Source organism: Polaromonas sp. YR568 (genome assembly GCF_943369675.1).
Taxonomy (GTDB): Bacteria; Pseudomonadota; Gammaproteobacteria; order Burkholderiales; family Burkholderiaceae_C; genus Polaromonas.
The window spans coordinates 53,572-109,674 of the sequence record NZ_CALROB020000010.1 but is presented as its reverse complement, the minus strand read 5'-3'; the positions used below and the strand labels follow the sequence as shown (position 1 = coordinate 109,674).

Below are 56,103 nucleotides of genomic sequence, written 5' to 3'. Positions count from 1 at the left end.
CATCCCATGAGCAAACCCAAAATCCTCGTCGCACGCGCCGTATTCCCTGAGATCATCACCCGCCTTGAGCAGTACTTTGAGGTCGAATCCAACCAGGCCGACGAGACCTGGTCCAAGGCCCAACTGACGGAACGCCTCAAAGGCAAGGACGGCGCCTTCACCACCGGCGGCGACAGGATTGACGCGGAGGTGCTGGCCGCCTGCCCGGGCCTGAAGATCTGCGCCAACATGGCCGTGGGCTACAACAACTTCGACGTCGACGCGATGACGGCGGCCGGCGTGCTGGCCACCAACGCGCCCGACGTGCTGACCGAAACCACGGCTGACTTCGGCTTTGCGCTGCTGATGGCCACGGCCCGCCGCGTGACCGAGAGCGAACACTATTTGCGCGCCGGAAAATGGACCAAATGGAGCTACGACATGTTCGCCGGCTCCGACATCCACGGCGCCACGCTGGGTATCCTGGGCATGGGCCGCATCGGGCAGGGAATTGCCAAACGCGGCGCCCACGGTTTCGGCATGAAGGTGATTTACCACAACCGCTCGCGCCTGGACGCGGCGCTGGAAGCCGAATGCAAGGCCAGCTACGTCGGCAAGGAAGAGCTGCTCAAGACGGCCGACCACCTGGTGCTGGTGCTGCCGTATTCGCCGGCGTCCCACCACAGCATCGGTGCAGCCGAGCTGGCGCTGATGAAGCCCACGGCCACACTGATCAACATCGCACGCGGCGGCATTGTGGACGATGCCGCGCTGGCCGCGGCCCTGCGTGGCAAACGCATCGCGGCAGCCGGGCTGGACGTGTTCGAGGGCGAGCCCAAGGTGCACCCCGACCTGCTGACCGTGCCCAACGTGGTCTTGACGCCTCACATCGCCAGCGCCACCATTCCCACACGTCTGGCCATGGCCAGCCTGGCCGCCGACAACCTCATCGCTTTTTTCAGCGGCAAGAAGCCACCGACCCCGCTTAACGCTACGGTACTGGCCGGCCAATAAGCACAAAGAAGGCAGCAAGCGGACAATGAACCCATGATGGAAACCTGGCTGATGATTGCCCTGGGCGGGGCCAACCTGCTCCTGCTGGTCTGGCTGCTGCTGCGTAAGCCCGCCGAGCCTTCGGACGCGGGCCGCACCGAGTTGCTGGCGACGATCGCGGCCGGCCACGACAAGCTGGAGCGCGAGCTGCGCCGCGAGATCGCCGACAACTCGCGCGCCAGCCGCCAGGAACTGGCGACCACCTTCGCCACCTTCCAGCAAACGCTGGTGCAGCAGAGCGCCGAAGCGATCCGCACGCAGAACACGCAGATCGATGCGTTCGCGCAGCAGCTCACGCTGTTGCAAAAAACGCTGTCGGACACGCTGACCACGCAACTGCAGTCCGTCAGCGAATCGAACGCCAGGCGCATGGGCGAAGTGCGCGAGACGCTGGAAAAGCAGCTTGCGCAATTGCAGCAGACCAACTCAGCCAAGCTCGACGAGATGCGCAAGACGGTCGACGAAAAACTGCAGACCACGCTGGAAACACGCCTGGGCGAAAGCTTCAAGCAGGTGGCCGACAGGCTCGAGCAGGTGCACAAGGGCCTGGGCGAAATGCAGACATTGGCGCAAGGTGTGGGCGACCTCAAGCATTTGCTGACCAACGTGAAAACGCGCGGTATCTTCGGCGAAGCCCAGCTGTCGGCGCTGCTGGAGCAGGTGTTCACCGTCGACCAGTACGCGGCCCAGGTCGTCACGCGGCGCGGCGGCAAGAACCCGGTGGACTTCGCGATCAAGCTGCCGGGCCGTTCGGATTCGGGCGAGCCGCTGTGGCTGCCCATAGACGCGAAATTCCCGAACGAAGACTATGAGCGCCTTCTGGACGCGCAGCAGCGCGCCGACGTGCTGGGCGCCGAAATCGCCGGCAAGGCGCTGGAGACGCGGATACGCCTGGAGGCGAAATCGATCTCCGAAAAATACATAGACCCGCCTTACACCACCGATTTTGCGATCCTCTTTTTACCGACCGAAGGCCTGTACGCCGAGGTGCTGCGCCGCCCCGGCTTGATGGAGTTTTTGCAGCGCGACCACCGCATCACGCTGGCCGGCCCGACCACGCTGCTGGCCATGCTCAATTCCCTGCAAATGGGCTTTCGCACGCTGGCGCTCGAAAAGCGCTCCAGCGAGGTGTGGCAGGTGCTGGGCGCGGTCAAGACCGAGTTCGGCAAGTTCGGCGACGTGCTGGCCAAGGTCAAGTCGCAAACCGAAACCGTGCTTAACACGCTGAGCAGCGCCGAGCAGCGCAGCCGCGTCATGGGCAAAGCCCTGCGCAACGTCGAAGCCCTGCCTGAGATTGATTCCGCCCGCCTGCTTCCACTGGACCCCCTTGATAAAGACCTGGATAACCTCTGAGGCCCCTGAGGCCCCTGAGGCCCCTTATGCCTCTGATGCACATCGCATGAGCTGTGCCGCATGACGCCTGAACTCGCACGCCTGATCCTGGCGCAGATCTGTTTGCATGCCTGCATGGCCGGCACCCGCATGGCGGCGCCCCTGCTGGCGCTGCGTGAAGGCTATAGCCCGGCGGCGGTGGGTGTGCTGCTCGCCTTGTTCGCCCTGACCCAAGTCTTCCTGGCGCTTCCGGCCGGCCGTTTTGCCGACCGGCACGGCCTCAAACGCCCCATCAGCTACAGCGTGTTCGCCGCCGTGCTGGGGGCGGGAGCTGCGGTGGCTTTTCCGGTGTTTCCGGTGTTGTGCTTCGCGGCGCTGCTCACGGGCGGCGCCACCGGCGCGGCGGTGATTTCGCTGCAGCGCCACGTGGGACGCGCGGCGGTCGGCGCGCTGGAGCTGCGCCAGGTGTTCAGCTGGCTCTCCATCGGCCCGGCGGTGTCCAATTTCATCGGGCCGTTTTCCGCCGGCCTGCTGATCGACCATGTGGGCGCCATGCCCGGCAGCACTTCAGGTTACCGCGCGGCATTCTTGCTGATGGCGATACTGCCGATGGCCAGCTGGTTCCTGGTGCGCAAGACGCGGGAGTTGCCGCCGGTGATCGCCGCCAGCGGCGGCCCGCAGCCCAAGGCCTGGGATCTGCTGCGCCAGGCCACCTTCCGCCGCCTGCTGCTGGTCAACTGGTTTTTGTCGTCCTGCTGGGACGTGCATACCTTTGTGGTGCCGGTACTGGGCTTTGAGCGCGGCATCAGCGCCTCGGTGATCGGCAGCATCCTGGGGGCCTTCGCGGTGGCGGCCGCGCTGATCCGCATGGCGATGCCGCTGGTGGCCGCCCATTTGCGCGAGTGGAAGGTGCTGGCGGTCTCCATGCTGGTGACGGCGGTGCTGTTCGGCGTCTACCCGCTCATGTATTCGGCGATAGGCATGGGGCTGTGTTCCATCCTGCTGGGCTTTTCACTGGGCATGGTGCAACCCATGGTCATGAGCATGCTGCACCAGATCACCCCGGAGGCGCGGCATGGCGAGGCGCTGGGCTTGCGGCTGATGGCGATCAACGCGTCCAGCGTACTCATGCCCATGCTGTTCGGCTCGGCCGGTGCGCTGATCGGGATTGCAGGAGTGTTCTGGGCCACCGGCGCGATGGTGGGCGCCGGCTCGCGCGCGGCCTGGCTGCTCAAGGACAGCATGCCGGCCCATGGCGGGCACGGCTAGGAGCCTGGGCGGCAGAAAGCATCGAAGCGAGCTGCGCTCGCTTTGCAGCCGATGCTCCTTCTGCCGCCCAGGCTCCTGGCTCAAAGTCGGTAAAAGCCCTTGATCAGGTCCCAGGCGACCTGCGGGTCGTCCACGTACTGAAGCAGCTTGAGGTCGTTCGGCGAGATCACGCCTTCTTCCACCAGCATCTCGGTGTTGAGCAGGCGCTTCCAGTAGCTGCTGCCGAAAAGAATGATGGGCACCGGCTTGGCCTTGCGGGTCTGCACCAGCGTGATGACTTCAAACAGCTCGTCCAGCGTGCCAAAGCCACCCGGAAACACCACGAGTGCCTTGGCGCGCATCATGAAGTGCATTTTGCGCAGCGCGAAGTAGTGGAACTTGAAGGAAAGTTCGGGCGGAACGTAGGGGTTGGGCGCTTCTTCCATGGGCAACACGATGGCCAGGCCCACGCTGAGGCCGCCGGCCTCGTGCGCGCCGCGGTTCGCCGCCTGCATGATGCCCGGGCCGCCGCCGGTACAGATGAAGAGCTTGGTCTCGGGTGGCTTGGTTTCGCTGTACTGCGCCACCAGCTTGCCGAAGGCGCGGGCGCTTTCATAGTAGTGGGCGTTGCGTGCCAGCTTCTTCGCGCGGTCTATGAGCTCGGGGTCGCCGCCGGCTTCGGCCTCAGCCACCATGAGGACGGAATCCTCCTCGCTGCGGAAGCGGGCGCTGCCGAACACCACCACGGTGTTCTCAATGCCGTGGGCCTGCTGCTCCAGGTCGGGCTTGAGCAGCTCGAGCTGAAAGCGTATGCCGCGCGTTTCGCGCCGCAGCAAAAACTCCGGGTCGGCAAAGGCCAGGCGGGAGGCATCCGCTTCGAGCGGGTTGCCTTCCCTGGCGTGGGCCTGCAGTTCCGCCCAGGCGTTGGCGAGGCGGCTGACGGATAAGTCTTGTTTTTGTTCCATGCGGCATTGTCAACGATCAGGCAAGGGAGCGCTTTCGGGGCATCCGGCCGGCCCGAAAAGCAAAAAGGCTCCGTAAGGAGCCTTTTGCAGGGTGCCGAAGCGGTTTACACGCGCTTGCGGTATTCGCCGGTGCGGGTGTCGATTTCGACCACGTCGCCTTGCGCCACGAAGATGGGCACGCCGATTTCAAAGCCGGTGGCGATCTTGGCGGGTTTCAGGACCTTGCCGGAGGTGTCGCCCTTGACGGCGGGTTCCGTCCAGGTGATTTCGCGCTGCACGCTGGTGGGCAGTTCGACCGAGATGGCCTTGCCGTCGTAGAACACGACTTCCAGTTCCATGCCGTCCTGCAGGTAGTTCAGCGAGTCGCCCATGTTTTCGGCTTCGACTTCGTACTGGTTGTACTCGGAGTCCATGCAGACGTACAGCGGGTCGGCGAAGTAGGAATAGGTGCAGTCCTTCTTGTCCAGGACGATCTGGTCGATCTTGTCGTCGGCCTTGAACACGACTTCGGTGTTGAAGTTGGCGACCAGGCTTTTGAGCTTCATGCGCACGGTGGCGGAATTGCGCCCACCGCGGCTGTATTCGGTCTTGAGCACCACCATGGGGTCTTTGCCGTTCATGATGACGTTGCCGGCGCGGATTTCTTGAGCGATTTTCATAGCAGTTTCACTGAGGTAGGCCGCTAAACGCTTGCACCGGTGTGCAGGTTACGCGGCGGGTTGTGCGGGCCGCCCAGGTTGGGTCGATCTTTGGGTTGATCCGCAAAGCCTATGATTTTAGCGTTTTTTTGCCACAAAGCCGAGCAAGCGGGTCGCCAGGTCGTCCTCGGCGGTCAGGCGGGTGCGGGCGGCCAGCGCTGCGGCCTGCCAGGCATGGAGGTCGGCGGGCAACTGCGCCGGGCCGGCCCCAGAGGTCGGGGGGCCTGTCTGGCCGTTCCAGGCTGCATGAAAAGCGCGCAGGGAAGGCGGCGCCTGCAACATGTCAAGAAAGGCCTGCAGCTTGGCCTGGTGGGCGTCGTCGTGCTGTGGGTAAATCTGCCAGACCATAGGCTTGCCGGCCCACAGCGCCCGGACCAGAGAGTCTTCGCCGCGCACAAAATTCAGGTCGCAGGCCCAGAGCAGGTGGTCGAACTCCGTTTGCGACAGCAGCGGGAGGTATGAAATGGCAGGCCGCTTGCTCCCGGCGTCGACCAGCGCCCGCACAGCGTCGGCGGCGCGCCCGTCGGCGACCAGCAGGCGCACGGGCCGGCCTTGCAGGCCCTGGCGCGCCAGTTGCGCCAGCAGGCCTTGCAGCGCTGCGGGTTCGTAGCAGAACAGGGACACCAGCGCCTCGCCGTCCCAGGCGATTCCCTGGGCCTGGAACCAGCCGGCGCGATCAAAACCGGCCTGCCGTTCCAGCAGGCCGGGCTCGCGCAGCAAGCCACCGGTGTTCCCGGTGAAGCCGGGGTAGAAAAACCACTTGGTCCAGCCGGCTGCCGGGCCGCCTTGCATAGGCGAGGGCTGGGCGTGGCAGCGCTCGACATAGCCTTCGGCTGACAGGTATTCGAGGTTGACCCATACCGGTTTGATCCCGGTAGCCCCGGCAATGCGGACACAGGCAGCCACGAAGTCCGGCGCGATCTCGCAGCCAAAGGCTTCGACCAGCACGTCGGGCGGGTGCCGCGAAAACTCCGTGGCGTCCAGGTCCAGTGGTTCGCCATCCTGCGGCCACGGCAGCACGCTGACTCCTTCGCATCCTGCCGGCGCCATCCAGCGCAGGGCCGAGGCGTCATCGACCCACAAGCGGATGGTCTGGCCGCGCGACGCCAGGTCAGCGGCCAGGCGCCAGCAGACGCCAATGTCCCCGAAGTTGTCGATGACTTTGCAAAATATGTCCCACTGCAGGCGGCGATTCATGAAAGGATTGTCCACAATACGGCCAGTTGCCCCATTTCAGCCCATGACCAAAGCCCACGAATTCGATCCCCAACTGCTCAGCGAGGTCGCCGCGCTGCCGGCCTTGCCCGGTGTTTACCGCTACTTCGATGCCGAAGGCGGCGTGCTTTACGTCGGCAAGGCGCGCAACCTCAAAAAGCGGGTCTCCAATTACTTCCAGAAGAACCACGGCGGCACACGCATAGGTCACATGGTGACCAAGATCGTCCGTATGGAGACCACTGTGGTGCGCTCCGAAGCGGAAGCGCTGCTGCTGGAAAACAACCTGATCAAGACGCTGAACCCGAAGTTCAACATCCTGTTCCGGGACGACAAAAGCTACCCCTACCTCAAGCTCACCGGCGCTCGCCCGCCCGTAGAGGGTGAGGCGCCCACGGGTGCGGTGTTTCCGCGCATCGCCTATTACCGCGGCGCGGTCGAGAAAAAACACCGCTATTTCGGGCCTTACCCCAGCGCCTGGGCGGTCAAGGACACCATCCTGCTGCTGCAAAAGGTGTTCCGGCTGCGCACCTGCGAGGACACGGTATTCAACAACCGCACCCGGCCCTGCCTGCTGTACCAGATCAAGCGCTGCTCGGCGCCCTGCGTGGGCCATGTGTCGCCCGAACAGTACGCGCTGGACACCGCCAACGCCGAGCGCTTCTTGCAGGGCCAGGCGCAGGACATCCTGACCGAGCTTGAAAAGAAGATGCTGGGGCATGCCGACAGGCTGGAGTTCGAACAGGCCGCCGAGTTGCGCAACCAGATGTCGGCGTTGTCCAAGGTGTTGCACCAGCAGTCCATGGAAATCGGCGGCGACAAGGACGTCGACATCCTGGCCGTGAAAGTGCAGGGCGGCAAGGCCTGTGTCAACCTGGCCATGGTGCGCGGCGGTCGCCACTTGGGCGACAGGGCCTACTTTCCGAGCCACGTGGAGAATGCGACAGACGTCGCGGCGCTGGATGCCGAGATCGATGCGGATGCACAGCAGGCTGCGCAGTCGGAGGCCGGCGGTGAAAGTAGCGTGACGGCCGCGGCGACCGCGCCGGCGGGCAAGTCGCTGGAGGCCCTGGTGCTGGAGGCCTTTATCGCACAGCACTACATCGACGTGCCCGTTCCGCCCACCCTGGTCTGCAGCGAGCCGGTGGACAAGGAACTGATTGACGCATTGAGCATGCAGACCGGCACCAAGGTCAGCGCCATCCACCAGCCGCGCGAGCAGCGCCGCATCTGGCTGGAGATGGCGCAGAAAAATGCCGCCCTCCAGCTGGCGCGCCTGCTGGCGGAGCAGGGCTCGCAGCAGGCGCGCACGCGCGCGCTGGCCGAGGCGCTCGATTTGCCGCTCGACAACCTCGACACCTTGCGCATCGAGTGCTTCGACATTTCGCACACGGCCGGCGAGTCGACGCAGGCCTCGTGTGTGGTATTCCAGGAGCACAAGATGGTCAACAGCGAATACCGCCGCTACAACATCGAAGGCATCACGCCCGGCGACGACTACGCCGCCATGCGCCAGGTGCTGACGCGCCGCTACACCCGTGTGGCCGAGGCCGCGCGCAACGGCGAGGCCAAGCTGCCCGACCTGGTGCTGGTGGACGGCGGCAAGGGGCAGGTGTCGATGGCGCGCGAGGTGTTCGAGGAGCTGGGCCTGGACCTGGGGCTGATCGCCGGCGTCGAAAAAGGCGAGGGCCGCAAGGTCGGCCTGGAAGAGCTGGTGTTCGCCGACGGGCGCGACAAGGTCTATTTAGGGCGCGATTCTGCCGCGCTGATGTTGATCGCGCAGATTCGCGACGAGGCCCACCGCTTCGCGATCACCGGCATGCGCGCCAAACGCGCCAAGGTCAGGGTGGGCGGCAGCAAGCTCGAAGACATCGCGGGCATAGGACCCAAGCGGCGCGCCAGCCTGCTGCAGCGCTTCGGCGGCATACGCGGCATCGCCTCGGCCAGTGCCGAGGACATCGCCACCGTGGATGGCATTTCGAAAGACCTGGCCGAGGAAATCTACCGCGCGCTGCATTGAAGGCCAGACGTATTTGAGCAACGGAAACCACCGTTTTGCTGCGCTTTAACCCGGTGCCCGGCAGGCTTGGTGCGGCTCATGCCAAAATCGGGTCATGTTTCTGACCATCCCCACGCTGATGACCTGGACCCGCATTGTTGCGATTCCGCTGATCGTGGGGGTGTTCTACCTGAACATCGCACCCGCCGAACGCAACCTGATCGCCACGGTGATGTTCGTGGTCTTCGCCGCCACCGACTGGCTGGACGGCTTTCTGGCGCGCAAGCTGAACCAGACGTCTTCCTTCGGTGCTTTCCTGGATCCGGTGGCCGACAAGTTCCTGGTGTGCGCCTCTTTGCTGGTGCTGGTGCAACTGCAGCGCGCCGACGTGTTCGTGGCGCTCATCATCATCGGCCGCGAGATTGCCATCTCGGCGCTGCGCGAATGGATGGCCCTGATAGGGGCCACCAAAAGCGTGGCCGTGCACATGCTCGGCAAGGTCAAGACCACGGTGCAGATGATCGCCATCCCTTTCCTGTTGTTTGACGGCCTGCTGTTCGGCATGATCAACACGCATGTCTGGGGCACCTGGCTGATCTGGATCTCCGCGATTCTCACGGTCTGGTCCATGATTTATTACCTCAAGAAGGCCATCCCGGAAATCCGCGCGCGCGCGAAGTAATACCCGCCGCCCTTGAAGCTGTCCCCTTGAGTTCTTCCTCTTCTTCTCCCGGCGCGCTGATCCGGGTCATGCCCGCCGTCTTCGTCGTGATCTGGAGCACCGGCTTCATCGTCGCCAAATACGGCATGCCTTATGCGCCGCCGCTGACCTTCCTGGCCATCCGTTATTTCCTGTCCATCGCCTGCTTCCTGGTTTGGATCTTCGTGGCCCGCGCTGCCTGGCCCGCGACCCGCGCGCAATGGGGGCACCTGGCGGTGACCGGCGTGCTGATGCATGCGGCGTACCTGGGCGGCGTCTGGGTTGCCGTAAAGGCCGGCATGGGCTCGGGCCTGACGGCGCTCATCGTCGGGCTTCAGCCCGTGCTCACGGCGCTGTGGGTGTCGTGGGTGTCATCCGGCGACGGCCGGGCCGAAAGCAAGGTCACGGCGCGGCAGTGGGCGGGCCTTGCGCTTGGCCTTGGCGGCCTCTTGCTGGTGGTGTCGCGAAAATTTGGTTCTGGCCAGGAGGCCACCATGCTGACGCTAGCCTGCACCATCTTCTCCCTGTTTAGTATCACGGCCGGCACGCTGTACCAGAAGCGCTTCGTCAAGCCCACCGACGTGCGCACCGCCAACGTCATCCAGCTGGCGGCGGCATTTGTGGTGACGCTGCCCTTGGCCCTGTTTGAAACCGAGGCGATCAATTGGCACCCTCACATGCTGGGCGCCATGGCCTGGTCGGTGCTGGTGCTTACGCTGGGCGGCAGTTCGCTGCTTTACCTGCTGATCCAGCGCGGCGCGGCGACCGCGGTAACCAGCCTGCTTTACCTCGTGCCGCCGACCACGGCGCTGATGGCATGGGCGCTGTTTGGCGAATCCATCACCGTGACGACGATTGTCGGCACAGCGGTCACGGCACTGGGCGTGAGCCTCGTGGTGCGGGCCGCGAAGCCGGCGCCGGCCGCTTAGTTTTCCAGGGCGTGTCCTGGAACTGTGCGACCAGATGGTCGATCAGCAGGCGAATCCGCCTGGGCTGGTCCGCGCGATAGGGCGCCAGCCAATGGATGTCGGCATCGGGCATCGAATAGGTCGGCAGCACGCGCACCAGTTGGCCCGAAGCCAGCTGCGGCGCAATGTCCCACAGGCTGCGCAGCATGATGCCGCGGCCTTCCAGGCACCAGTCGCGCACCAGTTCACCCGAATTGCTGGCCAGCGGCCCGTGGACCCGCACGCGCGCCGGTATCTTGTCACGATCGCGATGCAGCTGCCAGATATCAAAGCGCTGGCCGGCGGCGTTGCCGTTCTCGCGCACGATCAGGCAGGCATGGTCCTGCAGCGCTTCGAGATCGGCGGGCGCACCGTGCTGTTTGATATAGCGGGACGAGGCCACCAGCACACGCTGGTTGCGCGCGAGCCGGCGCGACACCCACTGCGCGGCCTGACGGCCTTGCACCGACCACAGCCAGATGGCGCCGTCAAAACCTTCAACAGCCAGGTCGGGCAGGTGCTCGGTGAGTTGGAGCTGGATTTCGATGCGCGGATGGCGCTCCTGGAAAGCGGCGAGTGCCGGCCCCAGCCACAGGCGCCCGAAGCCGAAGGTGGCGGCCAGGCGGATCAAACCCGTCGGTTCGGCCTTGCGCTCCTGCAGCTCTGATTCGAGCGCAATGAAGCCTTGTAGCAGAACCTGCGCGCGTTCGCACACGGTCTCTCCCTCGGCCGTGGGGCTGACGCGCCGGGTGGTACGCTGGAACAGGCGCTGCCCGAGTTTGGCCTCCAGCGCGGCAAGCCGTTTGGTCACCACCGGCGGCGCCACGTCCAGGCTGAGCGCGGCAGCGGCCAGGCTGCCGCCGTCGCGCACCGCCAGCACAAGCTCAAGGTCGCTGCGATCCATTCATGCCTTAAAGGAAATAATCGATTGCCTGATTATTGCTTGAATCCTGCCGGCATCTTCTCCAGAATCGGCACCATGGTTAGCAGGCAGCAGGTGCCTATAAAAGGAATCAAGGCCGATTGATGTTCGAAGGATTTTCAACACGTGATGTGGATGGGCCCGCCGGCAAGCTGCGTACCTTGCAGGCCGGCAGCGGCGCGCCCTTGCTGCTGCTGCACGGGCATCCGCAAACCCACGCGATGTGGCATGCGGTGGCCGGCGAGCTGGCCAGGACGTTTACGGTGGTCATGATGGATTTGCGCGGCTACGGGGATTCGGCCCGGGTCGCGAGCGATGCGGAACACCACGCTTATTCGAAACGCGAGATGGCGCGAGATGCCATGGCCGTCATGAAGGCCTTTGGATTCGAGCGCTTTCAGGTGCTGGCCCATGACCGCGGCGCGCGGGTCGCGCATCGCCTGGCGGCCGACCACCCGCACGCGGTAGAGCGCCTGATGCTGCTGGACATCGCGCCCACGCTCGCCATGTACGGCACCACCACCGACGCCTTTGCGCGCGCCTACTGGCACTGGTTCTTCCTGATCCAGCCGCCGCCCTTGCCCGAGGCCCTGATCGAGTCCGACCCGGTGCGCTATGTGCGCAGCGTGATGGGCAAACGCCATGCCGGCCTGGCCGCGTTCGCGCCTGCCGCGCTGGCCGAGTACGAACGTTGCGCGCAGATACCGGGCACCGCCACCGGCATCTGCGAGGACTACCGCGCCTCCGCGACCGTCGACCTCCTTCACGACCGCGCCGACGTGGCGGCCTGCCTGCGCCTGCCGCAGCCGCTGCGCGTGCTGTGGGGCGAACACGGCACGGTGGGCCAGTGCTTCAAGGTGCTCGACCTCTGGCGCGAGCGCGCGCAGGACGTGTCGGGCATGAGCCTGCCTTGCGGCCACTACATTGCGGAAGAGGCACCGACGCTGCTGCTGGCACAAGCATTCGAATTTTTCAAACCCTGATCAACGCACCCAAGGACCTGAAGGATCATCATGAGCAAGAACACCGGAAAAAAGAGAATCGCCGTCATCGCCGGTGACGGCATCGGCAAGGAAGTGATGCCCGAGGGCCTGCGCGTTCTTGAAGCCGCCGCCGTCAAGTACGGCATTGACCTGCAGTTTGACCATTTCGATTTTTCAAGCTGGGACTATTTTGAGAAGCACGGCAAGATGCTTCCCGACAACTGGAAGGACCAGATCGGCGGGCACGATGCGATTTACTTCGGCGCGGTGGGTTGGCCCGACAAGATTGCCGACCATGTTTCGCTGTGGGGCTCGTTGCTGCTGTTCAGGCGCGAGTTCGACCAGTACATCAACCTGCGGCCCGCGCGGCTGATGCCCGGCATCATCGCACCGGTGGTGCGGCGCGACGGCAGCCCGCGGCAGCCCGGCGAAATTGATTTCTACATCGTCCGCGAAAACACGGAAGGCGAATATTCCAGCATAGGCGGCAAGGCCTTTCCCGGAACCGACCGCGAGTTCGTGCTGCAGGAGTCTGTCTTCACCCGCATCGGCGTGGATCGTGTGCTGAAGTTTGCATTCGAACTGGCGCAGTCCCGGCCCAAGAAACACCTGACGAGCGCCACCAAATCCAACGGCATCTCGATTTCCATGCCCTACTGGGATGAGCGTGTGGCCGAGATGGCGAAAAACTATCCGGGCATTCAACTGGATAAATTTCACATCGACATCCTTACCGCGCATTTCGTGCAGCGCCCTGATTTCTTCGACGTGGTGGTCGCCAGCAACCTGTTCGGAGACATCCTCAGCGACCTGGGCCCGGCCTGCACCGGCACCATCGGCATCGCGCCCAGCGCCAACCTCAACCCCGAGCGCAAGTTCCCTTCGCTGTTCGAACCGGTGCATGGTTCGGCGCCCGACATCGCAGGCCGCAACATCGCCAATCCCATCGGCCAGATATGGTGCGGTGCAATGATGATGGAGTTCCTGGGGCACAAGGATGCGCACGACGGTATCCTCGCCGCGATCGAAAAGGTGTTGAGTCCCGAAAGTGGTGCGCCGCGCACGCCCGACCTGGGCGGAAAGGCCGGTACGGCCGATCTCGGCAAGGCCGTTGCGGCGGCGCTGGCCGGGGTGTAAAGCCGCTGCAAAGGCGGTTTTTGTCAAGCATGAAAATTACACATCATGCTTACGATTAAGTCGCGAAAGCGCCAAAAAAGCGTCTAGAATCCGCCTCCGCACGTTGTAAAAACTTGCTGCTGTATTGACAGGTTAGAAGTCCGTGGCTCTAATTGGAAACAGCAGAAAACCTGCACATGCCGCTCCCGCTGACACGTTCACCACAGTGTCCCGGGAGATATTTTTTAGAGACAACCAGATTAACTTTTTATCAACGAGGGGCTCCTTGTGAACAAGACTGAACTGATCGAGCACATTGCCAAGCATGCAGATATTTCCAAAGCTGCCGCCACGCGCGCACTGGAATCCACGATTGGCGCTGTGAAAACTACCCTGAAAAAAGGAGGCTCCGTGTCTCTGGTGGGTTTTGGCACTTTCGCGGTGGGCAAACGTGCTGCGCGCACCGGCCGTAATCCACGGACCGGCGATGCGATTAAAATCAAGGCAGCCAAGGTTCCAAAGTTCCGTCCGGGCAAAGCGCTCAAGGATGCTTTGAACTGACAAGAACGTTTGACGTGGGGTGCTTAGCTCAGTTGGTAGAGCAGCGCCCTTACACGGCGTAGGTCGGCGGTTCGAGCCCGTCAGCACCCACCACCCACGAATAAAAGGCGAACGAGGTTCGCCTTTTTTGTTGGTGGCCCCGGTTTTGTCCGTTAGCAGTCACAGGAAATTCGAGATGTTTGATTTCGTTCGCAAGCACACCAAAATCGTCATGGTGTTGCTGTTTTTGCTGATTCTTCCGTCCTTCGTGCTGTTGGGCCTTGATGGCTATAACAGTTCCAAGGACCAGAGCGCAAAGGTGGCCAAAGTGGACGGCAAGGACATTACGCAGTCGGAATGGGACCGCGTGCACCAGCGCGAAGTGGACCAGCTCCGCAATTCGATGCCCAACCTCGACCCCAAGCTGATGGACTCGCCGGAAGCGCGATACGCGTCCCTGGAGCGGCTGGTGCGCGAACGCGTCATCGCTGCCGCGGCTGAAAAATTCAAGCTCACGACCAGCGACCAGCGTCTGGCCCGCGAGTTGCAGCAAAGCCCCGAGATCGCCTCCTTGCGTCGCCCCGACGGCTCCCTCGACATGGAGCGCTATCGCCAGTTGCTCAGCAGCCAGGGCATGAGTCCCGAGATGTTTGAAGCCAACGTGCGAAACGACCTGTCGAACCGGCAGGTGCTGGTGGGCATAGGCGCCAGCGGCTTTTCTTCCAATTCGGCCGCGGACACCGTGCTCAACGCCTACTTCGAAAAGCGTGAAATCCAATTGGCCCGCTTCAATGCAGCCGATTACGCCGCCAAGCTGAACCCGAAGGATGCCGAACTCGAACAGTTTTACAAAGCCAACGAAAAACTCTTCCAGGCGCCTGAGCAGGCCAGCATCGAGTACCTGGTGCTCGACGTCGACGCAGTCAAGAAAGACCTCACCGTCAACGAGTCCGATCTCAAGACTTACTACGAGCAGAATGCCCAGCGGCTCAGCGGCGCCGAAGAGCGGCGCGCCAGCCATATCCTGATCGCATCGCCCAAGTCGGCGCCTGCGGCCGACCGCGAAAAAGCCAAGGCGAAAGCGCAGGAACTGCTGGCGCTGGTTAAAAAATCGCCGGACACCTTCGCCGACGTGGCACGCAAAAATTCGCAGGACCCCGGCTCCGCGCCCAACGGCGGCGACCTGGACTTCTTCGCGCGCGGTTCCATGGTCAAGCCGTTTGAAGACGCCGCTTTTGCCATGAACAAGGGCGACATCAGCGACGTGGTCGAATCCGAGTTCGGCTACCACATCATCAAGCTGACCGACGTCAAGGCGCCGAAGCAGCGCACCTTTGAGGAAATGAAGCCCGAACTGGAAGCGGAACTCAAGAAGCAGCAGGCGCAGAAGAAATTTGCGGAATCCGCCGACACGTTTACCAACACGGTGTACGAGCAGGCCGAAAGCCTCAAACCGGCGGCGGAGCGCCTGAAGCTGGCGATAAAGTCCGCAGCCAATGTGACACGGCAACCCCAGGCCGGCGCGACTGGCGTATTGGCGAACCCGAAATTCCTCAATGCCTTGTTTGCGCCTGATGCAATAGAGAAAAAACGCAACACGGAGGCCATCGAAGTGGCGCCCAGCCAACTTGCTTCGGGCCGCATCGTGCAGTACACCGCCGCGCACACCCGTCCTTTTGCCGAAGTCAAAGACAACGTGCGCCAGCGCTGGCTGGCCAAGCGCGGCGCGGAAGAGGCCCGCAAAGATGGCGAGGCCAAGCTGGCCTCCTGGAAGGCCGCGCCGGCGTCCGCGGCGGGCTTGTCCGCCCCCGTCGTCGTATCGCGGGACCAGACGCAGAAATTGCCAATCCCCCTGATCGCCGCCGCGCTGCGCGCGGACGCCAGTTCCCTGCCTGCTTTTGCGGGTGTCGATCTGGGCAACGAAGGGTATGCGATTGTCAAGGTTGAGAAGGTGATGTCCCGTGACGCCCCCGTTGAAGCCGCAGCCAAGCAGCAGCGCGACCAGTACGCGCAGTGGTGGACGTCGGCGGAAAACCTGGCCTATTACAACGGCCTGAAGGAGCGTTTCAAGGCGGAAATCCTGGTTCCCAAGCCTGCGCCGGCCAAGGAAAACGCGGAAGAACCTGTCACCCAATAAACAGCCGCGGCTTTGCCGCTATAATGCATGGCTCCGGTGGCTGTAGCTCAGTTGGTAGAGTCCAGGATTGTGATTCCTGTTGTCGTGGGTTCGAGCCCCATCAGCCACCCCAGTATCTGAAGTCCCGCGTGCCATCCGGCACGCGGGACTTTTTCTTTGGCGGTCCACATCGCGGCTTGCTTTCCTCGGAAAATCGCACTGCGTCACAATTCGAAACCTGGACCCTGGCGATGTGCGGCAAGATGCAGGTACGCGCACTGGCACCTGTTTCCATCTCCATCTGTATGCTGGCAGCACCAGGCGCTCCTCTCGCCGGCCATTTGGAATGGCCCTCGTCACGCAGGAACACCTTGTTTCAGACCTTGAATTTTTTCATCGCAAGAAGTGCTTTCACCAAAGCGGCGGTTGGCACGGCCGCGCTGCTGGTGTCGGCGGGCGTTTGCGCGGCGGATACCTGGTTGACGATTACCGGTGATCCCGCCAATTCCGCGAACCACTACATCCAGGTCAATGTGGCCGCCATCGATATCAAGGACGAGTTGCGAGTCATTCCGGTCCGCATCAACCGGGCGACCTTGTGGACGACAGCCGGCGACGGCATACAGTTCCGGTCGGTGGTGACCGAGGTGCAGATCGATTGCGCCCAGCAAACCGCGCGTTATGTGACGGCTGCTTTTTACAGCCAACCTGATTTTCGCGGCCAGCCGTTCAGGGTCACGACTTACGCCGGGGACGATATACGGCCGATGATCTTCAAGGACATCAATGACGACCCGAACGCACGCATCATCAAGGCTGCTTGCAGCGTCAAGAGCGTGACGAGCAACTAGTTGCCGGCGAGGCCGGCGCGCGCGGGGCCCTGGTTGACCATGACCAGCTTGCCCTTGACGCCGCGAGAGCCCATGTGGGCATAGGCCGCCTTGAGTTCCGCCATGGGCATGGTGCGGTCTATCACCGGTTTTATCTTGCCCTGTGCGTACCAGCCGGCCAGCTCGGCCATCATCGCGGCATTGGCTTTGGGCTCGCGCCTGGCAAAGTCGCCCCAGAACACGCCGACGATGGACGCGCCCTTGAGCAGCGTGAGGTTCAGCGGCAGGGACGGGATGGGGCCTGAGGCAAAGCCCACCACCAGGTAGCGGCCGCGCCAGGCGATGGAGCGAAAGGCCTGCTCCGTGAAGTCGCCGCCAACGGGGTCGTAGATCACGTCCGGACCTTTCCCTTCCGTCAGGACCTTGATCTCATCGCGCAAGTTCTTCGTGCTGTAGTTGATGGTGGCGTCCGCGCCTATGGAAGTGCAGAGCGCGCATTTTTCGTCGGTCGATGCGGCCGCGATCACACGGGCACCGGCGGCCTTGGCAATCTGGATGGCCGCCGTGCCTACGCCGCCCGCCGCGCCCAACACGAGCACGGTTTCACCGGCCTTGAGTTGCGCCCGGTCCATCAGGGCGTGCCAGGAGGTGGCGTAAATCATGATGAACGCGGCCGCATCCACATAAGAAAAACCGGCGGGTAGCGGCATGCACAGGGCTGCCGGCGCGATGGTGTGCGTGCCGAAGCCGCCGGTGCCCGAGAGGCAGGCCACGTTCTGCCCAACCTGCAGGTGCTTGACACCTTCTCCGACCGCCTGGACGACGCCGGCGTATTCGGAACCCGGCACAAAGGGAAGGGGCGGCTTGATCTGGTATTTGTTCTGCACGATCAGCAAGTCCGGGAAATTCAGGCTGGCCGCCTTGATCTCAATCAGGACTTCGCCAGCCTTGGGCTGGGGCGTGGGCAGCTCTTTCCAGGCCAGTGCGTCTACGCCGGTGGGATTGTCACAAAGCCAGGCTTGCATGAGAGGTCTCCAATGAGGTGAGGATGTGAATGCGGCGGCGCGAACAAGGGCGAAAAGCGGCGGAAAGTGGAAGAGGGCGGCGCCTTGACTGCATCATAGGCAAAGCAGCACCCGCCATGAGACCCAAATACGCCCGGGCTGTCGCGGCCGTGACCGTAAAATCAGCCCATGAAAATTCTCATCTGCAACGACGACGGTTACCAGGCTTCCGGCATCATCGCCCTCTACGAAGCGCTTAAAACCGTTGCGGATGTCGAGGTGGTGGCGCCGGAGCAAAACAACAGCGCCAAATCGAACGCACTGACTTTGCACTCGCCGATGTACGTTCAGACGGCCGCCAACGGCTTTCGCTACATCAACGGTACACCGGCCGATTGCGTCCACATCGCGCTGACCGGCCTGCTGGGCTATCGGCCCGATCTCGTGGTGTCGGGCATCAACAATGGCGCCAATATGGGCGACGACACGATTTATTCCGGCACTGTCGGGGCGGCGATGGAGGGTTACCTGTTCGGCATCCCTTCCATTGCCTTTTCGCAAACCGAAAAAGGCTGGGCGCATATCGATGTGGCGGCCAAGCGCGCGGCCGAACTGGTGCAGCAACTGATTCCCTCGCTGGAAACGCTGGCGGAAGGTGCGGAGCCCACGGTGCCGCCATGGCTGCTCAACGTGAATATTCCCAACCTGCCTGACAACGAAATCCGCGGCGTGAAAGTGGCCCGCCTGGGGCGCCGCCACGCGGCCGAACGCGTCATTGTGCAGACCAGCCCGCGCGGCGAGTCCATGTACTGGATAGGCGGCGCAGGGCCCGCGAAGGAAGCCGGTGAAGGCACCGATTTTTATGCGACCAGCCAGAAGTTTGTTTCCATCACGCCGCTGCAGGTGGATTTGACCGACCATGAGCGCCTGCCTTATTGGGCCCAGACCGCCGCCAGGCTGACCCAGTCGCACTGAAGGCCTGACGCATGAAACCCAGCCTCAAGCCGCCTTTCAATCCTTCCGCCAAGGCCCTGAAGGCGTCCGACCCGGCGCCGCGCCCGGCCTTCCCGGTGCGGCTCAAGCCTGATGCGGGTGTTCCGTCGGCGACCAAATTGCCGGCTCCGAACGCCCGGCCTGCGGTGGCGTCAGCCCTCAACGGCCTGAAGAAGCCGGCGCCTGCCGCCCCGGCGAGGCCAGGCGGGGTCGGGCTGGATTCGCACGCCGTGCGCGCGCGCATGGTGGCCAAGCTCGCGGCGCAGGGCGTCAGCGACGCGCAGGTGCTGGCTGCCATGGGCCTGGTGGAGCGCCACCGCTTTGTCGATTCCGCACTGGTCAACCAGGCTTACGAAGACACCAGCCTGCCGATTGGCTTGGGCCAGACCATCTCCAAGCCCAATGTGGTGGCCCGCATGCTGGAACTGCTGCGCCATGGCGCGGCAGGCAAGGACGGGAAATTGGGAAGAGTACTGGAGATCGGCACCGGCTGCGGCTACCAGGCCGCCGTGCTCAGCCACCTGGCCGCAGAGGTGTATAGCATTGAACGGCTGCGCGGCTTGCACGACAAAGCCAGGGAGAACCTGCGGACTTTGCGGCTGCCGAATGTGCACCTGCTTTTCGGGGATGGCATGATGGGCTATGCCAAGGGAGCGCCGTATGCCGCGATCATTGCGGCGGCGGGCGGCGAAGCCATTCCCTCCGCATGGATCGAGCAGCTGGCCGTAGGCGGCCGGCTGGTGGCCCCCATGCAAACCTCCGGCGGCGCGCAGGCGCTGGTGGTGGTGGATAAAACCCCCCAGGGCGTGCGGCAGACCTTGCTGGAGGCCGTGCACTTTGTGCCTTTAAAATCAGGGACAAGCTAAAGGCCGGCCCTATGGGCGGCCATGAGACAAGTCACATAAACCGGACCGATCCGATGGGGCCTAATGGGCACCACGGCTCAGGCAAGTCAGTCAAGATTGAAGACGAAAGAAGCAATGAATCAAACCGTAAGGTCAAACAGGGTAGTGCCTTTGCTTGCCACACGCGCAGGGCGCGGCGCCCGCTCCATGCCAGGCAGGCTGGCCTTGTCCTGCATGCTGGCCGCAGCGCTGCTGGTCGTTGCGGGCTGCGCCTCACGCTCCCACACCAACGCGCCGGTGGAGGATCGCGGCACCGGCATGTCGCGCCCTGTGCCGGGCGCCGTCGATGCCGGCAACGTCAAACAACTTCCCGGTTTTGAAAATGCCGGCAAGCCCGGCTACTACACCGTCAAGCCCGGCGACACCATGATCCGCATCGGCCTGGAAAACGGCCAGAACTGGCGCGACATCGTGCGCTGGAACAATCTTGAAAATCCCAACATCATTGAAGTGGGGCAGGTGTTGCGCGTCGTACCGCCGACCAGCGACAACCCCCTGGTGGTGACCCGGCCGGTATCACCGGGCTCGGCTCCCGCCTCCAGCGCGGCGCCCGCGCAGGCCGCCAGTGCCGCGAAACCCGCATCGGCGCCTGCCAGTGCCAGCCCTGCGCCGGCACCCGCCGCTGCGGCGGGTGAGGACGACATCGCCTGGATCTGGCCCGCGCAAGGCACGATGGTCGCGGGTTTTGACGAAGCCAAGAACAAGGGCCTCGATATTTCCGGCAAGGCAGGCGATGCGGTGGTGGCCTCGGCCGACGGCCGCGTGGTGTATGCGGGCGCGGGCTTGCGTGGCTACGGCAACCTTGTCATCCTCAAGCACAACAATACTTTCCTGACGGCCTATGCGCACAACCAGACGCTGTTGGTGAAAGAAGACCAGACCGTCAAGAAAGGCCAGAAGATCGCCGAAATGGGCAACAGTGATGCGGATCGCGTGAAGCTGCACTTTGAAATCCGCCGCCAGGGCAAACCGGTGGACCCTGCCAAATACCTGCCCGCCAAGTAAGCGGTTCGCGTACCCATCAAAAAGGAGCCCCCGCCGGCTCCTTTTTCTTTGCCTGTCGTCCTGGCTTTAGTGAGGATGCAGGATCTCGTCGTAGCCGCGGCCCTTGAACTCCAGCAGGTCCAGCCCATGGCCGAAAGGGTCGGCGAGCCCGGCGATGCGGCCCCAGGCGCGATCCGCCACGGGCATTTCCAGCACTGCGCCGTAGTGCTGGAGCCGTGCCACGGCGGCGTCGATGTCTTCCACGACAAAATCCAGGTGAACGGGCGTCCAGTGGCGCCCGTAATTGCGAACGGCTTCGCTGCCCGGCCCGCTGGCAATCGGCCGCGTGCCGGGTGCATTGAAGAGCAGGTCGATGGCACTGCCGGCGCCCAGGAGTTCCACGAAGTCGCTCTTGAAACGGCGGCCTACCTGCAGCCCCAGTCCCTGTGTGTAGAACGCGACGGCGCGCTCCATGTCGTCAACGTCGATGCAGATGCGAAGTTCCATAAATCATTCCTTTGCGGGTGACCTGAAAATGGTACTCCAGCCTGAGACAATTGGTGCATGACAGAAGAAAGCCACACCCAGAAGCCCTCCGCGGCGACGGATTACCTGCCCGACATACTGGAGGTCGAGTCGCTCGACATCGAAGCCCAGGGCATCGCCCACAGGACTGACGGCAAGGTAGTGTTCATCGAGGGGGCATTGCCTTTTGAGCGGGTGACGGCCAATGTCTACCGAAAGAAAAGCAGTTTTGAAAAAGCCGTGGTGATGGCGATTCACCGCGAATCGTCCCAGCGCGTGCGCCCCGCCTGCCCGCACTTTGGCATGCACACCGGCGCTTGCGGCGGCTGCAAGATGCAGCACCTGCATGTGGGTGCGCAGGTGGCCGTTAAGCAGCGTGTGCTGGAAGACAACCTGCAGCACATCGGTAAGCTGAGGGCGGACAACCTGCTGCGCCCGATCGAAGGGCCGGCCTGGGGCTACCGCTACCGCGCGCGGCTGTCGGTGCGCTATGTACGCAAGAAGGGTACGGTGCTGGTGGGTTTCCATGAGCGCAAAAGCGCCTATGTGGCCGACATGAGCGAATGCCACGTGCTGCCCCGCCACGTCAGCGACATGCTGGTGCCGTTGCGTGAACTGATAGGTGGCATGGACGCGAAGGAGACGCTGCCGCAGATCGAACTGGCCTGCGGCGACGAGGTTACCGCCATGGTGCTGCGCCACATGGAGCCCCTCAGCGAGGGCGACCTTGCGCGGTTGCGCGCTTTTGCTGCGGCCAACCCAGGCTTGCAGTGGTGGCTGCAACCCGGCGGGCTGGAGACGGTGAAGTTGCTTGACGACGTCGTGCCGCAACTAAGCTACGGCTTGCCCGAGTTCGGCATTACCATGCCTTTCAAGCCGACCGATTTCACCCAGGTCAATCCGCAGATTAACCAGGTACTGGTCTCACGCGCCTTGCGCCTGCTGGCCGTGCAGCCGGATGAGCGCGTGATTGACTGGTTTTGCGGTCTGGGCAATTTCACGTTGCCGCTGGCTACACGCGCCCGCGAGGTGCTGGGCATTGAGGGCAGTGAAGTGCTGGTGGCCCGGTCCCGCGAGAACTTCGAGAGAAACAAAGCTGCGTCGACCGCCCGCAGCGCATTGGCCCCGACCCGGTTTGTGGCGCGCAACCTGTTTGAGATGACCCCGGCGATGCTGGTCAAGGACGGTGCCGCCGACAAGTGGCTGGTGGATCCGCCGCGCGAAGGGGCCTTCGAGCTGTTCAAGTCCCTGGCGGCGCTGCAGCAGCAGATTGCGAGCGGTATTCCGTGCGACGACGGCGAACAGCAGCAAAGCCTGGCCCTGGACGGCTGGACGCCGCCCACGCGTATCGTCTACGTGAGCTGCAACCCGGCCACCCTGGCGCGAGATGCGGGCGTGCTGGTGGAAAGCGGGGCTTGGCGCTGCATGGCGGCCGGCGTGGTCAATATGTTCCCGCACACGGCACATGTGGAGTCCATTGCGGTGTTTGAGCAGACATAAAAAAAGGAGCCATAGGCTCCTTTTTTGTGAGCGGCGAACGCTCAGTCTCTTTCGCCGCCGAAGATTCCCAGCAGGGCCAGCAGGCTCTGGAAGATGTTGAACAGGTCGAGGTAGATGGCCAGGGTAGCGCTGATGTAATTGGTTTCACCGCCGTCGATCACCTGTTTCAGGTCATACAGCAGGTAGGCGCTGAACACGGCGATCGCCAGCGTGCTGATCACCGCCATCAGCATCGTGGAGCCGACAAACACATTGATGACGGCCGCGACCAAGATGACTAGGGCGCCGGCAAACAACCATTTGCTCATGCCGCTCAGGTCGCGCTTGATGACGGTGGCCAGGCTGGCCATCACGAACATCACGCCGGCCGTCCCGGCAAAAGCCGTCATGACCAGCGATGCACCGTTGCTGAAGCCCAGCACCATGGCAATCATGCGCGAGAGCATCAGGCCCATGAAGAAGGTGAAACCCAGCAGCACGGGAACGCCGGCGGCCGAGTTTTTGGTCTTCTCAATGGCAAAAATGAAGCCGAATGCACCGCCAAGGAACACGATCAGGCCCAATCCACCGCCCAAGGAGCGGGTAATACCCGTCGCCACACCCAGCCAGGCACCCAAAACGGTGGGTAGCAGGCTCAGGGCCAGCAACCAGTAGGTGTTGCGCAGGACCTTGTTGCGTTGCTCGACGCTTGTGGCAACGCCATAGTCGAGGGTTTGAACATTGTCAGTCATGAGAATCGTCTCCAGGGCGCCAGCAAATGCGGGCAAGATTATTTTAGAGTGCATTGCTGTTTTTCCAGCCCTCACTCCCTACTTTTTGTAAGGGTTCTATAAGCTAATTTGGCGGCAATGGGTTTGAAGGGAGGCCTCAAATTTGCGTATGCTCGATATCTTTGCCAATAAACCGGAAACCCTGAAGACCATGAAATCAAAAGCAGTGCTGGAATTTGCCGACGTCAAAACCATTGCGGCGGCCGCCGAGGCGGAAGCCGTCAAGAACAATTGGGCTGTGACCATCGCCATCGTTGACGATGGCGGCCATCTATTGCATCTGCAGCGCCTGGATGGTGCTCCTCCTATCTCCTCGCACCTCGCGCCCTCCAAGGCCAACACCGCCGCCATGGGCCGCCGTGACAGCAAGATCTACGAAGACGTGATCAACGGCGGGCGTATGTCCTTTCTGTCGGCGCCGTATCTCCAAGGGATGCTGGAGGGCGGCGTGCCCATCATCAAGGATGGGCAATGCATTGGCGCCGTGGGCGTGAGCGGCGTGAAGTCAAGTGAAGATGCGCAAATTGCCCGTGCAGGCATGGCCGCCATTGGCCTCTAAATTCGCCTGCTCAGTGGCATGAAAAAAGCCGACCACATGGTCGGCTTTTTTGTTGGCGTGAGCAGGGCATCGGGAGAAAAAAAGCCTGGCTAAACAACTCCGGGGAGTCTATGGCTGGCTAAAAACGACCTTGGGAGCTTGGTAGCCCCGGATCGCCCCACGATGAAACTCTCAATGAAAAAGGGAGCAGGAACTTGCGTTATTTGGTCAGGATCAACTTGCCCAGGCGCGTTGCCTGCAGGCGGTAGGTTGAGCCGTTGTGGTTGATTTCGACCGCTTTTTGCCCACGCAGGATTTCGGTGCTGTTGACACTGGTAGCGGAACTGCCCTGGCCGCTCGAAGCGGTCTCTGCATGCGCTGGAGCGCGGGCGGGAAGGCTCAAAGTGTTGGTGGCGGGCATTGCAATGGACATGATGGTTAAACCTGTTTGGGCTTCGTTAAGTTAATGATAACCATTCTCATTTGAAAGTCAAGCGAATTTGGGCTGCAATTTCTGAGGGCAAGAAAAAAGCCTGCCGGCGTTGTCGCGGGCAGGCTTTTATCAGTTCTTGGGCTCGGTGATAAAGCCGATTTTGCGCAGGCCGGCTTGTTGCGCGGCCGCCATTGCCTGTGCCACGCGTTCGTAGCGCACCGACTTGTCGCCGCGGATATGCAGCTCGGGCTGCGGATTCTGGGCCGCCGCAGTCTTCAGCTGGGTGCCCAGCTCGTCATCGGTAATTTTGGTTTCGTTGAGGAAGTAGCTGCCCTCGGCATCCACGCTCAGACGAATCGTTTCCGGTTTGATGTTTTGCGCTTCGTTGGAGGCGCGTGGCAGGTCGATGTTGACGGAATGCTTCATCACGGGGACCGTGATGATGAAAATGATGAGCAGTACCAGCATGATGTCCACCATGGGCGTCATGTTGATCTCGTTCATCACCTCATCGCTGTCGTCTTGGGTTCCAAAGGCCATGGTGCTTCTCGGTCACTGAATAAGAGGCCTTGCTGCTTCAGGTAGCGAGGCCGGGTGGATGGGACGGTGTCAGGCCTTTTTCATGGCAACGACATTGGCCTGGCCGCCGGCACTCACGCGGGCGCCGGTCACGAAGTAGGCGTGCAGGTCATGCGCAAAACGGTTGAGCTTTTGCAGCACGCCCTTGTTGCCGCGCACCAGCGCGTTGTAGCCCAGCACCGCGGGAATCGCCACGGCCAGGCCCAGGGCCGTCATGATCAGCGATTCGCCGATGGGGCCGGCCACCTTGTCGATGGTTGCCTGGCCTGCCGCGCCTATGGACAGCAGTGCATGGTAGATGCCCCACACGGTGCCGAACAGGCCGACGAAGGGGGCGGTCGAACCGACCGAAGCCAGGATGGCAAGGCCGGACTGCAGCTTGCCTGTGAACTCGTCGATGGTGTTGCGCAGCGTGCGCGTGACCCAATCGCTGACATCCAGGGCGTCATGCAGGTGCGCCTTGGTGTTGCGGTGATGCAGCGTGGCTTCACGGCCTTCAAGGGCCAGTTGGCGGAAGGGGTTGGTGGGGTCGCCGCCGAGTTTGGTCAAGCCTGCCGCGAAATCCTCGCTGTGCCAGAAATCTTCGGCCGCGCGCGCGATGCGTTTGTATTTGATCAAGTCCAGCGATTTGATGATGATGACCATCCATGAGGACAGCGACATGATCAGCAGAAGCAAGGCGACTGACTTGGTGACGATATCGCCCTGGCTCCAGACGTTGGCAAGGCCGAATTGGGAATTCATGACTTCAATACTCCACGGTTTTCAAAAAAATTACTCTAGAACGAAATTGATGGGCACGTTGAACCACATGGTTTCGGGCACGCCACCGCGCTTGCCCGGCACATAGCGCCACCGCATGACGGTAGCGACTGCCGCCTGGTCGAGCCGGTCAAATCCGCTGGATTTCTGGATTTCAGACTTCTGCGCCTGCCCATCGACGCCAATGAGCACGCGCACGATCACCTTGCCTTGCTCGCCCAGCCGTTTACTGATGGGCGGGTAGGGCGGTTTCGGGTTCTGGAGGTAGTCGGCGTCGCTGGAGGGCAATTGCACGGCCGCCGGCGCAGGTGGTGCGACAGGGGCTACAGCCACTGGTGCGGGCGGAAGCGGCGGCGTGACCACGCCCGTCGGGGCGTTTGGTGAGGGTGTGGGATCCTTGATGGCCAAAGGCTGGGGTGCTGGTTGCACCGGCGCTTTGGCGACGGGCTTTTTCTGCACGGTCGGTGTTGGCGGGGTGGGCGGCACCGGCTCAACCTTGGGGGCGGGCGGATCGATGAATTGCGCCAGGACTTCAGCGGGAACCACGATTTCGGCGGCCCGCATCAACAGGCCGCTTTGCAGCGCCCAGATGAAACCGACATGCAGGCCCACCACCGTCAAGGCGATCACGGCATTGCGGCTTAGAGGTTGGCGCGGCGCGGGAGGGCGCGGGGCGCTGGAGAAAGCAGGGGCGGTCATCGGGGAATGAGTGAATAGGTGAATGGCCGCGTGCGTGCCGCGGCTTGAGTCAGGAGTTTGACCAGGATCAGCGGCGGAAGATCCACCAGGCTGAGCCTATCACCAGGATCAGGCTGACGGGAAGGCCTGCGATCAGGGTTGAGGAGAGTGTTGCGAGATGTTCCATGGGCTGCCTTCCAGTGTGTGGGTGGCGAGCTTGATGTTGGCGGTCGGGCAACTGGCGCTGCACTGCGCGACGACGTCGCGGGCGCAACCTTCGCACTGGCCGCATTGCGTGGCTACGCCGAGTTCGAACTGGATCTCGTCAAAACCCAGGCCCGCACGGGCATGGCGGGCAATTTCGCGGTCAGAGATTCGGCGGCAGACGCAAACGATCATGGAGTGGCTTGGCTGGTGATTGGGTCAATCGGTGTGCAGATTATAAATGCGAATCTATCGCATTTGCAATCGTGGGTGCGCTTATTTTCTGCGCTTGACCACCGCATCGACTTCAAGGCGCACGGTGCCGGATTAAAGGCGCCCGTTATGCCCGCCAGATATGTATTTGACGCTATGAATCCAATAGCGAGCTTGAAACAAACACTGCCGGCCGTGTGGAACCTCGATGCGCCAAAGACCTACCAGGCGCAAGGGGATGATGCTTTAGGTGGCCTAAACCTCAGCCCACATACGCAGCAGGTTGTGGTAGCAGCCCGTCAGCCGCACCACCTCGGGACTCTCGGCCGCGCCCTGGGCCGCGCGCTCCAGGTCTTTCTGGCGCAGTGAGGTGATGGCCATGTCCATCTCGTAAAGGAGCCGGCGCTGGGCGTCGGAGCGGACCATGCTTTCGATCCAGAAAAAGCAGGCCAGGCGCTCGCCGCGCGTGACCGGCTCCACACGGTGCACCGACGTACCCGGGTACATGACCAGGTCGCCGGCCTCGAACTTGATGCGCTGCTCGCCATAGGTGTCCTGCACCACCAGTTCGCCGCCGTCGTAGCTGGCTGGATCGCTCAGGAACAGCGTGCAGGAAATGTCGGTGCGCACATGGCGCGCCGTGGCGGCATGCGTGCGTACGGCGTTGTCGATGTGGTTGCCGAAGTTGTTGGCGTCGCCGCCGTAGCGGTTGAACAGCGGCGGGTAGACCGATTTGGGCAGCGCCCCTGTGACGAACATGGGGTTGCGGGCCAGTGCCACCGACACGATGTGCCGCGCCTGCTGGGCGGCGGGGAGATCTTCGGGCAGCTGCAGATTGTTTTTGACGGTGCCGCTCTGGCTGCCGGCCGTGATGCGGCCGTCGGCCCAGTCAGCGCCCAGAATCAGCTGGCGGACCTGCGCGAGTTCGTCTGGCTGGAGGGCTTGGTGAATGCGAAGCAGCATGGAGGAATTCCCGGAATAAGCGCTGAAACAAAAAAGGGCACCCGGAGTATCCCCCAGGTGCCCAATACCTTGAAAACTCTAAGCTGTAATCAGAACTTGCTGGTCAGCGTCACGCGCACGCTGCGCGCATCGCCGGGTGCCACAAAGCCGCGGTACAGGGTGTTGTAGTAGACCTTGTCGAACAGGTTGTCGATGTTCAGTTTGATGGTGTTGCCTTCATTGATGCGGTATTCCACCAGTGCGTCGGCCTTGACGTAACCCGGCGCGCGGTTGGTGCTGGTGACGCTGTTGGCCGGCTTGTTCGTGCTGACGGCGGTAAAGCCGCCGCCAATGCGCCACTTGTCGCCGATGCGGTAGGTGGTGAACAGGGTGGCCTGGCGGCTTGGGCTCAGGCCGGGATTTTCCCCGACTTCGGCCCGGCCTGCGGCATTGGTGCCTGATTGGTCAATCTTCGCCTTCAGGAAGCCGATGCCCGCAAAGACATCCCACTGCGGCGTGATGCGGCCGGCCACCTCGAATTCCAGGGCGTCGGTGTGGCGCTTGCCGGACAGCAGGTAGGAATTGGTGTTGGTATCGATGTCGGTGTTGCGCTCGTTGTACTTCTCGGTGCGAGCCAGCGCCGTGCGCAGCGACAGGTCACCGCCGTAGAGTTCCCACTTTGCGCCGATTTCCATGTTGCGGCTGCTCTCGGGCGCCGTGTTGGCCGAGTTGGGATCGAACTGGTAGAGGTCGCCCGAGGTGTTGAACGACGTGCCGTAGGCCGCGTAGTAGCTGACCTCGTCGGTCGGCTGGTACATCACGCCAAGGCGCTTGCTCAGCAGGCTGTCGGACCTGGCGAGCGTCCCGTTATTGGGAGGGACGCCGGTGGGCCGCTGGTAGTCGGCCTTGAAGTTGTCGACGCGCAGGCCGGCGACCAGCTTCCAGTAAGGCGTGAGGTCGATCGTGTCCTGCATGTACAGGCCCAGCGTGGTGGCCTTGAAGGAGGTTTCCAGCCTTTGTGTGTAGTTGCCGCCGATACCGGTGCTGATCGGGTTGCCCACGGTCGTGCCCGGCTTCGCCCCCGTCAGGAGCGGGTAGCTGAGACGGTCGGAATTTTCCACTGCGTATTCGGCGCCGACCAAAAGGCTGTTCTTGAGCCCAAACCACTGGGTGGTGGTGAGGTAGTCGGTCTGCAGGAAGGTGTGGTGTTCGTTACCCGCCTTGGCATTGCCCGCGCTGGTGTTGCCACGGCTGACCCCCGTGTTCGCGTTAAGGTTGGCCACGGTGGTACCAGCGGCAAAGCTGGCTTGCGTAGCGCGCAGCGTGCGTGAGTAGTAGCCGTCACGCACGGTGGTCTTCAGGCTGCTGCCGTCGGCCCAGCGGTGGGTGTGGCTCAGGGTGACGGCATCGGCCTTGTCGTTCTGGAAGTCGGTGTTCAGCCCGTACCAGAATTTCTCGGTCAGAGGCGCCGGGCGGCTGTTGAACCACGCAAAGCCCCAGTCGGGCTTGTCGTTGTAATGCAGGTGGTAGTAGCTGACTTCAAATTCGTTGGCGGTACCGATACCGAAGCGGTAGTCCATCGCCAGGCCGCGGCGGTGGGTGGAGGCGCTGGCGTTGTCACCGCGGCCGTCGCTGTCGGTGGCCATGGCATTGATGCGGAATGCCGCGTCGTCATCCAGTTTGAAGTTGAAATCGCCCTGGTAGCGCTGGTAGCCTTTGGTGCCGATGGTGGCGTTCACCTCATGCTCGGTGATCAGGCGAGGCTGTTTGCTGACCTGGTTGATGATGCCGCCGGTGGAGCCGCGGCCGAACAGCATGGACGCCGCGCCGCGCAGCACTTCGATACGCTCGACGTTGAAGGTGTCGCGGTTGTACTGCGCGATGTCGCGCATGCCGTCCTGGTAAATGTCGCCGGCCGCGCTGAAGCCGCGCAGGCGGATGTTGTCGCCGACCCGGCCGCCTTCGCCGGCTTCAAAGGTGATGCCGATGACGTTCTCTAGCGCGCTCTTGAAGCTGTCCTTGCCCTGGTCATGCATGAGTTTTTCATTCACGACCGTCAGCGACTGGGGAATGTCCTTGGCCGGCACGGGCATCTTGCCCACGCTGGTGATACCGCTTTGGTAGGTCTGGTTCTCGCGGTCGCGCGTGCCCGTGACTGTGACGGGCGCAAGGCTCTTGCCTTCGGCTTGCGTGGCCGCAGTGCCGGAGGCGGCGGGAGCCGGGGTGACGCTCTGCGCCCAGCCGGACACCGAAACCGCCAGCATCAGCGCGCCCAGCGGCAGCAGAGCTTTGTCGGACGACAGGGCCGAATTGGCTGCCGGAGCGGCGAGGGGAGAAAAGCTGGCAGTGCCGGCGCTGCGGGACTTTTTGTTGCGCGCGGAACGCGCCGCGCGAGAGGAAGGGTGTGCCAAGATGGCCTCCAAGCAGGGTCCGGCCTTGTGGCAGGCGGACCGGGTTCAGAAAAAAGCTTGGCTGGCCCGAAATCACCTGAGGAGACACGGGTTGGCTGGCGCGAAAGTTCGCCCGAAGTTTATCTGAAATGATAATGATTCGTAATATCTTGTGTCTGGATGATGAAGAATCGTTCTGTTGGAACTCTCTTTTGTGGCGGAAAAGCAGCAATTCTGATGGCGGGACGCAAGTGAGGCCACAGCCAAGAAAGCTGAAACGACAACGGGGCCCGCAGGCCCCGTGTGTCATGGCAGGGCATTCACCCTGCGCTGAATTGCCGGGACGGCTTAGCTGACTTCGCCCATCTGGCTTTGCAGGTAGTTCTGTATCCCGACCTTGGCGACCAGCTCGATCTGGGTTTCCAGGAAGTCGATGTGTTCTTCAGTGTCGTCCAGGATTTCCTGTAGCAGGTCCCGGGAAACGTAGTCACGCACGCTTTCGCAGTGGGCGATGCCGTCCTTGATCGTCGCCTGAGCGCCGGTTTCGGCTTTGAGGTCACAGTTCAGGGCTTCCGGTACGTCCTCTCCGATCATCAACTTGCCTAGGTCCTGCAGGTTGGGCAGGCCGTCCAGCATGAAGATGCGGTCCATCAGCTTGTCGGCATGCTTCATTTCGCCGATGGATTCTTCGTATTCCTTCTTCGCCAGCTTGTCCAGGCCCCAGTGCTTGTACATGCGGTAGTGCAGAAAGTACTGGTTGATGGCCGTCAGCTCGTTCTTGAGCTGCGCCTGCAGGTGCAAGATGACTTGTGCGTCGCCTTTCATGGGAATTCCTTATCGTTGTTGTGCGGATTGCCCATTGTCACTGGCTGGACGCCGCAACTCAAGCATTCCCCTGCTGGCGCGGTCTGTCTGCGTTTGATTGTGATAAACGTTCGTATTGCAGTGCCGGCGGTGCTCAGCGTTCGGCAAATGCGCGTTCCACCACGAAATGGCCGGCGTGCTGCATGTTGCCTTCCTCGAGGCCCTGTGCTTCCAGCATGGCCTTGATGTCGCGCAGCATGTCGGGGCTGCCGCACAGCATCAGGCGGTCGTTTTCCGGCGAAATTGCCGGCAGGCCGAGGTCGCTGTAGATCTTGCCCGACTGCATGAGTTCGGTGATGCGGCCCTCGTTGCGAAAGCGCTCGCGCGTCACGGTCGGGTAGTAGAGCAGGCGTCCGCGCACCAGTTCGCCGAGGAACTCATGCTCGTGCAGTTCATGCTCGATCAGTCCGCGGTAGGCCAGTTCGGCACTCGTGCGGCAGCCGTGCACAAGCACCACGCGCTCAAAACGCTCGTAGGTGTCAGGGTCCTTGATCAGCGAGAGGAAGGGGGCAAGGCCGGTGCCGGTAGCCAGCAGCCAAAGCGTTTTGCCGGGCAGCAGGTTTTGCAGCAGCAGCGTTCCGGTGGGCTTGCGGCCGACCAGGATGTCGTCGCCGGGTTTCAGATGTTGAAGGCGCGAGGTGAGCGGGCCGTTGGCCACCTTGATGCTGAAAAACTCCAGCTGGTCTTCATGGTTGGCGCTGGCCACGCTGTAAGCGCGCATCAGCGGCTTGCCGTCTACCGGCAGGCCGATCATGGTGAACTGGCCGTTGACGAAACGAAAGCCCGGGTCGCGCGTGGCGGTGAAACTGAAGAGCGTGTCGGTCCAGTGATGGACGGAAATAATGCGTTCGGTGTTAAAGGCGCTCATGAGAAAAAGGAGGATGGAAAGAAGGAAAAGTAATTTGGAGGATGCAGGGCAGGAGGCCCGCCGCGCACTCCGTCAGTTCGGGCCTTCAGATCGTGCGTGAGCAGCGCCGTATTTTATCGCCTGCGCGGAGCGATGTTTCGCGACCGCAGGGACGCCATGCCGACGCCAAGGTCACATCGAGGGTTCATGAGTTCACGTTCAGCGCCTGATCTTGCGCGGCACCCACGCGAACCAGGCCATCACCGCTACCGGCACTCCCAGTCCCAGCCATGCCCACCCGTCACCCCAGCCGTCGGAGACAAGCGCCGTCAGCAGGCCGCTGGCACTCAGCAGTCCCAGCACAAGGGGCCAGCGCCACAGGTGCCAGAAGGCGGAACGTGCAGGCGCGCTCACGCGGCACCGCCCGGCGCCTTCTGGGGCATGGCGTGTGTATCCGGCGCAGTCCCCGCATTGGCCGTCTTCACGGCTACGGCCGGGTTGCGGCGCTTGATCCACAGGTAGAGGCCGCTGCCCAGCACCACGATGGTCGCGATGTCCAGCAGCGCCCACAGGATCTGCATCGGCATGCCGCCGTAGTCACCGAAATGCAGCGGTTGCGACACCAGCAGCGCCGTGAGGTACCAGGGCAGCGGCGGGCTGGCGGTGAGCGCGTTGGTGCCGGCGTCCACCAGCACGGGCTTGAGCAGACGCGAGTTGAAAGGCTCATTGCCACGCAGGAACACGGTGTAGTGATGCGGGCTGGAAAATGCCGTGCCAGGGAAAGCGATGAATGCCATCTTCATCTCGGGTGCGAGCGCGGCCGCCGAGGAGGCGGCCTGCTGTACCGAGGCCAGGCGTTCGGGCGGTTTTTGCCCCTGGTAGGGTGCCAATAGCGCACTGAGCTGGTCGTACTGCCAATACTTGATCAGCAGGTCGGCCCAAGTGTTGATCATGCCGGTCGCGCCGACCGTGAAAGCCCATACCAGTGTCACGACGCCCAGCAGGTTGTGCAGGTCCAGCCACTTGGCGCGCGGCCGGCTTTGCCGCACGGCGCCGAAATCCAGCTTGCGCATAAACGGCGCATACAGCACCACGCCCGACACGATGGCAACCAGCAGCAAGAGGCCCATAAAACCCAGGAAGAGCTTGCCGGCCAACCCGGCGAACAAATCCACGTGCAGCTTGAACATGATGTACATGAAGCCTTCATCGAACTTCGGCTCGGCCAGCACGGCGGCGGTGCGCGCGTCGACCGCGACGGTCTTGTTGTTCTCCTGGGACATCGGCGTGTCGCCCAGCGTGACGTACCAGAAGCGGTCGTCGTCGATTTCGTGCGAGGCGAACATCGGCACCTTGCCGGGGTGCAGTGCCTGGGCGACTTCCATTATGCGATCCAGGCTGGCGCGCGGCGTGGCTTTGGGCAGATCGGGCGCCTCGACTTCGGTGCCCAGCAAGTGGCCGATCTCATGGTGAAAAATCAGCGGCAGCCCGGTCAGGCACAGCAGCAGCATGAAGACGGTGCAGACCAGGCTGCTCCATTTGTGGACCCATGTCCAGGCCTTGACCTTGCGGCTGTTCATCATGGTTCTCCTTCCGGTGTCTAGAAGCGGTAGGTGGCGCTGGCCACCACGTTGCGACGCGCGCCATACCAGCAATCGCCGCGTGCCAGGCAGGTGCTGAAGTAGGTCTTGTCGGTTGCGTTGTTGATGTTGACGGCGTAGCGCCAGTGCGCGGTGTCGTAGGCGAACATCAAATCCAGCAGCGCTGCGCTGGGGATCTGCGGGCCGTTGCCGCCGCCCTGCTGGTCGTTGAAGGCGCCCATCCAGCGCACGCCGGCGCCTGCGGAGAAGCCGTTCACACCGGCGATGGAGAAGCGGTACTTGGCCCAGGCGCTGGCTTGGTGCTTGGGCAGGCCTTCGAGCTGCTTGTCCAGCTCGGTGTAGTTGTAGTGCGCGACCAGTTCCAGGTTGGGCGTGAGCGGGCCTTTGACTTCCAGCTCGACCCCCTTGGTGCGTGTGGCGCCGACCTGGCTGTAGACGTCGGGCAGCGGCGAGGCGATCTGGTTCTTCTCGCGCAGGTCGTAAAGCGCGGCGCTGAAGGCGAGCGCGCGGTCCGCCGGCTCGTACTTCAGGCCCAGCTCCCACTGTTCGCCGCGCAGGGGCTTGAACAGCTGGCCCTTGATGGCCGCTTGCGGCGTGAAGGATTCGCTATAGCTTACGTAAGGCGACCAGCCCGAAGGGAATGCATACAACAGGCCCAGGCGCTTGGTGGTCGCCGTGCTTTCCTCATCGGGGCGGCCTTCGGCGCCCGCGACGGCCTTGTCATGGCGCAGGCCCGCAGTGACGATCCAGTGGTCCAGCTTGATCTGGTCCTGCAGATACAAACCGGTTTGGCGCTGCGTGGTCCGCGGGAGCGCGGCGCGATCGGGGATCTGCAGGTTGCCGTAGACGGGCGCATAGGCGTCGATCTCGCTGTAAGTCGAGCCCGATGAAACGTTCTCGCGGTTACGCGCGAAGTCCGCGCCGAAGAGCAGCATGTGCTGCAGGGCGCCGGTGCTGAAACGGCCTTCGGCATGGTTGTCCAGCGCGGTGATGCGGCTGCGTGTCAGTGAGCTGTCGTTGACGCGGCCCAGTAGCCGCTTGCCCACCGGGTCGGACGCCCAACTGCCCGGGCTGGTGAAGAAATCGCCGTAGTGATAGCGGTTGTCGTTCTCGTTGCTGGAGATGCGGAAGCTCTGCCGCACCGTCCAGCTGTCGTTGAACTTGTGTTCGAACAGCCAGCCCAGGGTCTTGCGTTCGGAGTTGTAGTAATCGCCGGGTTCGCCGATGAAGCGGCTGGTTGGCAGCCGGCCGTTGGGGTTGGGCAGCAAGGTGCCTTCCCAGGGGAAGAACTGCGAGGTCGAGCCGCTCTTGTCTTTCTGCCACAGCGCCTGCAGGGTCAGCGAGGTGGCGGCGCTGGGCCGCCAGGTCAGCGAAGGCGCGACGAGGCTGCGGTCGTCGGGCACAAAGGCCACCTGCGTGTCTGAATTGCGCTTGAGCGCGACCAGCCGGTACAGCCATTCGCCGTCCTGCGTCAGCGGGCCCGTCAGGTCAAGCTGGAATTGCTTGCGGCCGTAGCTGGCATACTGCACGCCGACTTCACGCTGGGTCTCTGCCTGCGGTCTCTTGCTGACCATGTTGATCACGCCGGCGGCCGTGCCCGCGCCGAACAGCATGCCCGAGGGGCCACGCAGCACCTCCAGGCGCTCCAGCGTGTAAGGATCGGCGCGGGTGCGGCTGGTGTAGTAGCCGTAGGCCTCGCGCAGGCCGTCCAGGTAGTTGTCGGGGTTGCTGCCGCGCACCCGCACCGAGTCGGTCCGCGAGTCCAGCCCGTAGGCGTCGGAACGCACGCCGGCGGCATAGCCCAGGGCGTCCTGCAGGTTGGCGGCGCCCTGGTCGGCCATCTGCTGGCTGGTGACGACGGTGACAGCCTGCGGCGTTTCGGACAACGGCGTGTCGGTCTTGGTCGCGGTGGAAGCTCTTTTGGCGCGGTAGCCGATCACCGGGCCGGTGGCGGTTTCTTTCTCCTGTTCGGAGCGCACCTGCACTTCGCGCAGCGTGGTTTCAGTGGTGGTGGTCTGGGCCGCAGTCTGGGCGTATACCCCTTGAAGCGCGGCAAACAGGGAGAGGGCGGTGAACGGGGCCAGACGGCGTGTGGCGCGCCCGGCGCGCGGCAGGTGCAAGGTGAGCAAGGTCAAAACTCCCGGAAGGATCGCCAGGAAACTGGCGTGCGCACGGCAGCCTGCTCAGCCACGGTAAGCGGCGGAATTTCAGGGGGCTGGTGGGCGGGTTGTTGGCTTGCTAAGCCTGGCAGCGCGTAGAGGCTGCTTGCGGCATTCGGCTAGCGAAAGAGTGCAGCCGACAATATAGCATTGATGAGAATTGTTCTCATCTAAAGAGCCCTTATGAGCTTCTGGTTTTTTCGGCGAGTTTCCCGCGCGTCCCCCAAAAAAAAGCCGCCCGGTCAGGGCGGCTTTTCGCATTCAACGCGACAGAAGCTTACGCGGCGATAGGACTGCGGATCAAGTAGTCAAAGGCGCTGAGCGCTGCCTTCGCGCCTTCGCCGGCCGCGATGATGATCTGCTTGAAAGGCACGGTCGTAACGTCACCCGCCGCGAACACGCCGGGCACCGAGGTTTGCCCCTTGGCGTCAACGATGATCTCGCCGTGCTTCGACAGGTCGACGACGCCCTTGAGCCAATCGGTGTTGGGCACCAGGCCGATCTGGATGAACACGCCTTCCAGTTCCACGGTTTTCAGCTCGCTGCTGGCGCGGTCTTTGTAGACCAGCCCGTTGACCTTCTGGTCACCGGTGATTTCGGTGGTCTGCGCATTGGTGATCACCGTCACGTTCTTCAGGCTGTTCAGCTTGCGCTGCAGCACGGCATCGGCGCGCAAGGCGGTGTCGAACTCGATCAGCGTCACATGGCCGACGATGCCGGCCAGGTCGATGGCCGCTTCGACGCCTGAGTTGCCGCCGCCGATGACCGCCACGCGCTTGCCCTTGAAGAGCGGGCCGTCGCAGTGCGGGCAATAGGCCACGCCCTTGTTCTTGAACTCGTGCTCTCCCGGCACGTTGATGTTGCGCCAGCGCGCGCCGGTCGAGATCACGATGGACTTGCTCTTGAGCGAAGCGCCGCTTTCAAGCTGGATTTCGATCAGGTCTTTACCAGGCCCGCTGTTGGGCACCAGCGCCTTGGCGCGCTGCAGGTTCATGATGTCCACGTCGTAGTTGCGCACGTGCTCTTCCAGTGCGTGGGCGAATTTGGGGCCCTCGGTTTCCTTGATGGAGATGAAGTTCTCGATGCCCATGGTGTCCAGCACCTGGCCGCCGAAGCGCTCCGAGGCTACGCCGGTGCGTATGCCTTTGCGCGCGGCATACACTGCCGCGGCTGCGCCGGCCGGGCCGCCGCCGACGATCAGCACGTCGAAGGCTTCCTTGCCGTTAATATTTTTCGCTTCACGTTCGACGCCGCTGGTGTCGATCTTCGCGAGGATTTCTTCCAGGCTCATACGGCCCTGGCCAAACTCGGTGCCGTTGAGGAACACGGTGGGCACGGCCATGATCTGGCGTTCCTTGATCTCGTCCTGGAACATGCCGCCTTCAATCATCGTGGTGCGGATGCGGGGGTTCTGCACGGCCATCAGGTTCAGTGCCTGGACCACGTCGGGGCAGTTGTGGCAGGTGAGCGAGACGTAGATCTCGAATTCGAAATCGCCATCGAGTGCGCGGATCTGATCGAGTACGGCTTGCTCGACCTTGGGTGGGTAACCGCCGATCTGCAACAACGCAAGGATCAGCGAGGTAAATTCATGCCCCATGGGCAGGCCGGCAAACCGCGGGCCGTGGTTTTCGCTGGGGCGGTTGATGGAGAACGAAGGCTTGCGGTGACTGTCGTCGCGGCTTTCGGTCAGCTTGACCAGCGGCGATGCCTCTGCGACGTCCTTCAGCAATGACAGCATTTCGCCGGAGCCTTCGCTGTCGTCCAGTGACGCGACGATTTCGATGGGCGCGGTGGCGCGTTCGAGGTAGCTTTTCAGTTGGGCTTTGGTGGCGTCGTCGAGCATGGCGGACTCACTTTCAATTTCAATGGGGAACAAAAAAGCCCGGGACGGCACACAGGTGTGCCGGGGCCCGGGCCTTCGTCAGGAAGGCGGCGGGGCGCTTAAATCCTGTTCTTAGATCTTGCCGACCAGGTCGATGGACGGGGCGATCGTCTTGGCGCCGTCGTTCCACTTGGCAGGGCAGACTTCGCCGGGATGGGCTGCGGTGTATTGGGCAGCCTTCAGCTTGCGCAGGGTTTCCTTGACGTCGCGCGCGATCTCGTTGGAATGCACTTCAGCGGTCTTGATGACGCCTTCGGGGTTGATCACGAAGGTGCCGCGCAGTGCCAGGCCTTCCTCAGGGATGAACACGTCAAACGCCTTGGTCAGCGTGTGGGTCGGGTCGCCCACCAGCGGGAACTTGGCCTTGCCGACCGCGGGCGAGGTTTCGTGCCAGACCTTGTGCGAGAAATGGGTGTCGGTGGTCACGATATAGACCTCAGCACCGGCCTTCTGGAATTCGGCGTAGTTGTCGGCGGCATCTTCGACTTCAGTAGGGCAGTTAAAGGTGAATGCGGCCGGCATGAAGATCAGGACCGACCATTTGCCCTTCAGCGATTCGTCGGAAACTTCGATGAACTTGCCATTGAGGAAGGCTTGGGTCTTGAAAGGCTGGACTTGGGTATTGATCAGGGACATCTAGATGGCTTTCTGTAGGTGATGAAAAAAGGCTAAAACTTGCCGGCGAATCGATAGTATAACTCTGTTAATTGACTATATTCGATAGCAATTAACTATTCAATGGATAGGCTGCGATAGGCTTTAGCGCCCGTCTCCGGCCACTCATCCTCAGGGGCTGCTGTGACTGAGTTATGACTAATAAGCCGGCGTTACAGAGACAGATAAACACCCAGGACGTTAATTCCAAAAGCTTATTTGCATCCAAATGTTGCGAATGAGAACAATTCGCATATACTTCAAAACTCCAGAGCCAGCCATAAGCAATCGCGAGCCGTCAGGTCTTCCGCCTTTGCAGTAGCAAGCCCATCCAAACCTTTTACTTTGGGCTTGCACGTGATTTCCAACCATTCATCTTCCCGCTTCGCCTTGCGCGAAATCTCCCTTGTGGCCGCCATGGTCTGCAGCGGCTTTGCCGCGCACGCCCAATCGGTGGCGCCGGCATCTGTTCAGGTTGCGGCCCTGAAAGAAGTCGTCGTCAGCGGCTCGCGCAACGAGCAGTCGGTCGAAGACATTCCGCAAACCATCGACGTGATCAATGCCGCCGACATCGAGCAGGGGCAGATCAGGGACATCCGCGATGCGGCCAAAAACATCCCCAACGTCTCGGTGCGCCGCGCGCCCGCGCGTTTTGGCCTGGCCCAGGGCGATACCGGCCGCGAAGGCAATGCCGGTTTCAACATCCGCGGCCTCGAAGGCAACCGCGTGCTGATGATGGTGGACGGCATCCGCATCCCGCGCAGCTATGCCTTCACTCCCAATTCCTTCGGCCGCGACAGCGTCTCCATAGACCTCATCAAGCGCATTGAAATCGTCAAGGGCCCGGCCTCCGTGCTGTACGGCTCCGACGGCATTGCCGGCCTGGTCAATTTCATCACCAACGAGCCCGACGACTACCTGAAAGACGGCAAGTCCCTGGGCGGCCGGGCGTCGATCGGCTACAGCGGCGACAACAGCGAAACGGCGGTCAGCGGCACCATCGCCGGCCGTGCGAATGAGGCGCTGGCCTGGCAACTGAGCGTGGCGACCAGCAGCGGCAAGGAACTGAAAAACAAGGGTGAAACCGGCGGTACCGGCCTGACCCGGACGGAGCCGAACCCGCAAACGGACAAGGCCAACTCGCTGCTGGCCAAGGTCGTGCTGAACCCGACCTCTTCGCAAAAACACGTCATCACTTTCGAGCACGTCGACAAGAAGAGCGAGTACAACCTGCTCACCGCGCGCTCGGCCACGGTGCTCGATTCCTACTCGACCGGAAAAATGGACCGCGACCGCCTCACCTGGGACGCGCGGTACAAGGTCGACACCGCGGTGACCGACAACATCCAGACCGTGCTCAGCTACCAGGATGCGAAATCCAACGACTACACCTATGAACGCCGCACGGCGCTGCCGCAAGTGCGTGTGCGTGACACGACTTACAGCGAACGCACCTTGCAGGCCAGCATCCAGGCCGACAAGACCCTCCGCATGGGCGGCAACTCGGCCCAGAAGATCACCTACGGCTTCGATTACATCAGTGCGGACATCGAGAACCTGCAGACAGGCCTGGTGCCGCCCGCCGGCGAAACCTTCCCGCTCAAACGTTTCCCTGACACCAAGGAAAGCTCCACGGCTTTCTATGTGCAGGACGAATTTATCCTGGGCGACTGGAGCGTGACGCCGGGCGTGCGCGCGGACAGCTTCAAGATCGATGCGGCGCAGACCGGGTTCCCGGTGCCGGCCGTGTCGCTGTCGGGCTCGGCCGTGTCGCCCAAGGTCGGCGTCATCTACCGCGCCTCGCCGCAGTGGAGCGTGTTCGGCAACTACGCCAGCGGTTTCCGCGCGCCCAATGCCGGTCAGGTCAACGGCTTCTTCCAGAACCTTGCCGGCGGCTATCGCACCGTGCCCAACCCCAACCTCAAGCCTGAAAAGAGCCGGAACGTCGAATTCGGCGTGCGTGGGCGGCTTGACCAGCTGAGCTTCGACACGGCCGTCTTCTATGGCCGCTTCAAAGACCTGATCCAGGACGGCGCCACCGTCAGCGGCGCCTTCGGCAATCCGGCCAACCCTGCCGTCATCCAGTCAATCAACATCGACAACGCGACCATCAGCGGTTTTGAGATCAAGGGCGCCATGAACTGGGGCAAGGTCGGCAACGGCCAGCTCAGCACGCCGTTTGCCTACGGTTACACCCGCGGCACCGTGAAGAACACCGGCAAGCCGCTGGACACGATAGACCCGGCCAAACTCGTCGTCGGCCTGAAGTATGAAACCGCGGCCTGGGACGTGCGCCTGGACGCGAGCCACCATTCCGCCAAGAAGTTCAGCGACATCAGCGCGCAAACCATTGCCGCCTCTCCGCCGGCCGTGCCCGTGGCTTCGCCGCAATTCGCCGTGCCGTCCGCGACCACGCTTGACCTCACCGGCCAGTGGCGCATCAGCAAAACCTTGCGCGTCAACGCCGGCATCATCAACCTGACGGACAAGAAGTACTGGAACTGGTCGGATGTCCGCGGTGTGGCAGCCAATTCTTCCTTCCGCGATGCCTACAGCCAGCCGGGCCGTTATTTCAACGTCTCGCTGGTCGCCGATTTCTGATCTCGCCCTGAACTTTTTAAAAGGAAAGCGCATGAGCCAGTTTCCCGACCATGGCGGCAACGACACCGACACCGATACCGGTGCGGCCGACGCCCAGGGTTTGCCCCCGGCGGAAGCCCTGCTGGCCGGGACGCTGGCCCTGATGACCGGACACGCCCAGGCCTGCTGCGAAGGGCAGCGCGCACTGATGGCGAAAAAGATCATCGCCAACCTGTTCATGCTGTCGCGCCATCCTGCGGCGCCGCCGAATTTCAGGGCCATTGCCGCCAACCTGCATCCCTTGTGGGTGCGGGTGCTGCAGCCAGGCCCTGACCAGCCACAGCAGGGGCTTTTGCCTGCAGACCATTCTGATACCCATCGCGTGCTTTGGCACACAACCCCGGAGACCCTTCAATGAGCGCAGTCCTTCCAACCCAGACGCGGCCCGACGCCGCAAACCAGGCAACGGCCAGTGCTTCCCAAAATCCCGCCACTGTGCGTGAGAACTTCGCCGCCGCGCGCAGCAGCGGCAAACGCGCCAAAGACGCCGCCGAGAGCATAGGCATCACCGAAGGCCAGGCCGTCGCGGCCCATGCCGGCACGCACGAGCTTGCTCTCAAGGCCACGCCGCTCAAAGGCCCCTGGGTCGAAATCCTGCAGGCGCTGGAACTGTGCGGCCCGGTCATGGCGCTCACGCGCAATGAATCCACCGTGCATGAAAAAACCGGTGTCTACCGCAACATTACCGCGCAGGGCCATATGGGCCTGGCGCTGGGCGAGGAAATCGACCTGCGCATTTTCTTCAGCCGCTGGCATGCCGGTTTCTACGTCTTCGAGCCGGCCAACGACCCGAAAAACCCGGCATCGGAAAGCCTGCAGTTCTTTGACGCGCATGGCATTGCCGTGCACAAGGTGTTTGCGCGGCCTGAGACCGACCGCGAAGCCTTTCGCGATGTCGCCAACCAATTCACCGATGCCGGCAAGGCTTACACCTTCACGCCCGCCAGCCCCAAGGCTGCACCGAAGGCCGACGCGGACATCGACGCCGCCGCACTGGCCCAGGGCTGGAGCGAGATGAAGGACACGCACGAGTTTTTCGGGCTGATCGGCAAGGCCGGCGCGGAGCGCCAGCAGGCCTTCCGCCTCGTCGAGGGCCGCTTCACCCAGAAGGCCGACCTCACCATCGTGCGCAAGCTGCTCGACGAAGCCGCTATCGACGGCACGTCCATCATGGTGTTCGTCGGCAGCCTGGGCTGCATCCAGATCCACACCGGGCCGGTCAAGCGCATCGAACCCATGGTCACCCCGACCGCGCAGTGGATCAATGTGCTGGACGCGGGCTTTAACCTGCATCTGCGCGAAGACATGATCAAGAGCGCCTGGATCGTCGAGAAACCGACGTCCGATGGTGTGGTCACTTCGGTCGAAGTCTTCGACGGCGCGGGCGAGCTGATGGCGATGTTCTTCGGCGCGCGCAAACCCGGTAACCCCGAGCTGCAACCCTGGCGCGACATCGTGGCGCGGCTACCGAGGCTCAAGGAAGCCGCATGAGCGCAGGCGAAAGCCCAAACGGCGGTTTCGGCGCGGTGGAAATCAAGGCCTTCGTGCCGGCAAAAGACTTCGCGCTGTCCAAACGGTTTTATGAGGAACTGGGCTTTGAGATTCCCTGGTCGGACGACACCTTGGCGTATGTGCGCCTGGGTGACACGGCGTTCTTCCTGCAGAACTTTTATGTGGCCGAGCACGCCAGCAATTTCATGATGCACCTGATCGTGCAGGACGTGGAAAGCTGGTGGACGCGGCTGCAGCAGGCGGACATCGCCGGCCGCTACGGCGTGCGCACCATCGCACCGCAAGACCAGCCCTGGCGCCAGCGCGATTTCGTGCTGGGCGACCCCTCCGGCGTGCTCTGGCGCATCGCGCAGAACATTCCCTGAAGCCGCCCCCTCACATCATTTCCCCATGCAAGGGTCCCCATGAAAACACCCCCGCTTCAACTCCGCCGGCGCGACGCCTTGCGGTATTTTTCACTGCCGGCGCTTACCGCCGTCTCCGGCGTTTGCGGCCTGTCTGCGACTGCTGCGCTGGCCCAGGCGCCGGCGAAGATGCCGCGCATCGTCTCGGTGAGCGGCGCGACCACGGAAATCGTCTACGCGCTGGGCGCTGAAAAGCAACTGGTCGGCACCGACACCACCAGCCTGTATCCTGCCGCCGCGCTGCAAACGCCCAAGGTCGGCTATATGCGCGCGCTGTCCGCCGAAGGCCTGCTCTCGCTCAAGCCCGACGCGGTTATCGGCACGACGGAGGCCGGCCCCGGCGTGGTGATGGACCAGTTGCGCACCGCCGGCGTCAAGGTCGAATTGGTCGAGGCCGACCACACCTGGGGCGAGGTGCAGCGCAAGGTCGCCGCCGTCGGCCGTGCCACGTCGCGCGTCGCGCAAGCCGCCGCGCTGCAGGCCAAACTCGACGCCCAGTGGGCCGAGGTGTTGGCCGCTGTGGCCCGCAAAACCGGCCGCAAGCCGCGCGCCGTGTTCATCCTCACGCATTCAGGCTCGCCGCAGGTGGCCGGCGAGAAGACCGCCGCGCAGGCGATGTTCACCTTCGCGGGTCTGGACAACGCATTGATTACCCCAAATGGCGCCAGCAACTTCGCCGGCTATCGCGCGATGACGCCCGAAGCCCTGGTGACCTCCGCGCCCGACGTGATCGTCACAACAACGCAAGGCGTAGAAGCCAGCGGCGGGCTGGAGAAATTCTGGCAGCGCCCCGGCCTGGAACTCACGCCTGCCTACAAGCGCCGCGCGCTGGTGGCGCTTGATGCGCTCTACCTGATCGGCTTCGGTCCGCGCCTGCCGCAGGCGGTGGCCGAGCTGCACCAGGCCAGCCTCAAGGCCGGCGGATGAACGACGAACCCAGGAAGGGCGCGATGGCGGAAGTCCTCTGCGCGCGAACGCCGGCCGTTTTGCGCAGGGCCCGCGCATGAAGGCCGCCGCGTTGCACGGCGACCACCGGCGCTGGCCGGCGTCGCTGGTGCTGGGTGTGGGTGTCTTGCTGCTGGCCCTGAGTTTTATTTTCGGCAGTGCGCGCGGCGCCTATGCCATCAGCCCGCTGCAGCTCTGGCAAATGCTGCTCGACATGCTGGGCGGCAGCGCCCAGCCTTCGCCCGAACACCTGGTCTTCATGAATATCCGCTTGCCGCGCCTGTTGCTCGGTGTGGCCGCCGGCGCGGCGCTGGGTATGTCGGGCGCGCTGATGCAGGGCCTGTTCCGCAATCCGCTGGCTGATCCCGGCCTTATCGGCGTCAGCAGCGGAGCCGCGCTGGCCGCCGGCATGACCATCGTGCTGGGCAGCATGTGGTTTCCCGACATGCCGCGCACGCTGGGCAGCTGGACGCTGGTGCTGATGGCCTTCCTGGGCAGCCTGTTCGTGACGGTGCTGGTGTATGCCTTGTCGCAGCAGGACGGCACGACACGGGTCGGCATCATGCTGCTGGCCGGCGTCGCCGTCAATGCGCTGGCCGGCGCGGGCCTGGGCTACCTGACCTTCCTGGCCACCGACGAGCAGTTGCGCAACATCCAATTCTGGCTGCTGGGCAGCCTGGGCGGGGCGCGCTGGAGCGCGGTGGCGCTGGTGTTTTCCATCGTGGTGGCCGCGCTGGGCGCGGGCCTCACGCTGGCCCGGCCGCTCAATGCGATTGCGCTGGGCGAGACGCAGGCGGCATTGCTGGGCGTGCCGGTCGAGCGCGTCAAACGTTTTGCCGTGCTGGTCACGGCGCTGGCCGTGGGCGCCGTCACGGCCACCACCGGCATCATCGGTTTTATCGGCCTGGTGGCGCCGCATTGCGTGCGCCTGGTGGCCGGCCCCAACCACCGCATCGTGCTGCCGGGTTCGGCCCTGCTGGGTGCCGCCCTGGTGCTGGCCGCCGACAGCGTGGCCCGGACCATGGTCAAGCCCGCCGAACTGCCGCTGGGCGTGCTGACGGCCTTTGTCGGTGTGCCTTTCTTTTTGCTGCTGCTGCGCCATTTCAAAAACCGACTCTGACCCATGAACGCACGCAACATGCATGATTTCTCGTTGATTGCCGGCCGGCTTGAAGTGGTGGGTGTGGGCGTGCAAGTGCCCGGTCGGGCGCTGCTGCAATCCGCTTCGGCGCAGTTTTCAGCCGGGCAGGTTACGGCCGTGCTGGGCCCCAACGGCGCGGGCAAGTCCACGCTGATGTCGTTGCTGACCGGCCAGCGCCAGCCCACCGGCGGCAATGTCTTCCTGGCCGGCAAGGCCTTGGCAGCGTATGCGCCGGCCGAGCTCGCCCGTGTGCGCGCCTCGGTGGCGCAGGAAACCCAGGTCGCTTTTGAATTTACCGTGCGTGAGGTGGTGGAGTTGGGCCGTTACCCGCATCGCAACCAGCCGGGCAGGGCGGATGCGGACATCCCGTTGCAGGCCATGCAGGCCACGGCGGTCGAGCATCTCCAGCACCGCGTGCTCAATACACTTTCAGGCGGCGAGAAAGCGCGTGTCCACCTGGCGCGCGCATTGGCCCAGGTCTGGGAAGCGCCCGCAGGCCCGGCCGGCGCCCCAACCACACGCTGGTTGCTGCTGGATGAACCGACCGCGGCGCTCGACTTGCAACACCAGCACCGCATGCTGCAACTGGTGCGCGCCTGGGCTACCGCCCAGGGCGTGGGCGTGGTGGCCGTGCTGCACGATTTGAACCTCGCGCTGCGCTACGCCGACCGCTGCGTGGTGCTGCAGGGTGGGCAGGTGGTGGGCAGCGGCGCTACCGCCGAAGTGCTCACGCCTTTGTGCATCCAGAAGGTGTGGGGCGTGGTCGCGCATCCTGTGGCGCCTCAGGGCGGGGAACCGGGGCCGCGCCAATACCTGTTTGAGGCGCCGGTTTAAAAACCGGGCCGTCGGCGGATCAGCTGACCTGTTGCTCACGGCCCGCATGCGGACGGGGCTGGCCTTTTATAATCCGCCTCGAAGCCAGCCAAGCGGCCCGCCCGCCGCGCCCAGCCAGCCAACCGAGTTCCTTTACTTGTCTGCTGGCTTATGCAACTTCACCCCCAACTTCCTTACTCCCGTTCCGCTTCCCGTTTTTCCCTCGCGCCGCTGGCCGCCGCCATCGCCTTGCTGGGCGCCACGTCGGTCCATGCGCAAAATGCGCCGGCTGAAGCGGCGACCGGCGGTTCGCTGGGCACGGTCACCGTCAGCAGTGAACGCCAGGGCAGCTTCACCTCCAACACCGTGCAGGTCGGCACTTTCCGCGACCAGAGCCCGCTGGACGTGCCGCTCACCACCAACGTCATCACCCGCGAGGTGCTCGACGCGCAGGGTGCGCGCACGCTGTTCGGCGCGCTGCGCAACACCGCTGGCGTCACGCGCTCGCAGCTCAACGGCTCGACCTACGACAACATCGCGATCCGCGGCATCCTGGTGGAGAACCGCGGTAACTACCGCCTCAACGGCTCGCTGCCCATCATCAACCTCGTCGACGTCCCGCTGGAAAACAAGGAGCGCGTCGAGGTGCTCAAGGGCGCTTCGTCGCTGTACTACGGTTTTGTGCCGCCGTCCGGCATCGTCAATTTCGTCACCAAGCGTGCCGGCGCGACGCCGGTGACCAGCATCGCCACCTCGGTGAACCAGTACGGCGCTGCCGACGTGCACCTGGACATAGGCCGCCGTTTCGGCCCGGACAACGCCGTCGGTTTGCGTGTCAACGCGGTCAAGGGACGCGAGGACATCGGCATCGACAACTTCGCGGGCAAGCGCGAACTGCTGTCGGCCGCGATCGACTACAAGCTTTCGTCCTCGGTCAGTTTCAAGCTCGACATCGAGCATTACAAGAAGGACGTTTCCGAGCAAGCCGCCATCGTCCTGCCGACGGCCGTCGGCGGCGTCATCACCTTGCCGCGCCTGACGGGCAACAAGGTCAACCTGGCGGGTGAGTGGCAGCGCTATGTGGCCGACGCGAACAATATCCTGGCGCGCGCCGACGTTGCCATCAACGACAACTGGTCGGCAATTTTTGAACTCGGCCAGGCCAAAAACACACGCACCCGGCGCTTCTCCCAGTTCACCCTGAACAATGCCGTCACCGGCGCCGGCAACCTGGCCGTGAGCCAGCAGGACGGGCAGGAGTACGAGAACAACAACCTGCGTATTGAGCTCGGAGGCCGGGTGATGACCGGCACCATCGCCAACGAGCTCTCGATCGGGTACACCGAAAACGAGCGCAAGCAGGAAAGCCGCCTGGGCGGCACCACACTGAACTTCGCACAAAACTACTACAACCCCGTGCAGATTCCGTACACGCCGCGCATCGGGCCCAACGGCAGCGCGCCGACGACGATCACCGACAAGGGCCTTTACCTCTTCGATCGCATCGTGCTGTCGGAACAGTGGCAGATCATGGGCGGACTGCGCCATTCCGATTACAAGACCTCGGCCGGTTTTACCGCGAAGAAAACCAGCCCCAGCGTTTCGGCGATGTTCAAGCCCAACGAAAAAACCTCGGTGTATGCAAGCTATATCGAAGGGCTGGAAGAGTCGGGCACCGCACCGGCCAGCGCCGTCAATGCCGGCGAGGTGTTGCCTGCCGTGCTCAACAAGCAGATTGAAGTCGGCGTCAAGGCCGAGGTCGCCGAGGGCGTGTTGCTGCAGGTCGCCTATTTCGACATCAAGCGGCCGTCGACAGCGACCGTGGCGAACCGGTTCATCCTTGCCGGTGAAGCCAACTACAAGGGCCTGGAGTTCGCGGCCACGGGCGAGATCAACAAGCAGTGGTCGGTGGTGGCTTCCGCGCTGCTGATGGACCCGAAGATCGTCAAATCCTCCGTCGCCAACGAAGTCGGCAAGACCCCCGAAAACGCCGCCAAGGTGACCTACAGCGTGTTCGGCGAATACCGAGTGCCCACCGTGCCCGGCCTGGCGCTCAATGCAGGCTGGTATTTCACCGGCAAGCGCCCCGTCAACAATGCCAACCAGGCTTACATCGACGGCGGCGGCACCCTGTCGCTGGGCGCGCGCTACCGCACCAGGCTGTTCGGCACCGACGCCACGCTGCAGGCCAACCTGGACAACGCCACCGACAAGGTCTACTGGAGCACCGCCGGTAACGGCCTGCTGGGCGTGGGCGCGCCGCGCACGCTGCGCCTGGCCGCGAAGTTCGACTTCTGATGGGGCTGCGCAAGTGGCGGCCGATGCTGCTGAAGGTGCATCGCTGGCTGGGCCTGACGGCCGGACTGCTGCTGATGCTCAACGCTTTCACCGGCTCGTTGATGCTGGGTGCGCGGCCGCTGGACCGTGTGCTCAATGCGCAGCTTTTTGAAGTCAAGCCGGCCGGGCAGCCCTTGCCGCTGGAGACGATTCGCCAGTCGCTGGTGGCCGAATACGGCAGCAAGACGCGTTTCACGATACGCCCGCCGCGTGAGCCTGAAGAGTCCATCCTGGTCTACGTGACCAGCGACAGCTGGCAGGGCCAGGCGCATTACGACCCGTACAGTGGGCGCAAGCTGGGCGCGCGCGAAGAGCACGAAGGCTTTGCCAACGCGCTGTTCGAGTTCCATTCGGCGCTGCTGGCCGGCGACACGGGCAAGACCATCCTGGCCTTCAACACCGTCACCATGTTGGCCATGCTGGTCACCGGCGTGCTGCTGTGGTGGCCGCCCAGGAGCTGGCGCGGTGCGTTTTCCGTCAGCCTCAAGGGCGGGTTGCTGCGCAGCCTGTTCGACCTTCACAGGGTCGTCGGCGTGGTGCTGGGCGGCTGGGTATTGGTCTGCGTGCTGACCGGCACCTGGATGGCCTGGCGCCCGGTTTCGCAGTGGGTGACGCAGGCCGCCGGGCAAAAACAGGTGCTGCCGCCGGCCGTGAAGGCCGCAGCAGGCCCGCAGAGGCGCGCGGCCACTGCCGACGAAATGATCGCGACCGCCAACGCCGCCATGCCGGGTGGCGTAGTGGGCTACCTGGGATTGCCGGCCAAGCCCACGACGCCGGTGCGCATACGCAAAAAACTGGACGACGACCCGCATCCCAACGGCCTGTCGTCGGTCTGGCTGCATCCGCTGACCGGTGAAGTGATACGTGTGGACCGCTGGACCGACCTGGACATCGGCACGCGCTCGTATGCCTGGATCTACCCGCTGCACTCGGGCAAGCTGGCCGGCGTGATCGGGGTGGTCGCGACGGCGGCAGGGGGTTTTCTGCTGTTCGGCTTCGGTGTCAGCGGCACCTGGCTGTGGTGGCTGCGCCGGCGCATGCGGGCCGGGAAGGCCTAGGGCGCTTTTTTAGTATTCAAGCCGTTCCGGCCGGATTTCCTGCAGGATGGTGGTCGAAATCTCTTCGATGGACTTGGTGGTGGTCGACAGCCAGCGTATGCCTTCGCGCCGCATCATGGCTTCGGCTTCGTGGATCTCTTCGCGGCAATTTTCCAGGCTGGCGTATTTCGAGTTGGGCCGGCGTTCGTTGCGGATCTGCGCCAGGCGTTCGGGCGCGATGGTCAGTCCGAAGATCTTCTTGCGGTGCGGCACCAGCGCCGGCGGCAGCTGGCGGCGCTCGAAATCCTCCGGGATCAGCGGGTAGTTCGAAGCCTTCAGGCCGTACTGCATGGCCAGGTAGAGCGAGGTCGGCGTCTTGCCGCTGCGGCTCACGCCGACCAGTATCACGTCCGAGCCGGCCAGGTCGCGATTGCTCTGGCCGTCGTCGTGCGCCAGCGAGAAATTGATGGCCTCGATGCGGTCGTCGTATTCCTTGCTCTTGGAGGCGTCCGAAAACCGGCCTACCCGGTGGTTGGACTTGATGCCCAGCTCGCCCTCCAGCGGCGCCACGAACATGCCGAACATGTCCAGCAGCATGCCGTTGCAGTGGGTCTTGATGACGGCCAGGATTTCCATGTTGACCAGCGTGGTGAAGACGATGGGGCGCTTGCCCTCGACTTCGGCTGTGTGGTTGATCTGCCGTATCGCCTGGTGCGCCTTGTCCACGCTGTCGATAAAGGGCAGGCGGACGTGGCGCGGCTTGAACTCAAACTGCGCCAGGATGGCGTTACCAAAGGTTTCCGCGGTAATGCCGGTGCCGTCGGAGATGAAAAACACGGTGCGTTGGGACATGGTGGGCGTTTTGGCTGATTGAAAGCTGGGAGAAAGGCTGACGCGGCGCATCCGGCCGCAGGCCCCTACAATCGTGGCAATTATCCCGATTGTCACGCCATGCCCCGCCACAACCCCTTAGAACCACAACAAGGTTGCCTGCCGCGCATGGTGAATTCCCCGGTTTTTAAACCTCCCGGAGTATTTTCATGTCCAATCTGTTCGAGGCGACCGCCCTGGTCGTACCGTTTGAAAACCTGAGGATGACGGACGTCGAGGCCGTCGGCGGCAAGAACGCCAGCCTCGGCGAGATGATCTCGCAACTGCCCACCGGCCCCCAGGGCGTGCGGGTGCCCACCGGATTCGCCACCACGGCCCACGCGTTTCGCGTGTTCCTGGCCCACGACGGGCTGGACAAAAAAATCAACGGCGTGCTGGACACGCTCAACACCGACGACGTTCGCGCCCTGGCCGACGCCGGCGCCAAAATCCGTGCGCTGGTCGAAGCGCAGCCTTTCCCGGCCGACCTGGAAAAAGCCGTGCGCGAAAGCTTTGCCACGCTGAGCGCGGGCAATACGCAGGCCAGCTTTGCGGTGCGTTCTTCCGCCACCGCTGAGGATTTGCCAGACGCATCGTTCGCAGGCCAGCAGGAAACCTTCCTGAACGTGGTCGGCATCGAGGACGTGCTGCACAAGATGAAAGAGGTGTTCGCCTCGCTCTACAACGACCGTGCCATCAGCTACCGCGTGCACCAGGGTTTTGCGCATTCCGACGTGGCGCTGTCGGCCGGCATCCAGCGCATGGTGCGCAGCGACAAGGGCGCGGCCGGCGTGATGTTCACCATAGACACCGAAAGCGGCTTTGAAGACGTGGTCTTCATCACCTCCAGCTACGGCCTGGGTGAAACCGTGGTGCAGGGCGCCGTCAACCCCGACGAGTTCTATGTGCACAAGCCCATGCTCAAGGCCGGCAAGCGCGCCGTGATCCGCCGCAATCTGGGCAGCAAGCTGCTGCAGATGGAGTTCACCACCGCCGACGAAAAAAAATCCGGCGGCAAGCTGGTCAAGACAACCGACGTGCCGACCGAGCTGCGCAACCGCTATTCGCTGACCGACGACGATGTCGAGCAGCTCGCCCGCTACGCCCTCATCATTGAAGCGCATTACGGCCGCCCCATGGACATCGAATGGGGCAAGGACGGCACCGACGGCCAGCTTTACATCCTGCAGGCTCGCCCTGAGACGGTAAAAAGCCAGGCCAAGGGCAAGGCCGAGCAGCGCTACAAGCTCAAGGGCACCGGCACGGTGCTGGCCGAGGGCCGGGCGATCGGCCAGAAGATAGGTACCGGCCCGGTCCGCATCGTGCACGACATCAAGGACATGGACCAGGTGCAGGCCGGCGACATCCTCGTCACCGACATGACCGACCCGAACTGGGAGCCCGTGATGAAGCGCGCCAGCGCCATCGTCACCAACCGCGGCGGGCGCACCTGCCACGCGGCCATCATCGCGCGCGAACTGGGCATCCCGGCCGTGGTCGGCTGCGGCGACGCGACCGAAACGCTGAAGGACGGCATGCTGGTGACGGTGAGCTGCGCCGAGGGCGACACCGGCAACATCTATGACGGCTTGCTCGAGACTGAAGTCACCGAGGTGCAGCGCGGCGAAATGCCGCCCATAGACCTCAAGATCATGATGAACGTCGGCAACCCTCAGCTGGCATTTGACTTCTGCCAGGTGCCCAACCACGGCGTTGGCCTGGCGCGGCTGGAGTTCATCATCAACAACAACATCGGCGTGCACCCCAAGGCCATCCTGGACTATCCCAACATCGACGCCGACCTGAAAAAAGCCGTCGAAAGCGTGGCCCGCGGCCATGCCTCGCCGCGCGCCTTTTACGTCGACAAGGTCGCCGAAGGCATCGCCACGATTGGCGCGGCCTTCTGGCCCAAGCCGGTGATCGTGCGCCTGTCGGACTTCAAGTCCAACGAATACCGCAAGCTGATTGGCGGCTCGCGCTACGAGCCCGAGGAAGAAAACCCGATGCTGGGTTTCCGCGGCGCGGCGCGCTACCTGAGCCCGGATTTCGCCGAGGCCTTCGCCATGGAATGCGAGGCGCTCAAGCGCGTGCGCAACGACATGGGCCTGGTCAACGTCGAGGTGATGGTGCCCTTTGTGCGCACGCTGGGCCAAGCCAAGGCCGTGACCGAACTGCTGGCCAAACACGGCCTCAAGCGCGGCGAGCAGGGCCTGAAAATCATCATGATGTGCGAGGTGCCGAGCAACGCGGTGCTGGCCGACCAGTTCCTCGAATACTTCGACGGTTTCTCCATCGGCTCCAACGACCTGACCCAGCTCACGCTGGGCCTGGACCGCGACTCGGGCCTGGAAATCCTGGCCAAGGACTTTGACGAACGCGACCCGGCCGTCAAGGCGCTGTTGAGCCAGGCCATCGCTGCCTGCAAGCGTGCCAACAAGTACGTCGGTATCTGCGGCCAGGGCCCCAGCGACCATCCCGACTTCGCGCTGTGGCTGAAAGAGCAGGGCATAGGCTCGATCTCGCTGAACCCCGACACGGTCATCGACACCTGGAAGCAGCTGGCCGGCTGAACAAGCCGGCCGCCGGCCTGACCGAGGGAAAACCCCCGGTGGGCGGCGCCCTCACGGTAAGCAATTGGCAAGTCCTCCGATGACAATCGAAGGCTCTGCCTTTCCTTGTCTGCCCTGAGCCATGCTTGCCGCCGCCACCACCGCCAAATTGCTTGCCGAAATCGCACTGCTCGCGCTGGCAGGCCAATGGGTGGTGGGCCTACTGGCTGGCGCGGGGCGGGACGGCAATCCGTTTTATCGCGTGCTGGAATTGCTGGGCCGGCCTTGGGTGAGGGCGGCGCGCTGGATTTCCCCGCCCGTGGTGCTGGAGCGCCACCTGCCGCTGGTGGCTTTCCTGCTGCTGGTGTTGATATGGATCGCCGCGGCCGCCACGAAGATCCGTATCTGCCTGGAAATCGGGGTGGCGTTGTGCAAATAGCGTTGCCGCTGGCGTCGTCCCTGCACTACCTCTTCCTGAAAGCGCAGGCCTTGCTACTGCTCGCGGCCGGCCAGCGTGCGGCCGCTTTGACCAAGTTTTCGCAGATGCTGCGCTTGCGGCCTGCCGATCCTTATGCCCTGGCCAGCCGCGGCCATGTCCAGGCGCAGCTGCATCTCACGCAAGAGGCGATTGCCAGCCTGCGGCAACTCACCACCGCCTGGCCGCGCCAGGCGGGTGGCTGGTTCAACCTGGGCTATGTGCTGCAGCAGGCCGGCCGCCATGAAGAGGCTGGTCCCGCATTCGCGCGTGCTGTGGCGCTGGACCCGCGCCTGGACCGGGCCTGGTACGGCTTGGCACTGGTGCGTATGGAGCAGCGGCGCTTCGGGGAAGCCGCCGAGGCGCTGCAGCGCAACACCGCGCTGCAACCGCTGGGTCCTTATGGCTGGTACCGATTGGCCCAGGCCTGGCTGGCGCTGGGCGAGCCGGGCAAGGCGCGCAAGGTCATCGCCCACCTGAGGCGCTTTGAGCCGCGCGTGGCCGCGCAACTGGAGCGCGAGAACGCCGCGGCGCTGCAGGCGGGCATATCGCCCACAAGCGAGGCGGGCCATGCAGCCCGCTGACGGCCACCGCCGCTACTGGCGCAAAAACCTCGCGGTGACGGCCGTGCTGCTGCTCGTATGGTTCAGCGTGACCTTCGGCGTGAGCTACTTCGCGCGCGCGTTGAACTTCCGTTTTTTCGGGTGGCCCTTCAGCTTCTGGATGGGCGCGCAGGGCGCCCTGCTGGTGTATTGCCTGATCGTCGGCGTGTATGCCTGGTACATGAACCGGCTCGACATCGAGCACGACGTGGCGGACGGGGACTGACCAGATGGCCGGCTTTTTTGGTTCACGCGACGGGGTCATGCTCTCCAGCCAGCAGTTCAAGCGGCAGCTCAATCGCGTCTACCGCTGGTACACGGTGGGCCTGGTGGTCTTTGTGCTCATCCTCGCGGGGCTGGAGCGCATGGGTTTGCCGCGCCTGTGGATAGGCACGGCCTTTTTGCTGGCCACGATCGGCCTGTATGCGGGCATAGGCATCATGAGCCGCACCACCGATGCGGGCGAATACTACGTGGCGGGCCGGCGCGTTCCTGCGATCTACAACGGCATGGCCACCGGCGCCGACTGGATGTCGGCCGCCTCCTTCATCGGCCTGGCGGGCACGCTTTACCTCACGGGCTACAGCGGCCTGGCTTTCATCATGGGCTGGACCGGTGGCTATTGCCTGGTCGCGCTGGTGCTGGCGCCTTACCTGCGCAAGTTCGGCCAGTTCACCATTCCCGACTTCCTGGGAGAGCGCTACGGGGGCAAGCTGCCGCGGCTCATCGGCGTGGCGGCCGCCATCCTGTGTTCCTTCACCTACCTCGTCGCGCAGATCTACGGTGTGGGCCTCATCACGTCTTACCTCACCGGCATTGCTTTCGAACTGGGCATCTTCCTGGGCCTGGGCGGCATCCTGGTGTGCTCTTTCCTGGGCGGCATGCGTGCCGTCACCTGGACGCAGGTGGCGCAGTACATCATTCTGGTGGTGGCTTATTTGATCCCGGTGGTGTGGCTGTCGGTCAAGCAGACGGGTGTTCCGGTGCCGCAGCTGGTCTACGGCTTCCAGCTTGAGAAAGTCAGCGCCAAGGAAAAAGAGCTGGCCGCCGACCCCAAGGAGCTGCAGGTGCGCGAGCTGTTCAGGCAGCGCTCCGAGGCGCTGTCCGGCAAGCTCGCGCGCCCGGCAGAATCGCTGGCCGCCGACAAGCTGGCCGCCGGCAAACGCATGGATCAGCTCAAGGGCGGCAATGCCTCGGTGGCTGAAATTTCCTCGGCCGCCAAAGCATTGGCCGCCATGCCCAGGGACGAGGCGGCGGCCGTCAAGGTCTGGACGGCCGCCAGGGCGGCCGCTGACGTCAAGACGCAGCCACTCAACGGCATGCCTGCCCATGCGGCCCAGTTCTCGGGCGACCCCGATGGCACGCCCAAGGAGCAGGAGGCCTATGACACCTCGCGCCGCAATTTCCTGGCGCTGGTGTTCTGCCTCATGGTGGGCACGGCCGCCTTGCCGCACATCCTGATGCGCTATTACACGGTGCCCAGCGTGCGCGAGGCGCGGCAGTCGGTCACCTGGTCGCTGTTCTTCATCTTCCTGCTGTATTTCACGGCGCCTGCCTTGGCCGTGCTGGTGAAGTATGAAATCTTCACCATGGTGGTGGGCCTGCCGTTTGACCAGCTACCGGCCTGGGTCAATTCCTGGAGCCGCGTCGACCCGGGCTTGCTGTCGGTGACCGACGTCAACCGCGACAACATCCTTCAGCTCAATGAAATGACCATAGGCGGCGACATCATCGTGCTGCTCACGCCTGAACTGGCGGGCTTGCCCTATGTGATCTCAGGCCTGGTGGCGGCGGGCGGTCTGGCTGCCGCGCTGTCAACCGCCGATGGCCTGCTGCTGACGATCGCCAATGCGCTGGGCCACGATCTCTATTACAAGATGATCGATCCGAACGCCTCGACCGTGAGCCGGGTGACGGTGTCCAAAATCCTGCTGCTCATCGTGGCCCTGCTGGCAGCCTACGTGGCGGCGCAAAAGCCGGCGGACATCCTGTTCCTGGTGTCGGCGGCGTTCTCCTTCGCCGCCGCCTCGTTTTTTCCGGCGCTCAGCCTGGGAATTTTCTGGAAACGCGCCAACGGCATAGGCGCCGTGCTGGGCATGATTTCCGGCCTGGGCGTGACCTCGTATTACATGTTCACCAACCAGCCCTGGCTGCGCGCCACCTTCGGCATCACCTCGCCGGTGCAGCTGTGGTGGGGCATAGACCCGATTTCAGCCGGCCTGTTCGGCGTGCCGGTGGGTTTTGCCGTGATCGTGCTGGTGAGCCTGGTCACCCCGGCGCCCAGCCGGAAAATCCAGGATTTGGTCGAATACATCCGCTATCCGGACCTCAAACGGCTGTAACGGAGCCCCCACGGTCGCTCACTGCGTGTAGCTCCCAGCCCCCCGAGGGGGCCGCTGCGCCTGCGGCCCGGCAAAGCCGGTTCCGCGGCCCCTGCTGGGTGGGAAGGGCCCCCTCATATGGCCTATTGCCTGTTTGGGCTATAATCATGGGCTTCGCCTTGCTGCACCCTTAACGACGCTGGGGCAGCTTCAATCAACCACAAGGAGAGTTTATGCGTCACTATGAGATCGTCTTGCTGATCCATCCGGATCAAAGCGAGCAAGTCCCAGCCATGCTGGAACGTTACAAGGGCATGATCACCGCCGGCGGCGGAAAAGTGCATCGTGTTGAAGATTGGGGCCGCCGCCAGCTGGTGTACCTGA

Annotated in this window: 52 protein-coding genes and 2 tRNA genes (1 of these 54 only partly in view); 33 read left to right on the top strand and 21 right to left on the bottom strand. The window is 63.3% G+C overall.

Annotated features, from left to right (window positions below; genetic code table 11):
- Window positions 1-6: 6 nt before the first annotated feature.
- The 3 genes from ACLV8F_RS07570 to ACLV8F_RS07560 are packed head-to-tail and all read left to right on the top strand — an operon-like array spanning window position 7 to window position 3,633.
- The gene (locus tag ACLV8F_RS07570) at window positions 7-993 is read left to right on the top strand and encodes a 2-hydroxyacid dehydrogenase (RefSeq protein WP_411883618.1); all 987 of its coding nucleotides are present in this window, start codon (window positions 7-9) and stop codon (window positions 991-993) included.
- Between the two features lie 36 nt (window positions 994-1,029).
- Window positions 1,030-2,385, top strand: coding sequence for a DNA recombination protein RmuC (gene rmuC / locus ACLV8F_RS07565; RefSeq protein WP_411883653.1), 1,356 nt, complete (start codon window positions 1,030-1,032; stop codon window positions 2,383-2,385).
- Window positions 2,386-2,445: 60 nt separating this feature from the next.
- Window positions 2,446-3,633: an MFS transporter gene (locus tag ACLV8F_RS07560; RefSeq protein ID WP_411883617.1), complete on the top strand. Its 1,188-nt coding sequence runs from the start codon at window positions 2,446-2,448 to the stop codon at window positions 3,631-3,633.
- A gap of 80 nt (window positions 3,634-3,713) precedes the next feature.
- On the opposite strand, the gene ACLV8F_RS07555 is transcribed toward ACLV8F_RS07560, so the two are convergent.
- The 3 genes from ACLV8F_RS07555 to earP all read right to left on the bottom strand — a co-directional run bounded on the left by ACLV8F_RS07555 (window position 3,714) and on the right by earP (window position 6,472).
- The gene (locus tag ACLV8F_RS07555) at window positions 3,714-4,577 is read right to left on the bottom strand and encodes a TIGR00730 family Rossman fold protein (RefSeq protein WP_411883616.1); all 864 of its coding nucleotides are present in this window, start codon (window positions 4,575-4,577) and stop codon (window positions 3,714-3,716) included.
- A gap of 104 nt (window positions 4,578-4,681) precedes the next feature.
- Complete coding sequence (gene efp / locus ACLV8F_RS07550; RefSeq protein WP_411883615.1) at window positions 4,682-5,236, bottom strand: elongation factor P; 555 nt, start codon at window positions 5,234-5,236, stop codon at window positions 4,682-4,684.
- A gap of 117 nt (window positions 5,237-5,353) precedes the next feature.
- Entirely contained in the window at window positions 5,354-6,472 is a 1,119-nt protein-coding gene (gene earP, locus ACLV8F_RS07545; RefSeq protein ID WP_411883614.1) for an elongation factor P maturation arginine rhamnosyltransferase EarP, read from the bottom strand.
- 43 nt (window positions 6,473-6,515) lie between these two features.
- Between earP and uvrC the strand changes: the two genes are divergently transcribed.
- From uvrC to ACLV8F_RS07530, 3 genes are all read left to right on the top strand, one after another.
- Window positions 6,516-8,510 (top strand): excinuclease ABC subunit UvrC, encoded by a 1,995-nt coding sequence (gene uvrC / locus ACLV8F_RS07540; protein WP_411883613.1) that lies wholly within the window; start codon window positions 6,516-6,518, stop codon window positions 8,508-8,510.
- A 94-nt stretch (window positions 8,511-8,604) separates the two neighbouring features.
- Window positions 8,605-9,171: a CDP-diacylglycerol--glycerol-3-phosphate 3-phosphatidyltransferase gene (pgsA, locus tag ACLV8F_RS07535; RefSeq protein ID WP_411878329.1), complete on the top strand. Its 567-nt coding sequence runs from the start codon at window positions 8,605-8,607 to the stop codon at window positions 9,169-9,171.
- 68 nt (window positions 9,172-9,239) lie between these two features.
- Window positions 9,240-10,118 carry a DMT family transporter gene (locus ACLV8F_RS07530; RefSeq protein ID WP_411883652.1) on the top strand — a complete coding sequence of 293 codons (879 nt, stop codon included), beginning with the start codon at window positions 9,240-9,242 and terminating at the stop codon, window positions 10,116-10,118.
- Here the strand turns inward: ACLV8F_RS07530 and ACLV8F_RS07525 are convergent.
- Window positions 10,060-11,040, bottom strand: a complete 981-nt coding sequence (locus ACLV8F_RS07525) for a LysR family transcriptional regulator (RefSeq protein ID WP_411883612.1) — start codon at window positions 11,038-11,040, stop codon at window positions 10,060-10,062. The genes ACLV8F_RS07530 and ACLV8F_RS07525 overlap by 59 nt on opposite strands.
- A 122-nt stretch (window positions 11,041-11,162) precedes the next feature.
- Between ACLV8F_RS07525 and ACLV8F_RS07520 the strand changes: the two genes are divergently transcribed.
- The 7 genes from ACLV8F_RS07520 to ACLV8F_RS07490 all read left to right on the top strand — a co-directional run bounded on the left by ACLV8F_RS07520 (window position 11,163) and on the right by ACLV8F_RS07490 (window position 16,664).
- Window positions 11,163-12,041: an alpha/beta fold hydrolase gene (locus ACLV8F_RS07520; protein ID WP_411883611.1), complete on the top strand. Its 879-nt coding sequence runs from the start codon at window positions 11,163-11,165 to the stop codon at window positions 12,039-12,041.
- 30 nt (window positions 12,042-12,071) lie between these two features.
- Entirely contained in the window at window positions 12,072-13,178 is a 1,107-nt protein-coding gene (locus tag ACLV8F_RS07515) for a tartrate dehydrogenase (RefSeq protein ID WP_411883610.1), read from the top strand.
- Window positions 13,179-13,445: 267 nt separating this feature from the next.
- Window positions 13,446-13,718, top strand: a complete 273-nt coding sequence (locus ACLV8F_RS07510) for an HU family DNA-binding protein (protein WP_007874140.1) — start codon at window positions 13,446-13,448, stop codon at window positions 13,716-13,718.
- A gap of 17 nt (window positions 13,719-13,735) precedes the next feature.
- A tRNA-Val gene (locus ACLV8F_RS07505) sits at window positions 13,736-13,811 on the top strand.
- Window positions 13,812-13,893: 82 nt separating this feature from the next.
- Window positions 13,894-15,834 (top strand): SurA N-terminal domain-containing protein, encoded by a 1,941-nt coding sequence (locus ACLV8F_RS07500; protein WP_411883609.1) that lies wholly within the window; start codon window positions 13,894-13,896, stop codon window positions 15,832-15,834.
- Window positions 15,835-15,870: 36 nt separating this feature from the next.
- Window positions 15,871-15,946 (top strand) — tRNA-His (locus ACLV8F_RS07495).
- Between the two features lie 16 nt (window positions 15,947-15,962).
- Window positions 15,963-16,664 carry a surface-adhesin E family protein gene (locus ACLV8F_RS07490; RefSeq protein WP_411883608.1) on the top strand — a complete coding sequence of 234 codons (702 nt, stop codon included), beginning with the start codon at window positions 15,963-15,965 and terminating at the stop codon, window positions 16,662-16,664.
- Here ACLV8F_RS07490 and ACLV8F_RS07485 read toward each other — a convergent pair.
- Window positions 16,661-17,668: an NADPH:quinone oxidoreductase family protein gene (locus tag ACLV8F_RS07485; RefSeq protein WP_411883607.1), complete on the bottom strand. Its 1,008-nt coding sequence runs from the start codon at window positions 17,666-17,668 to the stop codon at window positions 16,661-16,663. The genes ACLV8F_RS07490 and ACLV8F_RS07485 overlap by 4 nt on opposite strands.
- Before the next feature lie 168 nt (window positions 17,669-17,836).
- On the opposite strand from ACLV8F_RS07485, the gene surE reads away from it, so the two are divergent.
- The 3 genes from surE to ACLV8F_RS07470 all read left to right on the top strand — a co-directional run bounded on the left by surE (window position 17,837) and on the right by ACLV8F_RS07470 (window position 20,550).
- On the top strand, window positions 17,837-18,622 hold the full coding sequence (gene surE, locus ACLV8F_RS07480) for a 5'/3'-nucleotidase SurE (RefSeq protein WP_411883606.1): 786 nt from the start codon (window positions 17,837-17,839) through the stop codon (window positions 18,620-18,622).
- 11 nt (window positions 18,623-18,633) lie between these two features.
- Window positions 18,634-19,506 (top strand): protein-L-isoaspartate(D-aspartate) O-methyltransferase, encoded by an 873-nt coding sequence (locus ACLV8F_RS07475; RefSeq protein ID WP_411883605.1) that lies wholly within the window; start codon window positions 18,634-18,636, stop codon window positions 19,504-19,506.
- Window positions 19,507-19,692: 186 nt separating this feature from the next.
- Window positions 19,693-20,550, top strand: coding sequence for a peptidoglycan DD-metalloendopeptidase family protein (locus ACLV8F_RS07470; protein ID WP_411883604.1), 858 nt, complete (start codon window positions 19,693-19,695; stop codon window positions 20,548-20,550).
- 66 nt (window positions 20,551-20,616) lie between these two features.
- Here ACLV8F_RS07470 and ACLV8F_RS07465 read toward each other — a convergent pair whose 3' ends face one another.
- Entirely contained in the window at window positions 20,617-21,036 is a 420-nt protein-coding gene (locus tag ACLV8F_RS07465) for a VOC family protein (RefSeq protein WP_411883603.1), read from the bottom strand.
- A gap of 57 nt (window positions 21,037-21,093) precedes the next feature.
- On the opposite strand from ACLV8F_RS07465, the gene rlmD reads away from it, so the two are divergent.
- Window positions 21,094-22,554 carry a 23S rRNA (uracil(1939)-C(5))-methyltransferase RlmD gene (gene rlmD, locus ACLV8F_RS07460; RefSeq protein ID WP_411883602.1) on the top strand — a complete coding sequence of 487 codons (1,461 nt, stop codon included), beginning with the start codon at window positions 21,094-21,096 and terminating at the stop codon, window positions 22,552-22,554.
- 41 nt (window positions 22,555-22,595) lie between these two features.
- On the opposite strand, the gene ACLV8F_RS07455 is transcribed toward rlmD, so the two are convergent.
- Window positions 22,596-23,285 carry a Bax inhibitor-1/YccA family protein gene (locus tag ACLV8F_RS07455; RefSeq protein ID WP_411883601.1) on the bottom strand — a complete coding sequence of 230 codons (690 nt, stop codon included), beginning with the start codon at window positions 23,283-23,285 and terminating at the stop codon, window positions 22,596-22,598.
- Between the two features lie 190 nt (window positions 23,286-23,475).
- Here ACLV8F_RS07455 and ACLV8F_RS07450 point away from each other — a divergent pair, with 190 nt between their 5' ends.
- On the top strand, window positions 23,476-23,883 hold the full coding sequence (locus tag ACLV8F_RS07450; RefSeq protein ID WP_411883651.1) for a GlcG/HbpS family heme-binding protein: 408 nt from the start codon (window positions 23,476-23,478) through the stop codon (window positions 23,881-23,883).
- 199 nt (window positions 23,884-24,082) lie between these two features.
- Here the strand turns inward: ACLV8F_RS07450 and hemP are convergent, their stop codons facing one another.
- From hemP to ahpC, 13 genes are all read right to left on the bottom strand, one after another.
- Window positions 24,083-24,295, bottom strand: coding sequence for a hemin uptake protein HemP (gene hemP, locus ACLV8F_RS07445; RefSeq protein WP_411883600.1), 213 nt, complete (start codon window positions 24,293-24,295; stop codon window positions 24,083-24,085).
- A 129-nt stretch (window positions 24,296-24,424) separates the two neighbouring features.
- Window positions 24,425-24,835 (bottom strand): ExbD/TolR family protein, encoded by a 411-nt coding sequence (locus tag ACLV8F_RS07440; protein WP_411883599.1) that lies wholly within the window; start codon window positions 24,833-24,835, stop codon window positions 24,425-24,427.
- 69 nt (window positions 24,836-24,904) lie between these two features.
- Window positions 24,905-25,618, bottom strand: a complete 714-nt coding sequence (locus tag ACLV8F_RS07435) for a MotA/TolQ/ExbB proton channel family protein (RefSeq protein ID WP_411883598.1) — start codon at window positions 25,616-25,618, stop codon at window positions 24,905-24,907.
- A gap of 30 nt (window positions 25,619-25,648) precedes the next feature.
- Window positions 25,649-26,335, bottom strand: coding sequence for an energy transducer TonB (locus ACLV8F_RS07430; protein ID WP_411883597.1), 687 nt, complete (start codon window positions 26,333-26,335; stop codon window positions 25,649-25,651).
- Between the two features lie 132 nt (window positions 26,336-26,467).
- The gene (locus ACLV8F_RS07425) at window positions 26,468-26,713 is read right to left on the bottom strand and encodes a bacterioferritin-associated ferredoxin (RefSeq protein ID WP_411883596.1); all 246 of its coding nucleotides are present in this window, start codon (window positions 26,711-26,713) and stop codon (window positions 26,468-26,470) included.
- Window positions 26,714-26,986: 273 nt separating this feature from the next.
- Window positions 26,987-27,694 carry a Fe2+-dependent dioxygenase gene (locus tag ACLV8F_RS07420; protein ID WP_411883595.1) on the bottom strand — a complete coding sequence of 236 codons (708 nt, stop codon included), beginning with the start codon at window positions 27,692-27,694 and terminating at the stop codon, window positions 26,987-26,989.
- Window positions 27,695-27,783: 89 nt separating this feature from the next.
- On the bottom strand, window positions 27,784-30,084 hold the full coding sequence (locus ACLV8F_RS07415; protein WP_411883594.1) for a TonB-dependent receptor: 2,301 nt from the start codon (window positions 30,082-30,084) through the stop codon (window positions 27,784-27,786).
- A 327-nt stretch (window positions 30,085-30,411) separates the two neighbouring features.
- A complete protein-coding gene (gene bfr / locus ACLV8F_RS07410) occupies window positions 30,412-30,888 on the bottom strand; it encodes a bacterioferritin (RefSeq protein WP_411883593.1) in 477 nt (158 codons plus the stop codon).
- Between the two features lie 133 nt (window positions 30,889-31,021).
- Window positions 31,022-31,795: a ferredoxin--NADP reductase gene (locus tag ACLV8F_RS07405; RefSeq protein WP_411883592.1), complete on the bottom strand. Its 774-nt coding sequence runs from the start codon at window positions 31,793-31,795 to the stop codon at window positions 31,022-31,024.
- A 389-nt stretch (window positions 31,796-32,184) separates the two neighbouring features.
- Complete coding sequence (locus ACLV8F_RS07400) at window positions 32,185-33,354, bottom strand: PepSY-associated TM helix domain-containing protein (RefSeq protein ID WP_411883591.1); 1,170 nt, start codon at window positions 33,352-33,354, stop codon at window positions 32,185-32,187.
- A 20-nt stretch (window positions 33,355-33,374) separates the two neighbouring features.
- Window positions 33,375-35,504: a TonB-dependent siderophore receptor gene (locus tag ACLV8F_RS07395; RefSeq protein ID WP_411883590.1), complete on the bottom strand. Its 2,130-nt coding sequence runs from the start codon at window positions 35,502-35,504 to the stop codon at window positions 33,375-33,377.
- 307 nt (window positions 35,505-35,811) lie between these two features.
- Window positions 35,812-37,380: an alkyl hydroperoxide reductase subunit F gene (gene ahpF / locus ACLV8F_RS07390; protein ID WP_411883589.1), complete on the bottom strand. Its 1,569-nt coding sequence runs from the start codon at window positions 37,378-37,380 to the stop codon at window positions 35,812-35,814.
- Between the two features lie 111 nt (window positions 37,381-37,491).
- A complete protein-coding gene (gene ahpC, locus ACLV8F_RS07385; protein WP_411883588.1) occupies window positions 37,492-38,055 on the bottom strand; it encodes an alkyl hydroperoxide reductase subunit C in 564 nt (187 codons plus the stop codon).
- A 375-nt stretch (window positions 38,056-38,430) separates the two neighbouring features.
- Between ahpC and ACLV8F_RS07380 the strand changes: the two genes are divergently transcribed.
- The 9 genes from ACLV8F_RS07380 to ACLV8F_RS07340 all read left to right on the top strand — a co-directional run bounded on the left by ACLV8F_RS07380 (window position 38,431) and on the right by ACLV8F_RS07340 (window position 48,923).
- A complete protein-coding gene (locus ACLV8F_RS07380; protein ID WP_411883587.1) occupies window positions 38,431-40,674 on the top strand; it encodes a TonB-dependent hemoglobin/transferrin/lactoferrin family receptor in 2,244 nt (747 codons plus the stop codon).
- Between the two features lie 31 nt (window positions 40,675-40,705).
- The gene (locus ACLV8F_RS07375) at window positions 40,706-41,071 is read left to right on the top strand and encodes a hypothetical protein (RefSeq protein WP_411883586.1); all 366 of its coding nucleotides are present in this window, start codon (window positions 40,706-40,708) and stop codon (window positions 41,069-41,071) included.
- Window positions 41,068-42,204 carry a hemin-degrading factor gene (locus tag ACLV8F_RS07370; protein WP_411883585.1) on the top strand — a complete coding sequence of 379 codons (1,137 nt, stop codon included), beginning with the start codon at window positions 41,068-41,070 and terminating at the stop codon, window positions 42,202-42,204. Before ACLV8F_RS07375 ends, ACLV8F_RS07370 begins: the two co-directional genes overlap by 4 nt.
- Window positions 42,201-42,590 carry a VOC family protein gene (locus ACLV8F_RS07365; RefSeq protein ID WP_411883584.1) on the top strand — a complete coding sequence of 130 codons (390 nt, stop codon included), beginning with the start codon at window positions 42,201-42,203 and terminating at the stop codon, window positions 42,588-42,590. Before ACLV8F_RS07370 ends, ACLV8F_RS07365 begins: the two co-directional genes overlap by 4 nt.
- A 39-nt stretch (window positions 42,591-42,629) precedes the next feature.
- Window positions 42,630-43,556, top strand: a complete 927-nt coding sequence (locus ACLV8F_RS07360; RefSeq protein WP_411883583.1) for a hemin ABC transporter substrate-binding protein — start codon at window positions 42,630-42,632, stop codon at window positions 43,554-43,556.
- A 76-nt stretch (window positions 43,557-43,632) separates the two neighbouring features.
- Window positions 43,633-44,694 carry a FecCD family ABC transporter permease gene (locus tag ACLV8F_RS07355; RefSeq protein ID WP_411883582.1) on the top strand — a complete coding sequence of 354 codons (1,062 nt, stop codon included), beginning with the start codon at window positions 43,633-43,635 and terminating at the stop codon, window positions 44,692-44,694.
- Window positions 44,695-44,697: 3 nt separating this feature from the next.
- On the top strand, window positions 44,698-45,549 hold the full coding sequence (locus tag ACLV8F_RS07350) for a heme ABC transporter ATP-binding protein (RefSeq protein WP_411883581.1): 852 nt from the start codon (window positions 44,698-44,700) through the stop codon (window positions 45,547-45,549).
- Between the two features lie 150 nt (window positions 45,550-45,699).
- Complete coding sequence (locus ACLV8F_RS07345) at window positions 45,700-47,826, top strand: TonB-dependent siderophore receptor (protein ID WP_411883580.1); 2,127 nt, start codon at window positions 45,700-45,702, stop codon at window positions 47,824-47,826.
- Window positions 47,826-48,923, top strand: a complete 1,098-nt coding sequence (locus ACLV8F_RS07340) for a PepSY-associated TM helix domain-containing protein (RefSeq protein WP_411883579.1) — start codon at window positions 47,826-47,828, stop codon at window positions 48,921-48,923. The genes ACLV8F_RS07345 and ACLV8F_RS07340 overlap by 1 nt, the downstream gene beginning before the upstream one ends.
- Before the next feature lie 9 nt (window positions 48,924-48,932).
- Here the strand turns inward: ACLV8F_RS07340 and ACLV8F_RS07335 are convergent, their stop codons facing one another.
- The gene (locus ACLV8F_RS07335; protein ID WP_092126396.1) at window positions 48,933-49,754 is read right to left on the bottom strand and encodes a pyruvate, water dikinase regulatory protein; all 822 of its coding nucleotides are present in this window, start codon (window positions 49,752-49,754) and stop codon (window positions 48,933-48,935) included.
- 188 nt (window positions 49,755-49,942) lie between these two features.
- Between ACLV8F_RS07335 and ppsA the strand changes: the two genes are divergently transcribed.
- From ppsA to rpsF, 6 genes are all read left to right on the top strand, one after another.
- Complete coding sequence (gene ppsA / locus ACLV8F_RS07330) at window positions 49,943-52,342, top strand: phosphoenolpyruvate synthase (protein WP_411883578.1); 2,400 nt, start codon at window positions 49,943-49,945, stop codon at window positions 52,340-52,342.
- 121 nt (window positions 52,343-52,463) lie between these two features.
- Window positions 52,464-52,760 carry a hypothetical protein gene (locus ACLV8F_RS07325; RefSeq protein WP_411883577.1) on the top strand — a complete coding sequence of 99 codons (297 nt, stop codon included), beginning with the start codon at window positions 52,464-52,466 and terminating at the stop codon, window positions 52,758-52,760.
- Complete coding sequence (locus ACLV8F_RS07320; protein WP_411883576.1) at window positions 52,751-53,380, top strand: tetratricopeptide repeat protein; 630 nt, start codon at window positions 52,751-52,753, stop codon at window positions 53,378-53,380. The genes ACLV8F_RS07325 and ACLV8F_RS07320 overlap by 10 nt, the downstream gene beginning before the upstream one ends.
- The gene (locus ACLV8F_RS07315; RefSeq protein WP_411883575.1) at window positions 53,367-53,624 is read left to right on the top strand and encodes a DUF4212 domain-containing protein; all 258 of its coding nucleotides are present in this window, start codon (window positions 53,367-53,369) and stop codon (window positions 53,622-53,624) included. The genes ACLV8F_RS07320 and ACLV8F_RS07315 overlap by 14 nt, the downstream gene beginning before the upstream one ends.
- Before the next feature lie 4 nt (window positions 53,625-53,628).
- Entirely contained in the window at window positions 53,629-55,740 is a 2,112-nt protein-coding gene (locus tag ACLV8F_RS07310) for a sodium:solute symporter family protein (RefSeq protein WP_411883574.1), read from the top strand.
- 212 nt (window positions 55,741-55,952) lie between these two features.
- Window positions 55,953-56,103: the beginning of a 30S ribosomal protein S6 gene (rpsF, locus tag ACLV8F_RS07305; RefSeq protein ID WP_007871089.1), read on the top strand. Its footprint extends 215 nt past the window's final position; only the first 151 of its 366 coding nucleotides appear in the window; the start codon lies at window positions 55,953-55,955; its stop codon lies off the right edge, out of view.

Coding starts and splice junctions, on each gene's coding strand:
- ACLV8F_RS07345 (WP_411883580.1), top strand. CDS start 45,700: ATGCAACTTCACCCCCAACTTCCTTACTCCCGTTCCGCTTCCCGTTTT.
- ACLV8F_RS07405 (WP_411883592.1), bottom strand. CDS start 31,795: ATGAGCGCCTTTAACACCGAACGCATTATTTCCGTCCATCACTGGACC.
- ACLV8F_RS07515 (WP_411883610.1), top strand. CDS start 12,072: ATGAGCAAGAACACCGGAAAAAAGAGAATCGCCGTCATCGCCGGTGAC.
- ahpF (WP_411883589.1), bottom strand. CDS start 37,380: ATGCTCGACGACGCCACCAAAGCCCAACTGAAAAGCTACCTCGAACGC.
- bfr (WP_411883593.1), bottom strand. CDS start 30,888: ATGAAAGGCGACGCACAAGTCATCTTGCACCTGCAGGCGCAGCTCAAG.
- ACLV8F_RS07530 (WP_411883652.1), top strand. CDS start 9,240: ATGCCCGCCGTCTTCGTCGTGATCTGGAGCACCGGCTTCATCGTCGCC.
- ACLV8F_RS07475 (WP_411883605.1), top strand. CDS start 18,634: ATGAAACCCAGCCTCAAGCCGCCTTTCAATCCTTCCGCCAAGGCCCTG.
- ACLV8F_RS07350 (WP_411883581.1), top strand. CDS start 44,698: ATGAACGCACGCAACATGCATGATTTCTCGTTGATTGCCGGCCGGCTT.
- ACLV8F_RS07450 (WP_411883651.1), top strand. CDS start 23,476: ATGAAATCAAAAGCAGTGCTGGAATTTGCCGACGTCAAAACCATTGCG.
- ACLV8F_RS07365 (WP_411883584.1), top strand. CDS start 42,201: ATGAGCGCAGGCGAAAGCCCAAACGGCGGTTTCGGCGCGGTGGAAATC.
- rlmD (WP_411883602.1), top strand. CDS start 21,094: ATGACAGAAGAAAGCCACACCCAGAAGCCCTCCGCGGCGACGGATTAC.
- ppsA (WP_411883578.1), top strand. CDS start 49,943: ATGTCCAATCTGTTCGAGGCGACCGCCCTGGTCGTACCGTTTGAAAAC.
- ACLV8F_RS07570 (WP_411883618.1), top strand. CDS start 7: ATGAGCAAACCCAAAATCCTCGTCGCACGCGCCGTATTCCCTGAGATC.
- pgsA (WP_411878329.1), top strand. CDS start 8,605: ATGTTTCTGACCATCCCCACGCTGATGACCTGGACCCGCATTGTTGCG.
- rmuC (WP_411883653.1), top strand. CDS start 1,030: ATGGAAACCTGGCTGATGATTGCCCTGGGCGGGGCCAACCTGCTCCTG.
- ACLV8F_RS07360 (WP_411883583.1), top strand. CDS start 42,630: ATGAAAACACCCCCGCTTCAACTCCGCCGGCGCGACGCCTTGCGGTAT.
- ACLV8F_RS07470 (WP_411883604.1), top strand. CDS start 19,693: ATGCCAGGCAGGCTGGCCTTGTCCTGCATGCTGGCCGCAGCGCTGCTG.
- ACLV8F_RS07440 (WP_411883599.1), bottom strand. CDS start 24,835: ATGGCCTTTGGAACCCAAGACGACAGCGATGAGGTGATGAACGAGATC.
- ACLV8F_RS07485 (WP_411883607.1), bottom strand. CDS start 17,668: ATGCAAGCCTGGCTTTGTGACAATCCCACCGGCGTAGACGCACTGGCC.
- ahpC (WP_411883588.1), bottom strand. CDS start 38,055: ATGTCCCTGATCAATACCCAAGTCCAGCCTTTCAAGACCCAAGCCTTC.
- ACLV8F_RS07455 (WP_411883601.1), bottom strand. CDS start 23,285: ATGACTGACAATGTTCAAACCCTCGACTATGGCGTTGCCACAAGCGTC.
- ACLV8F_RS07525 (WP_411883612.1), bottom strand. CDS start 11,040: ATGGATCGCAGCGACCTTGAGCTTGTGCTGGCGGTGCGCGACGGCGGC.
- ACLV8F_RS07500 (WP_411883609.1), top strand. CDS start 13,894: ATGTTTGATTTCGTTCGCAAGCACACCAAAATCGTCATGGTGTTGCTG.
- ACLV8F_RS07420 (WP_411883595.1), bottom strand. CDS start 27,694: ATGCTGCTTCGCATTCACCAAGCCCTCCAGCCAGACGAACTCGCGCAG.
- ACLV8F_RS07560 (WP_411883617.1), top strand. CDS start 2,446: ATGACGCCTGAACTCGCACGCCTGATCCTGGCGCAGATCTGTTTGCAT.
- ACLV8F_RS07435 (WP_411883598.1), bottom strand. CDS start 25,618: ATGAATTCCCAATTCGGCCTTGCCAACGTCTGGAGCCAGGGCGATATC.
- ACLV8F_RS07465 (WP_411883603.1), bottom strand. CDS start 21,036: ATGGAACTTCGCATCTGCATCGACGTTGACGACATGGAGCGCGCCGTC.
- efp (WP_411883615.1), bottom strand. CDS start 5,236: ATGAAAATCGCTCAAGAAATCCGCGCCGGCAACGTCATCATGAACGGC.
- ACLV8F_RS07430 (WP_411883597.1), bottom strand. CDS start 26,335: ATGACCGCCCCTGCTTTCTCCAGCGCCCCGCGCCCTCCCGCGCCGCGC.
- ACLV8F_RS07555 (WP_411883616.1), bottom strand. CDS start 4,577: ATGGAACAAAAACAAGACTTATCCGTCAGCCGCCTCGCCAACGCCTGG.
- ACLV8F_RS07315 (WP_411883575.1), top strand. CDS start 53,367: ATGCAGCCCGCTGACGGCCACCGCCGCTACTGGCGCAAAAACCTCGCG.
- ACLV8F_RS07425 (WP_411883596.1), bottom strand. CDS start 26,713: ATGATCGTTTGCGTCTGCCGCCGAATCTCTGACCGCGAAATTGCCCGC.
- hemP (WP_411883600.1), bottom strand. CDS start 24,295: ATGTCCATTGCAATGCCCGCCACCAACACTTTGAGCCTTCCCGCCCGC.
- ACLV8F_RS07520 (WP_411883611.1), top strand. CDS start 11,163: ATGTTCGAAGGATTTTCAACACGTGATGTGGATGGGCCCGCCGGCAAG.
- uvrC (WP_411883613.1), top strand. CDS start 6,516: ATGACCAAAGCCCACGAATTCGATCCCCAACTGCTCAGCGAGGTCGCC.
- ACLV8F_RS07355 (WP_411883582.1), top strand. CDS start 43,633: ATGAAGGCCGCCGCGTTGCACGGCGACCACCGGCGCTGGCCGGCGTCG.
- ACLV8F_RS07335 (WP_092126396.1), bottom strand. CDS start 49,754: ATGTCCCAACGCACCGTGTTTTTCATCTCCGACGGCACCGGCATTACC.
- ACLV8F_RS07340 (WP_411883579.1), top strand. CDS start 47,826: ATGGGGCTGCGCAAGTGGCGGCCGATGCTGCTGAAGGTGCATCGCTGG.
- surE (WP_411883606.1), top strand. CDS start 17,837: ATGAAAATTCTCATCTGCAACGACGACGGTTACCAGGCTTCCGGCATC.
- ACLV8F_RS07370 (WP_411883585.1), top strand. CDS start 41,068: ATGAGCGCAGTCCTTCCAACCCAGACGCGGCCCGACGCCGCAAACCAG.
- ACLV8F_RS07375 (WP_411883586.1), top strand. CDS start 40,706: ATGAGCCAGTTTCCCGACCATGGCGGCAACGACACCGACACCGATACC.
- ACLV8F_RS07310 (WP_411883574.1), top strand. CDS start 53,629: ATGGCCGGCTTTTTTGGTTCACGCGACGGGGTCATGCTCTCCAGCCAG.
- ACLV8F_RS07325 (WP_411883577.1), top strand. CDS start 52,464: ATGCTTGCCGCCGCCACCACCGCCAAATTGCTTGCCGAAATCGCACTG.
- ACLV8F_RS07400 (WP_411883591.1), bottom strand. CDS start 33,354: ATGAACAGCCGCAAGGTCAAGGCCTGGACATGGGTCCACAAATGGAGC.
- earP (WP_411883614.1), bottom strand. CDS start 6,472: ATGAATCGCCGCCTGCAGTGGGACATATTTTGCAAAGTCATCGACAAC.